We start from the raw sequence: 55,408 nt of genomic DNA, 5'->3' as shown, positions 1-55,408 counted from the left end.
TGCTCTGGGTCGGCGGGTCGATAATAATTCACGGGCTGGATGTGATGGGGGCACCGTGGCTTTATGACGAAATCCACCACATTGCCGTCGCGGTCGCCAGCGGCATGAGCGAGGGCGCCGGTTTTGTGGAATGGGGAATTACTGCATTGCTGGATGGGATCTTTGGCCTCGTACTGGGCATGCTGCTGATCCCGGTGGTGACCCGTGTCATCGGTCCGCTGATACAGAAAATGACCGGCGCAGAGAGCGCCGGTCACTGAAATGCAGGGCTGGCGGGAGCGGGGACCGATTGCCCCCGTGCCCGAAGATCAGGTGCGCGGATCAGGCTGCCACTTGCCGTCCAGCAGGTCACGGACCTTCTGCGCTGCGGCCTCTGCCGTGATCCCGAACTCTTTGTAGAGCGTGCCGGCAGGTGCGGAAGCGCCAAAATCATGCATCCCGATAAAGCCTGATTTTTCCCGTTTGCCGCGCTCGCCAAAGAGCCAGCGGTCCCAGCCGAACCGCATACCTGCCTCGATACCGACCCGTACAGGCCCGCCTGGCAGAACGCGCTTGCGATATGCCTCGTCCTGCTCCTCGAACAGTTCCCAGCAGGGCATAGAGACAACCCGTGTACCGATGCCTTCGGCGTGCAGGATATCCCGGGCCGCCATGGCGATCTCCACCTCAGAACCGGTCGCCATCAGGATCGCCCGGCGTTTGCCTTCGGCGTCTGCCAGAACATAGGCGCCCTGTGCTGTCAGGTTCCTGTTCTTGTGTTCTGTGCGCACGGTCGGCAGACCCTGACGTGTCAGCGACAGCACCGAAGGCGTCTGCTTCTGCGTCAGTGCCAGTTCCCAGCTTTCTGCCGTTTCGATAGTGTCAGCAGGGCGGAAAACATAGGTGTTCGGCGTGGCTCGACTGATCGCCAGATGTTCAACAGGCTGGTGGGTCGGGCCATCTTCGCCAAGACCGATGCTGTCGTGCGTCATGACAAACACTGTCGGAATTTTCATGAGTGCGGCCAGACGCATCGCCGGGCGTGCATAGTCCGTGAAACACATAAATGTTCCGCCATAGGGGCGTATGCCGCCATGCAGCGCCATACCGTTCATCGCGGCGGCCATGCCGTGCTCGCGGATACCCCAGTAGACATAGCGGCCGGCCCGGCTGTCTACGTCAAAGACGCCCAGATCGCCGGTTTTGGTGTTATTCGAGCCGGTCAGGTCAGCCGATCCGCCAACTGTTTCCGGCATCACCGGGTTGATGACTTCCAGCGCTTTTTCCGAGCTCGCCCGCGTGGCCAGTTTTGGTGCGGTTTCCGACATCTGCTTTTTGAATGCCTTGATTGTTGCACTCAGCTTTTTCGGCGCATCAAGCGCGTAGGCACGGTTGAAGGTTTCACGTTTGCCGCGGGGCAGGGTGTCAAAGCGCTCTTCCCAGGCGCGGCGTTCTTCCGCGCCACGTGCGCCGATTGCTTCCCAGGCAGATTTCACATCCGCCGGCACTTCAAACGGGCCGGTTTTCCAGCCCCAGGCCGCTTTCGCTTCGGCGTTCTGGTCTGCATTGGTCAGGGCGCCGTGGCCTTTGGACGTATCCTGTGCGGCGTGGCCCAGAGCAATATGCGTTTTGCACGCGATCATGGTGGGTTGCGCGCTTTTCTTGGCAGCTGTCAGGGCCGCGTCGATTTCAACCGGGTTGTGACCATCGATTTCAATGACTTCCCAGCCCGCGGACCTGAAACGGCCAACCTGGTCTGTGCGGTCGGACAGGGTAACGGGGCCGTCGATGGTGATGTTGTTGTTGTCCCACAGCACGATCAGCTTGCTCAGCTGGTGGCGGCCGGCAAGCGTGATGGCCTCCTGGCTGACACCTTCCATCAGACATCCGTCACCGGCGATGACGTATGTGTGGTGGTCCACCACTTTCCTGCCGTAAGTGGCGCGCTGGATCTCCTCGGCCATGGCGAAACCGACCGAATTGGCGATGCCCTGTCCAAGGGGTCCGGTCGTCGTTTCGATACCGCCTGCATGGCCATATTCCGGGTGACCTGCGGTAATCGCGCCCCACTGGCGGAAGTTTTTGACCTGCTCAAGCGTCATGTCTTTGTAGCCAGTCAGGTGCAGCAGGGAATAGAGCAGCATCGACCCATGACCTGCGGACAGGATAAACCGGTCGCGATCGGGCCATTCGGGGTTGGCAGCATCAAACTTCAGGTGCTTTTCAAACAGAACAGTCGCCACGTCGGCCATACCGATGGGCATGCCCGAGTGACCGGAGTTCGCGGCGGCCACAGCGTCGAGAGCAAGGGCACGGATTGCAGTGGCTTTGGACCAGTGGTCCGGATGCGCGGCGGCGAGAGCTTTGAGATCCACGGGATCGGTGTTCCTTTTTCGGCTGGGCTGCCCGGTTGCGGGCGGCTGTCGGTGTCTGCGTCAGAGCGCTGCATAACAGTCAGCCCGCAAAGATCAAGTAGGCCGCGGGCGCGGGCAGGTGGCGTGACTTGAAGAAGCACGCGCAAGTTGCTGATACTGTTCAAAGGCGTATTTGTTGTGCAGGGCGGTTGCAGGTACGGTTAACCATGGTTTTGGCGATTCGGCCCCGTTTTTCATGGGATCAGGGCGGTTTCGGAAGGGGTACAGACAGGCATGAGTGAGATTGACGAACTGCAGCGGCGCATAATGTCGGCGATGGACAGGGTGGCGCAGGGGCTGGACGGGCTGAATGCCGCCGATCCGGCAGAGGCAGACGCGTTGCGCCAGGAGCTGGCCGACGAGAAGTCTGTCAATGCTGACCTGAAAGAGCGGATTGACGCCCTGAGCGCGCAGCATGAGAAAATCCTGCACGATGCAGAAGCAAAAATCGAAGCCAAGATGGCCGATCTTGACAGTCAGCTCCAGAAGCTCCGCAGCATCAATGCACAGCTGGTGGAAGCCTGCGATGCACTGCGCAGCGCAAATGCCGAAGGGGTGGGTGACCCGCACCTTATAAACAAGTCGATGATGACCGAACTGGAAGCAGTCCGGGCCATGCGCAGCGCCGAGATGGCCGAGGCCGGCGAGATCATTGCCGCGCTCACACCCATGCTGGAAGACGCAGCGTCTGCCGGCAGTACCGGAGGGGTTCAGTAATGCCAGAGGTCACGATCAACATCGGTGGGCGCAGTTTCGAGGTCGCCTGTCAGGCCGGTGAAGAACACTATCTGCAGACGGCGGCAAAGATGCTCGATGACGAGGCGCAGATTCTGGCCGATCAGGTCGGTCGTATGCCCGAAGCACGGATGCTTCTGATGGCGGGCCTGATGCTGGCCGACAAGACCGCGAGCGTTGAGGAACGCGTGGCCGAGGTTCAGGCAAAACTGAACGAACGCGAAGCCGAGATCACAGCTCTGCGCGAGGCAGCCGCCGAACCCGAGCGCATTGAGGTGCCGGTTGTGCCGGACGCGGTCACCGATACCCTGGCCGAACTGGCGGCGCGGGCCGAGGCGATGGCCGAAGCGGTGGAAGAGAAAAAACGCGCCTGATGCGCGGTCTTGCGGCATCGCTTGTCTTGCTGGCTGCACCGGTGGCCGCAGAACATCCCGTCATCTACACCTGCGCCGGGCCGGACCCTGTTGTTGTCATCTACAGTGACACCGGAACAGCCAGCGTCATTCTGGGCGCTTCAAGCTTTGACCTTGCACAATCGGTCACGGCGTCGGGCGCACAGTACCGCGCAGATCTGGGGGCGTTGCAGGTCGTCTGGTGGTCGAAAGGGCAGGACGGATTTCTGATCCTCAAAGACAGAGCCGGGCGAGAAGTATCACGCCTGGCCTCTGACTGCGTGGCACAGTAGCGTCCGGCGCCTCAGCCGTTGGCTTCGCGGATCTTATCGGCGGCGTCTTTGTCGAATCCCACGCCGTTTTCTTCCAGCAGCGTGTCGAGCTCGCCCGACAGCGTCATCTCAGTGATGATATCGCAGCCGCCGACAAATTCGCCTTTGACATACAGTTGCGGGATTGTCGGCCAGTCAGAGAAATCCTTGATGCCCTGACGAATGCCCTCATCAGCCAGCACATTCACGTCCGAATACTGAACACCCATATAATTCAGCACCCCGGCGACACGGCTGGAAAACCCGCACTGTGGCATTTCCTTGGTGCCTTTCATGAAAAGCACAACGTCGTTGGCAGTGATGGTTTCCTGGATCTGTGTGTTTGCGTCGGTCATGTCAGTTTTCCTTCGAATGTCGGTGCCCTTGGGGCAGATGTTTGAGGCGCGCGGATCAGTCCGGCGCCTTTGTGGTCAGGGCCAGTGCATGGAGGTCACCGTTTGAGCCATCCATTCGGCCTTTGAGCGCTGCGTAGACCGCGCGTTGCTGCTGGACCCGGTTTTTCCCGCGAAAGCTTTCGTCTACGACCATGGCGGACATGTGCACACCGTCATCGCCCTCGACGCGGATCTGCGCATCCGGAAAAGTCTGGCGCAGCAGGTCTTCAATTTCACTGGCTTGCATCGGCATGATGTTGCTCCCGTCCGGCTTTGCTCCAGATGTAGTCGGACGCAGCCCCGGGGACAAGTGTCCGCGTGGTGCAAAAGTCAGTCCGGGGATGGTGATCGCACCGGTTTTCAGGCAGACATCTGCCAGGGGCTGATCCATAGTTTGTGCGGGAGGTTCAGAATGGACATTTCAGACAACGCACCCGAGCTGGCGCTGGCCTGGCACGAGGCCGGTCGCGGCGCCGTACTGGCAACGGTTGTTGAAACCTGGGGGTCGGCGCCAAGGCGCACAGGCGCGCAGCTTGTCATCGACGGCCAGGGTCACATGGAGGGGTCGGTTTCCGGTGGCTGTGTGGAGGGCGCTGTGGTGCTCGAAGCCATTGAGGCGCTGGAAAAAGGCGAAGAGCGTCTGCTGGAATATGGTGTCAGCGACGGGGATGCCTTTGCGGTGGGCCTGGCCTGTGGCGGTACGATCCGCATACTGGTGGAACCTGTGGGGGCTGTCCTGCCGCCGGACCTGCTGCGTGACCTTGTTGCTGCGCGTGCGGAACAGCGCCCGGTCGCTTATGAGGTCGCACCCGGCACCGGCCAGCGCAGGCTGGTGCACGATGGGTATCCGCAGCGGTTCGCAATGGACCGGTCGGGGTTTGAGCCCGACGGTGGCCCGTTTGTGGCCATCCACAACCCGCCTCTGCGGCTGATCGTTGTGGGCGCGGTGCATATCGCACAGGCGCTTGTGCCGATGGCACGGCTTGCCGGGTATGACCCGGTGGTGGTGGACCCGCGTGGAGCCTTCGGGTCCGCGGCCCGGTTCCCGGACACACGTCTGGTCGCGGAATGGCCCGACGAAGCGCTGGAACAGATCGGGCTGCATGCCCGCACAGCAGTCGTGTTGCTGACCCATGATCCCAAACTGGATGACCCGGCACTGCACCTGGCTCTGGAAGGCGAGTGCTTTTATATCGGCGCGCTGGGGTCAAAACGCACCCATGCATCCCGCGTGGCGCGGCTGCAGGATGCGGGATTCTCCGCTGACCAGATCGCGCGGATCCACGGGCCGGTCGGGCTTGACATCGGTGCATCCGGCCCGCCGGAAATCGCGGTGTCGATCATGGCGCAGATGACGCAAGTACTGAGACGCGGGTCGTGATTTTCGGTCCCGTCCCGACAGATGAAGCGCTGGGTGCTATCCTTGCGCATTCCGTCGGTCTGGGCGGTCGGGCGCGTTTGCGAAAGGGCCGGGTGCTGGAGGCGGCGGATATCACGCGGCTGAACGCTGCCGGCATTACATCTGTGGTGGTGGCACGCCCGGAATCCGGCGATGTGACAGAGAACGAGGCCGCAGGGCAACTGGCCCGTGCGCTGGTACCGGATGCAGGGGCGGCCTGTCTGAGGCTGACCGAACCATTTACCGGGCGGGTCAATCTGCTGGCGCAGGGACCCGGAGTTGCTGTTCTCCGGACCGGTGACATCGAGGCTGCAAACCGCGTGCACCCGATGATAACGGTCGCCACAGTGCCACAGCACCAGCAGATACAGGACGGCGGTATGGTGGCAACCATCAAGATCATCTCCTATGCAGTACCGCGCACCGCGCTGGATGCGGCCTGTGATCTGGCGACGGGCGCAATCCGGCTTGCAGCACCGGTTGTGCAGAATGCTCTGCTGATCGTAACGGAAACGGATGGCGGTGCGGGACTGAAAGGTGTGGACGCTATCGCAGGCCGCGTCGCGGCGTTCGGGCTGCGGATGCGGGACCCGGTTGTCGTGCCGCATGATACGGACAGGCTGGCGCAGGCGCTGCGTGCGGCCCGGGCCGATCTGATCATGATACTGACCGCTTCGGCGACTTCTGATCCGATGGATACAGCCCCCGAAGCCCTGCGTGCTGCAGGTGGCGAGGTCGCGCGCTTTGGCATGCCTGTGGATCCGGGCAATCTGCTTTTCATCGGCGCGATTGGTGGTGCGCCGGTGATCGGGCTGCCCGGATGCGCCCGGGCGCCTGCTCTGAACGGCGCGGACTGGGTGCTTTCGCGGCTCATCTGCGGGATCGACGTTACCGCCGATGATATTGCCGGCATGGGGGTCGGCGGACTGCTCAAGGAGATCCCGTCGCGGCCCCAGCCGCGCGCCGGAAAACAGACCCGCTGAACCTGCGGTATACTGCCACTTTGTGCAGCGCGCTGAAAGGAATGAAATTTCCTGTTCTCAACGCAACCCTGCCGTGCTTAACTCCTGTCAGAAACCAACAAAAGTTTTCAGGGAGGAAACCATGGCACAGGTCTCAATGACCGTGAACGGGAAAGCCGCGTCCGGCGAAGTGGAAGGGCGCACGCTGCTGTCGTCTTTTCTGCGGGACACGCTGCAGCTCACGGGGACACACGTAGGATGTGATACCAGCCAGTGCGGCGCCTGTGTGGTGCACGTCAACGGTGAGGCTGTAAAGGCCTGCACCATGCTGGCCGCAGAGGCAGACGGTGCCGAAGTGGCAACGATCGAGGGTCAGGCGAATGCTGACGGATCGCTCAACGTGATCCAGCAGGCGTTTCAGGACCACCACGGCCTGCAGTGCGGGTTCTGCACGCCCGGCATGGTGATGTCGGCCGCTGCTCTGCTGAAAGAGAATCCGACCCCGTCCGAGGCAGAGGTGCGTGAATACCTCGAAGGCAATATCTGCCGCTGTACCGGGTACCACAATATCGTCAAGGCGATCATGGCTGCTTCGGGTCAGGACGTGAGTTCAATCGCCGCTGAATAAAAGCGTAACAGGGGACCGCCCGTGGCCGCGCCACGGTACGGAACACCCCCGGGGCGGAGTTTTCCGCCGCATCTCCAGGGAGGAATGATATGCCTAAAGACAGTGGCATTGGCGCCAGTTCAAAGCGCCGCGAGGACGTCCGGTTTCTGACAGGGGCCGGCAATTACACCGATGACATCAACATCCACGGCCAGGCGCATGTGTTTTTCCTGCGCTCTGATATTGCGCATGGTACGATCAACAGCGTTGATACCTCTGCCGCCGAAGCGATGCCCGGTGTCGTTAAAATCTTTACCGGTGCCGATTTCGAGGCCGTGGGCGGTATGCCCTGCGGCTGGCAGGTGACGGACAAGCATGGCGACCCCATGCAGGAACCCAAACACCCGGTTCTGGCCCACGGCAAGGTCCGGCATGTTGGCGAGCCGGTTGCAGCTGTTGTTGCAGACACGCTGGAGCAGGCGCGCGATGCAGCCGAGGCCATCGACGTCGATATCTCTGAGCTGCCGGCGGTGGTCGATATGAAGGCCGCCGTGTCCGACGGGGCGACCAAAGTACACGACGATCTGACGTCAAACCTCTGTTATGACTGGGGTTTTGTCGAGGAAAACAAAGCCGCAACCGATGAGGCATTTTCCAACGCCGCGCATGTGACCACGCTGGAGCTGGTGAACAACCGTCTGGTGGCCAACCCGATGGAGCCGCGTGTCGCAGTGGGTGACTATGCCCGCGGAACAGGGGATCACACGCTCTATACAACCTCGCAGAACCCCCATGTGATCCGCCTGCTGATGGGCGCGTTTGTGCTGGGCATCCCCGAGCACAAGCTGCGTGTTGTGGCACCCGATGTAGGCGGCGGTTTCGGCACCAAGATTTTCCACTATCAGGAAGAGGCCTTCTGCACATTTGCCGCCAAAGCCTGCGGGCGCCCGGTAAAATGGACGTCGAGCCGGTCTGAGGCGTTCATGTCTGACGCCCATGGCCGTGACCACGTGACAAAGATCGAGCTGGCGCTGGATGGTGATAACAACTTTACCGCGCTGCGCACCGAGACCTTTGCGAACATGGGGGCGTATCTCAGCACTTTTGCACCATCGGTGCCGACCTGGCTGCACGGCACGCTTATGGCTGGCAACTACAAGACCCCGCTGATCTATGTGAACGTCAAAGCGGTGTTCACAAACACGGTGCCGGTCGATGCCTATCGTGGTGCCGGGCGCCCCGAGGCGACGTTCCAGCTGGAGCGGGTCATCGACAAGGCCGCACGCGAGCTTGGCGTGGATCCGATAGCGCTGCGCCGTCAGAACTTTGTGACGGAATTCCCCTACGCCACGCCGGTGGCCGTTGAATACGACACCGGGGATTATGTCGCCACGATGGACAAGCTCGAAGAGATGGCCGACCTTTCTGGTTTCGAGGCACGTCGCAAGGCGTCTGAGGCCAGGGGCAAACTGCGCGGTCTCGGTGTGAACTGCTATATCGAGGCCTGCGGCATTGCGCCGTCGAACCTTGTGGGGCAGCTCGGTGCGCGCGCGGGGCTCTATGAATCCGCGACTGTGCGGGTGAATGCCACCGGTGGTCTGGTCGTGATGACCGGCAGCCACAGCCACGGGCAGGGGCATGAAACGGCCTTTCCGCAGGTCATCGCCGATATGATCGGGATCGACGAGAGCATGATCGAGATCGTGCATGGCGATACGGCCAACGCACCGATGGGCATGGGCACTTATGGCTCACGCTCACTGGCTGTGGGGGGCTCTGCGATGGTGCGGGCGACGGAAAAGATCATCGCCAAAGCCAAAAAGATCGCGAGCCACATCCTGGAGGCCTCTGAAGCCGACATCGAGCTGAAGGACGGTACATTCTCGGTGGCCGGTACAGACAAGTCTCTGGCCTGGGGGGATGTGACACTGGCGGCTTATGTGCCGCATAACTATCCGCTCGAGGATCTGGAGCCAGGGCTGGAGGAGACGGCGTTCTATGATCCGTCGAACTTCACCTATCCTGCCGGCGCCTATGCCTGTGAGGTAGAGGTCGATCCCGACACCGGTAAGGTCACGATCGAGGCCTTCACAGCAGTGGATGACTTTGGCAATGTGGTGAACCCGATGATCGTCACGGGGCAGGTCCACGGCGGTCTGGCCCAAGGTATCGGCCAGGCTCTGCTGGAGAACTGTGCCTATGACGAGAACGGTCAGCTGCTGAGCGCATCCTATATGGATTATGCGATGCCACGTGCTGATGATCTGCCGTTCTATCAGGTGGACCATTCCTGTCAGACCCCGTGCACGCACAACCCGCTGGGTGTGAAAGGGTGCGGTGAGGCCGGCGCAATCGGCTCGCCTCCGTCGGTGGTCAATGCGGTTGTCGATGCGCTGCAGTCCGCTGGTAAGGATGTCACGCACATCGATATGCCGCTGACGCCTGCGCGTGTCTGGGCAGCGATGCAGGGCTGAGGCGAATGGGAGGATGTGATCCGGTAAAGGCGCAAAGGGACACTGTACCGTCGCGCCCTCAGACAGTCTGCCGCTCACGCGGACCGGACCGCTCCTCCGGCGATATTTCTGGCCAGACGAAACACAGGTTTCGCTGGTCTGAGGAAAGGAAAGAAGATGTATAACTTTGATATAGAACGCCCCGGCTCTGTTGCCGATGCGGCCACGGCCATGGGTCGGGAAGAAGCGCAGGCGCTGGGGGGCGGGCAGACCCTGATCCCGACGCTGAAACAGCGTCTGGCCAGCCCGTCTGTGCTGGTATCGCTGAGCGGTATTGCAGAGATGCAGGGCGTATGCACCACCGATGACGGACGTGTCGCCATTGGCGGCGCGACAACCCATGCAACGGTCGCGCGGGATGCCGCGGCACTTTATCCCGGGCTGGCAGACCTGGCCAGCCATATCGGCGATCCTGCGGTCCGAAACCGCGGGACAATCGGTGGGTCACTGGCCAACAATGACCCCTCTGCCTGCTATCCGGCCGCTGCTCTGGCATCGGGGGCGACGATCATTACCAACAACCGCGAGATTGCAGCGGATGATTACTTTCAGGGTATGTTTACAACTGCGCTGGAAGAAGGCGAGATTATCACCGAAGTGCGTTTCCCGGTGCCGGAAGCATCAAACTATCAGAAGTTTGTGCAGCCTGCATCGCGGTTCGCGCTGGTCGGCGTCTTTGTGGCAAAGTTCGCGGAAAGCGTGCGCGTTGCTGTGACCGGCGCCTCAAACGACGGCGTATTCCGCTGGAGTGAGGCCGAGGCTGCACTTTCGGGCAACTTTTCACAAAGTGCTGTCGACGGGCTGTCTTTGCCTGGCGATAACATGATCAGCGACCTGCACGGAACCGGCGCCTACCGCGCTCATCTGGTTGGTGTCATGACAAAGCGGGCCGTGACCGCCGCAGGCTGAGATCGCCAGCAGAGCATTAAAAAATCCCGCCCCCGGTGGCGGGGTTTTTCGTTTGTGCCGATGATCTGCCGCAACGGAAGACCGCAGCCGTGCAGGGCACGAAGCGCGCTCGAAAAGATCCGGCAACAACGCGCCCGGAATATTGTTCGGTGTATTCGGCCTGTTTCGGAACAGACTTCAGATTAAAATTGATTTGCTGTTTTTTTCTCCCAACAGTTGAGATTTGCGAGCGGATGCGTCTAATGTCAGACAATTGACAGGTGCATCTGCGTGTGCACCGTAAAAACACAACAGCGGGGACATTGCCGCAACCATCAGAAAGGGGACAGCGAAACGATTTCAGAGGCCCGGAAGGGCCCGCGCAACCGCCCGAACAGAGGGCGCAGAATTCATGGGAGGAATATTATGAACCTGAGACCTGATCCGACATTTTACCCGTCGCCCAAGCTGGCGATGCAGGCGCCGGTCGAAAACTATGCCTTTACGGTGATGCTCAGCCCCGACGGCTCGCAATCCGACGGAATTGCCGTGGTTGACCTGAAACCGGACTCTGACACCTACGGGCAGATCGTGCACCAGGTGATTGTGCCCAACAAGGGTGACGAATTTCACCACTTTGGCTGGAACGCCTGCTCTTCAGCACTCTCGCCGCTTTCCGGTCATGCCTTCCTCGAGCGCCGCTATCTGATCGTGCCGGGGATCCGGTCGTCGCGTATCTATGTCATCGACGTCAAAGACCCGCTGAAAGCGCATATCCACAAGACAATTGAACCCGAAGAGCTCTTTGCAAAAACAGGCTATTCGCGCCCGCACACCATTCACTGCGGACCCGAAGGCATCTATGTGTCCTGCCTCGGTGGGGGCGGTGCGGATGGCACTGACGGACCTCCGGGTATTTTCATCATGGACTGCGAAACCTTCGAGATCATCGGTCAGTACGAAATGGACCGTGGCCCGCAGGACAAACACTATGACTTCTGGTGGAACCTGCCGCAGGACTACATGGTAAGCTCTGAATGGGGGTTGCCACCGCAGTTCGAGAATGGCGTTGTGGCCGAGGATCTGCTCTCGAACAAATACGGCCACTCCATCCACTTCTGGGATCTGCGCGCGCGCAAAAACATCCAGACCATTGACCTTGGCGACAACCACCAGATGGCGCTGGAAATCCGGCCCGCGCATGATCCGAAGAAATCCTATGGGTTCTGCGGTGTGGTCGTCGACACCACCAACCTCCAGGGATCGATTTTCACCTGGTGGCGGGATGACGATGGTAAATGGCAGGCAAAAAAGACCATCACAATCGATCCGCGCCCCGAAAAACCCGAAAATCTGCCGCCGCTGTTGCAGGGCTTTGAAGCGGTGCCGCCGCTGGTCACGGACATCGACCTCAGCCTTGATGACAAATACCTCTATGTCGCCTGCTGGGGCCTGGGCGAGATGCACCAGTATGATGTATCTGACCCGATGAACCCGGTTCTCGCCGGCAAGGTCGAGGTTGGTGGTATCGCGCGGGGCACTGCACACCCGAACGGCAAACCCTTTGCCTATGGTCCGCAGATGGTGGAAATCAGCCGGGACGGCAAACGCGTCTACTGGACCAATTCGCTGTATTCCACATGGGATGACCAGTTCTACCCGGATGACGAGGGTGGCCAGATGGTCATGGCCGATGTGGGTGAAAACGGTGGTCTGACGCTGAACAAGGATTTCTATGTCGACTTTCCTGCGGGTCTGCGGTCTCACCAGATCCGGCTCGAGGGGGGGGATTGCTCCACGGACAGCTTCTGCTACCCGTCGGTCTGAGTGTTCTCTGACATGACATCTTTGACGGCCCTCTGGGGGGCCGTCATTTTTTCGGGAGTCTATCACGGGCTCAACCCGGGGATGGGCTGGCCGCTTGCTGTCTCCGCGGCGCTGATGGAGCAGAACCCCCGTGCACTGCCGCGCGCGCTTGCAATGCTGGCGGTCGGGCATTTTGTGGCGATGATTGCCATCCTGCTGCCCTTTTCGCTGATGTTTTTCCTGGTCGAGTGGGAAACCGAAATCCGCGTCGGGGCAGGCATTATCGTTGTGGCCATGGGGGTTTATCTGCTCCTGAACCGGCGGCACCCGAAATTTCTGGCCCGGGTACATCCGGCACGGCTTGCGCTCTGGTCCTTTCTGGCGGCCATGGCGCATGGTGCCGGTCTGATGCTGGTGCCGATCTACCTGGGGATATGCGCGATCGGGCCCGACGAAACCGGTCATCTGGCAGCGCAGGCGCTGATGAGCGGCAATGTCGTCACTGCGTTTACCGTGGCCGCCGCGCATACACTGGCCATGACGGTGGCCGGCGGCGTCGTTGCCGCGGTGATCTATGTGTGGCTGGGCCTGAAGTTTCTGTCCCGGACCTGGCTGAACCTCGACGTGGTCTGGGCGCTCAGTCTGATACTGGTCGGCGCATTCGGCATCTGGTCCGCGCTTTACGGGCACTGAAAACAGCCCGCAACAAAACAAAACGCCCTGTCCATGGACAGGGCGCTGCATTCTGATTGATCAGTGGCGGTTACTTGGGCAGCGGCCCGATCAGCATGACCATCTGGCGGCCTTCCATTTTCGGGAAGTTCTCGACGCGGCCCGCGTCCTTGGTGTCTTCAGCGACACGCTCCAGCAGTTCGCGACCAAGGTTCTGGTGCGCCATCTCACGGCCCCGGAAGCGGAGCGTGACTTTTACCTTGTCGCCGTTTTCAAGGAACTTGAACACATTGCGCATCTTGACGTCATAGTCATTGGTATCCGTGTTCGGACGGAACTTGACCTCTTTGATCTCGATGATCTTCTGCTTTTTGCGCGCTTCGCTCTCACGTTTCTGCTGTTCGTATTTGAACTTGCCGAAATCCATAATTTTACAGACGGGCGGGTTGGCGTTTGGCGAGATCTCCACCAGATCCAGTCCGGCTTCATCGGCCATATCCATAGCGCGGGCGGGTGTCACCACCCCGACGTTTTCGCCCTCGGCGCCGATCAGGCGGATCTCGGGGGAACGGATCTTATCGTTTACGCGCGGGCCTGTGTCTCGTTGTGGCGGCGCGTTGTGTGGTCTGCGAGCGATGATGATAGTCCTTTGATTGTTCAAGAATATGCGAAAGCAAATTAAACCCCTGGCCGGTGCACTTCAAGCGGCAAATTGGGCCGATATGCGCCGAAACGCGCGGTTTTCCCCCTTGTGACTGGCTGGCTGATCTTTCACCTGTCAGGTCAGGAACAATCAGAGCCGGTCCGCGTTGGTCCGGCAAAGTGACGAGGGAGCAACGATATGAGAAATGTGATCTGGATTATTGTCGCAGCAGCAATCGCTGTTGGTGGCTGGTATCTTTACAGCGGACAGACACCCCAGGAGGTGGCGGACAGCGCCGCGGAGGCGGCTGGTGACGTCGCCGGGGAGGCCGCTCCGGTGGCCGAAGAGGCGGCCGAAGCCGTCAGTGACGCGGCAGAGAGCACTGCAGAGGCGGTGCAGGATGCCGCTGAGGGCGTCGCAGATGCTGCTGCCGATGCCGTCGATGCTGCAACGGATGCAGCAGGCGATGCCGTTGACGCCGCAACGGATGCGGCAGGAAATGCGGTGGATGCCGTAACCGATGCTGCAGGCGATGCAGTCGCAGCGGTTTCCGGCGCGGTCAGTGATGCAACCGACGCTGCAACTGAAACAGCATCCGACATTGCCGGGGCTGCCGGTGACGCCGCTGATGCCACCGCAGAGGCCGCAGGCGATGCGGCGGAGGGAACAGCCGCGCTGGTTGAACAGGCAGAGGACGCGGCATCGGACGCTGCCAGCGCTGCGTCAGATGCGGTAACTGATGCAACGACGACCACAACAGAAGAAGCAGTCGCAGACACACAGGAAGCTGTAGAGGAACTCGCCGACACAGCGACCGAAGGCACCGAAACACCGGCTGCCGATACTGCCAGCGACAGCAGCCTTCTGACACCTGAGGGATTCAACCTGGAGCGCGTGCAGGAGATGATCGAAAGCTCCGATCTTGCGGCTACCCAGAAAATGTTGCTGAGCAATGCTGTGAAACAGGCGCACGACAACCCGGAGCTGCTGAAAAGCACTCTGGAGCAGCTGCGCTCTGCACTGGGCATGTAAGCAGCCTGTCCATGGGGGCCGGTCCCACGGTTCCCGAAAGCGCGCCGCCTTGTCCCGCGGCGCGCTTTTTTTGTCAGGTGTGATCAGCCAACGAAGGCTTTTTCAACGACATAATGTTTGGGGTCCGAGTTGGCGCCTTCCTCAAGGCCAAAGCCTTCCAGGATTTCCTTGATGTCGTTGTTCAGACCCAGAGAGCCGCAGACCATTGCGCGGTCCGTGTCCGCCGAAATTCCATCAATACCAAGGTCAGCGAAAACAGTTCCGTCTTTAAGCAGATCCGTGATCCGCCCCATTTTCGGGCTCTCTTCGCGTGTGGTGGTCGGATAATAGGTGAGCTTGGCGAGGTTCTCTTCGCCGAGCAGCTCCAGCATCATCTCGTCCTGGCGCAGGTTTTCGATCAGCTGACGGCCATATTCCAGCTCGGCAACATCGCGGCAGGTGTGGGTCACGATAACCTGGTCGTAATCTTCATAGGTCTGCGGGTCGCGCAGCAGCGAGGCAAATGGTGCAAAGCCGGTGCCGGTCGCGAAGAACCACAGGCGTTTGCCCGGCAGCAGCGCGTCGTGCACCAGGGTGCCCACGGGTTTGGGGCGCAGGATAATTTCATCACCCGGCTGGATGTGCTGCAGTTTTGAGGTCAGCGGGCCGTCCTGCACCTTGATGGAATAGAATTCCAGTTCCTCATCCCAGGACGGGGAAGCGATGGAATACGCGCGCAGCAGCGGTTTCTGCTTTCCCGTTTCGGGATGCGGGTCGCCCATCAGGCCGATCATCACAAACTCGCCCGAGCGGAACCGCAGGGAGGCGGGCCGCGTCACGCGGAAGGAAAACAGGCGGTCGGTCCAGTGTTTTACCGATGTTACGATCTGCGCATCGGGAAGGGTCGGGACTTTTACAGCGGCGGCTTGGGTCACAGGTGTCTGCTCGGTCATGAATGTGTCAACGCAGGCTTACACCCGCGCGCTCCTTTTAGAAAGTTTTTTAAGGTCAGGGAAAGGCGGCAATCAGCCGCGCGGGGCAGGGGCGGACCCTGTGCCGCGCAAGCGCGCCTGATAATTGTGCTCCTGCCAGTTGGCACGGAAGAGCCACTGGTCCTCCGGCTGACGGGCGGCCAGCTCGTCGGAAATCTCCACTTCGTCAAAGCCTGACCGGCGGGCCATCGCGTACTGATCCGCCAGCACATGGCCCTTTGCACGCAGGCGGCCCTGATAGCCGCGCAACCGCAGCGCGCGGGCAATGGTAAAGCCACGACCATCCGCCGAGGACGGGAAATCCACGCGGATCATCTGCAGGCCGCTGCACAGCGGGATGTCCGCCGGGTCGGTGTCCGAGGGCACATCAAGCGCATCCGTGTCATTGGCAGCACCCAGTGCCACAAATCCCTCGTTCCAGTCATCCGCGGTAAACCCGCTGTCCTGAACCAGTACTGTCATGTTTTCTCTCCTTGGCGCACCGCTTTGCCGTTCACAAAATGGATGCCGCATTCGTCTTTATCTGAGTTACGCCAGCGACCGGCGCGCGGGTCCTCGCCCTGTGCCACCGGCGTCGTGCAGGGCGCACAGCCAATGGACGGATAGTTCTGCGCGACCAGCGGGTGCTGTGGCAGACGGTTTTCGGTAATATAGCGCGTGACGTCCTCGCGCGACCAGCGGGCCAGCGGGTTGACCTTGATACGGTCCGTGCCCGGCTCGACCTCAAAGAAATCCAGCTCGGCGCGCTGCCCGTTCTGAAACCGTTTGCGGCCCGTGATCCAGCCGTTGCTGCCGGCAAGGGCGTTCTGCAGCGGTTCTGTTTTGCGCAGCGAGCAGCAGGCATCCGGGTCGCGCCGGTGCAGCATGCCATCAGGATCACGGTCAGCTGCATCCGCGCTGCGCAGAACGCGCAGATTGCGCAGGCCGAGGGTTGTCGCGATTTCCTGCTGGTAGGCCAGCGTTTCGTCAAACAGCATCTCGGTGTCGATAAAGATAACCGGAATGTCCCGGTCCGCCTCTGCCGCCAGATGCAGCAGCGCCACGGATTCCGCGCCAAAGCTGGACACCAGTCTCAGGGGCGTGATCTCGGTCAGTGCCGTTCTGATCACCTCCCGTGCGTCGCGGCCTTCCAGCCGCGCGTTCAGGTCGCGCACCAGACAGGCCAGACCTTCAGAGATCTGTTCGGATGCCTGCGCGTCGCCCGAAGGTGCGTGAAGATCAAGCGGCATTGGCCTGTGTCTCCGGGTAAAGTGCTGCCTTGAACGGTGCCAGCCCCAGACGGCGGTAGGTCTCGAGGAATGTTTCCGCGGGCTCTGATCTCAGATCGAGATAGGCCAGCACCAGGCGCTCAATGGCCGGGATGATCTCTTCTGCGGAAAAACCAGGCCCGGCACGTTCGCCAATGCTTGCATCTTCCGAGCCGTCGCCGCCCAGGGTGATCTGGTAATTCTCGACACCTGCGCGGTCGAGGCCAAGAATGCCGATGTGACCTACATGGTGGTGACCGCAGGCGTTGATGCAGCCCGAGATCTTGATTTTGAGCGGACCAACATCGTGCTCCAGCTTCAGCTCGTCAAAGCGTGTCGCGATTTCCTGTGCAATCGGGATGGACCGGGCTGTGGCCAGCGCACAGTAATCCATTCCCGGGCAGGCAATGATGTCCGAGATCAGTCCGATGTTCGCAGTTCCCAGGCCAGCCGCTTTCAGGCGTGCATGGATCGCTGGCAGATCGGATTTGTGCACATGTGGCAGGATAACGTTCTGCTCGTGACTGATGCGCAGCTCGTCGTGGCCGTATTCGCGGGCCAGTTCGGCCATTTCGCGCATCTGGTCAGAGGTCGCGTCACCGGGTGTGGCGCCATGGGCTTTGAGGCTGATCGACACGATGGCATAGCCCGGCGCACGGTGATCGCTGAGATTGGTGTCCGCCCAGGAGCGGAACACCGGATCGTTGGTATAGGCGCCTTCGAAGGCGGCGAGCGACTTTTCGCGGAATTCAGGGGCAGCGAAATCGCTCTCAATTGCGGCCAGCATCTGCTGATCAACGCCTGTGAACAGCGGTCGGACCAGTGCAAAGCGCTCTTCGACCCGCGCGCGGATATCCTCCAGGCCGTTTTCGTGCACGGTGATCTTGATACGCGCCTTGTACTTGTTGTCGCGACGGCCCAGCACGTTGTAAACGCTGACAATGGATTCCAGATAGGGCAGCAGGTCTTCGCGGGGCAGGAATTCCCGCAGCACCTTGCCGATCATGGGTGTACGGCCCAGACCGCCGCCGACAATAACCTCAAATCCGGCCTCGCCGTCACGTTCGACCATGCGCAGGCCGATGTCATGCGCTTTGGTCACCGCGCGGTCCGTGGAGGACCCTGTCACAGCCACTTTGAACTTGCGCGGCAGGAACTGGAATTCCGGGTGGTCGGTGGACCACTGACGAATAAGCTCTGCCACGGGACGCGGATCTGCGATCTCGTCAGCGGATGCACCGGCAAAATGGTCTGCTGTTACGTTACGGATCGTGTTGCCCGACGTCTGGATGGCGTGCATCTGCACCTCTGCCAGCGCGTCCAGCATGTCAGGCACGTCGCGCAGTTCGGGCCAGTTGTACTGGATGTTCTGGCGCGTGGTGAAATGGCCGTACCCCTTGTCCCAGCGGTCCGCGATATCCGCCAGTTTATGCATCTGGCGGCTGTTCAGCGTGCCATAGGGGATCGCGACGCGCAGCATATAGGCGTGCAGCTGCAGATAGAGGCCGTTCATCAGACGCAGCGGCTTGAATTCATCCTCGGTCAGCGAGCCATCGATGCGGCGCTCAACCTGAGAGCGGAACTGTGCATTGCGTTCCTTGATAAAGGCCGCGTCAAAATCGGTGTAATTATACATGGGCCTGAGCCTCCTGTTTGCCGTGCGCATAGTTCGACGGGCCCGTTGCCCGGAAGTCTTCGCGGAAATGGGTGGGTCTGGGCGTGCCGCCAGAGGCATCAACGTCCGCCAGGTAAACGCCGACAACGCGGTCGGTCTGCTGGCTGGCATCAATCATGCGCAGATCAGCATCTGCTTCGTCTGTCAGCACTTCGGCCAGGGCCAGGTCCCGGGTCCAGCCGTCGGCGGTCTGATAGATCACATCGCCTTTGAGAAGATCATTGGCGGTGACAACTTTTGGGGTGAATGCGCGGGCCATGTTACAGCGCCTCCTGCGTTCTGACGGGGTGTTGAAAGGGGGTATCGACGAGACGGCGGCGTGCCGCAGCGGCCTCGCGCGGGGCGAGACCATAGAAGGTGAGGGCCGGGCCGCTCATGTCTGCAGCTTCAAGAGCGGCGGGCAGGGCGTCCAGCGTTGTCTCAAGCACGCGCTGTTCAGGACGCGAGGCGTTTTCGATGATCGTCACCGGTGTATGCCGGTCAGCACCATGCATGATCAGCCGGCCCTGAATGAACCGCGCGGATTTCTTGCCCATGTAGATCGCGGCAACCTCGCCGGGGCGTGCCAGCGTATTCCAGTCGTGATCGGCAAATCCCCTCGTGTCGTGGCCGGTCAGGAAGCGCACAGAGGAATTGCGCCCGCGTCTGGTCAGGCTCTGGCCGATCTCGGCCACGGCGGCGGAGGCAGAGGTGATCCCGGGCACGATGTCCCAGCCGATCTGATGCGCATCAACGGCATCGATCTCTTCGTCCAGACGGCCGAAAACAGTGGCATCACCGGATTTCAGGCGCACGACCTGTGCGCCGGTTTTTGCATGCTCGACAATCAGGTCGTTGATGTCGTCCTGCTTCATGGACGGACCAAAGCCTTCTTTGCCGGCGTCAATCATCACGGCCTCGCGGCGGGCAAGCTCCAGCACCGGCTGGCTGATCAGACGGTCATAGATCACCACGTCAGCCTCATCGAGCACGCGGCGGGCCTTCATGGTCAGCAGGTCCGGATCACCGGGGCCTGCGCCGACGAAATGCACATGGCCGGAACGCGCTTTGCGATCGAGGTGGTCGTTCAGCAGGCTGTTCAGCCGCGCGCGGACCCGGTCCTCGCCACCACTGATGGCGGCGGGGCCCGCGTTGAAATAATAATCGCGCCAGAAATCGCGGCGGGCGCGGCCAAAGGGCAGCGCATCGGCCATCTTGCGGAAACCCTTGCCGATACGCGCGAGCGGGCCAAGGGCGGCAGGCAGGCGTTCTTCGAGATCCGCCTTGATCGCACGCGCCAGCACGGGGGCCGCGCCCTCGGTGCCGATAGCAATCGTGACAGGGTCGCGGTCGACGATGGCGGGGGTGATGAATTCGCTGTCCTGCAGATTGTCCACAACATTGATCAGCGCGCCATCTGCGCGGGCAATCCCGACGGTGCGTGCATCTTCGACCGCATCCTCGTCAGCGGCATAAAACAGCGCAGCACAGAGCGTGTCTCCCGGCGCCATTGCGCGCGTGACAAGCCGCAGCTTGCCCTCACCGGCCCATTTCACGATCTCCGGTGCAGGATCGGGGCTGAATACAGTAATGTGACCTGTGGACTTCATCAGCAGGCGCAGTTTGGCCAGGGCCGCATCGCCGCCACCGGACAGCACAATGCGCCGGCCTTCGACGCGCAGAAAGATGGGAAAATGATCCATGTGGTCGTCTTTCTCTGATTTCTTGTGCTCAATATAGGAAATATTCCCGGTATTTTGCCATATGCTCTGGTTGAAAAGGATGTTTGTTCTGATTTATACGTAAAGGAGAACAAACGCCCGTATTCAGTGGAGATGATGGAATGGCAGTTCGGATGGATGATACAGACCGGAAAATCCTCGCAGAGCTGCAGCGCGACGCGGGCCAGTCTCTGGACGAAATCGCGGCAAAAACAGGGTCTTCCAAGACGCCGGTGTGGAACCGGATTCGGAAAATGCGCGACGCAGGCATCATCGGGCAGCAGACCTTTGTGCTGGATGCCGAGGCGCTCGGTTTTGAAGCGTGCTTCTTTGTTCTGATCCGCACATCAGAGCACGAAGCTGACTGGCAGGCGCGTTTCCTGAAGGCCCTGCGGGACAGGCCCGAAGTACAGGAAGCGCACCGTCTGGCAGGCGATATCGACTATATTCTGAAAGTAAGGGTAAAGAATGCGCGCGCCTATGATGCCTTTTATCAGGCGCTGATCTCAGAAGTTCGGGTGCACAATGTCACGGCGCTGCTGTCGATGGAGGAGATCAAATCGACAACGATGCTGCCGCTGGAAACCTGATCCGAAGGCGCGGCTGCGCCGCATTCCATTCTGGGAGGACGCGCTGATGCGCGTCAGGCCACCGGTTCAGACCGTCACCATCAGATGGTTCAGGCCGTGAAAGTGATACATGTCGGCGTAGGTCGGGGTCTCTTTCAGCTGCAGACCCGGAAACCGGCGGAACAGGTGTTGCAGGCCAATCTGCAGTTCCAGCCGCGCCAGCGGCGCGCCAACGCAGAAATGCAGCCCGCCGCCAAAAGCTGAGTGGGTCCGGGTCTGCCGGAACGGGTCGAACCGGTCCGGGTGGTCCCATCGCGCGGGGTCGCGACCGGCACTGCCCAGCATCAGTGCGACCTCGTCACCTTTCCGCAGGATGTGCCCGCCGATTTTGATGTCCTCGTAGGCGAAACGTGTGAACATGTGCAGCGGCGGATCAAAGCGCAGGACCTCCTCAACCGTAGCCGCGATCTGCTGATCTGCCAGTGCAGACGGGTCCGTTCCGGATTGCACAAGGCATTTCACCGCATTCCCAAGGGTATGCACAGTCGCCTCGTGACCGGCGTTGAGCAGCAGAATGCAGGTGCCGATCATCTCATCACGTGTCAGTCTGTCTCCATCCTCTTCGGCTGCGATCAGTTCAGTGATAAGGTCATCCCGCGGGTCATCGCGCCGCTTTTCAATATAGTCTGACAGAAAGGCGGCGAACTCTGCAGCCGCCATGTTCGCCGCGTTTTCTGTCGCGCGGCTGCGTCCGGCCTGGTACATCGCCACCATAGCATTGGACCAGCGCAGCAGATCGGCTGACTTCTCTTCGGGCACGCCCAGAAGCCGTGCGATAATCCGCACAGGCAGGGCCGTGCAATAGGCCGGGATCAGATCAAAAGCGCTGTCGCGGGGAAACCGGTCCAGCAGATCGGTGCAGATTTCATCAATGTCCGGCGCCAGTGATCTGATCCGGCGCGACGTGAACGCCCGCAGCACCAGACCGCGCAGCCGCGTATGACGCGGCGGTTCGAGGTCGAGCATCGAGTGTTGTTCAACGGCGTCAAAGGCGGCCAGATGGTCCGGCACCGGTGCGATCTGATCTGCAGGTTTTGCCCGTCCCAGTCGCCTGTCCCGCAGCAGCGCCGCCACGTTATGTGCGTCAAATACAGCCATCATGCCATAATCCTGCCAGTACCGGACCGGATCTCCGGCAAGCACCCCGGCATAGAGCGCATAAGGATCCTGGACAAAAGCGGGTTCGAGCGGTGACTGGTGCAGTGTTTCCATGGTGCTGATAAAGCCTCTGCGCACTGGTCAAGGCAAGAGACGCTTTGTAGTCTGCAGCAATGAAACGTCTCGTTCTGCACCGGATTGCCCTGATCAGCGTCTTTCTGATTGCTGTGGCTGCGCTGTCGGCGGGTGTCTGGCGCTATGGGTACCTCCAGGCGCTGGACCAGCTGGCCCGGCAGGGGCGTGCGGATCTGGCGCTGGCCAGCGACAGACTAGTTGGTCAGCTGCAGCGGTATCGTGAACTGGCCGTGCTTCTGGCGGACCACCCGGTGATGGATGCGCTGGCCCGCGGAGAAAGTCTTGACGAGGCGTCAGACCTGTTTCTGAGCGTGGCGGATAAAACGGCCGCACTTGATGTCATGTATGCGGATGTTCAGGGACGTATTCTGGCAGCAGCCCATATTACCCCTGGCGCAGACCTTAGTGCTGCACCCTATATCAGACGCGCACAACAGGGAGCGCTCGGCTGGGGCCACGGGACCGGCACGCCCCTGCCGGCGCGGTCGTATTACTACGCTGCCCCCGCTTTTGGCGCAGACGGCCGTGTCACCGGAAGCGTCGTTGTTGCCGTAAGCATTTCCTCGATCGAGGATGCCTGGCGCGGCGGTTTCCGGTCTGTGTTCTTCACCGATGCGGCCGGGGCGGTATTTGTCACCAACCGGACTGATCTGGTGGGATGGACCCGCTCAGCGGACGGGCCGGGAATGCAGCCGGACGACGGACGCGCGCTGCCCTTCAGCAGCTATCAGACCGGCGGTCATGAGGTCTGGCAGGTGGGCTGGGGCCCTTATCTGCCGGAGAATGCCCTGCACCTGACCAAAGAACTGCCCGTTATCGGACTGACCGGCGAGGTGCTGCTGGATGTCTCGCCTGCACGGCGTCTGGCGGCCCTGCAGGCCGCTGCGCTGGCGGCGCTGTGTCTTGCCTTCGGCGCGCTGCTGTTTCTGGCAACCGAACGCCGGCGCACGCTGGCGCTGGCAAATACTGCTCTGGAAGAACGTGTCGCGCGCAGAACAGCGGCTCTTTCGGATATCAACGCCGCACTCCGGGCGGAGGCATCAGAGCGCGAGGAGGCGCAGGCAGCCCTTGCCCGGGCGCAGGATGATCTTGCAAGGGCCAGCCGCCTCAGCGCGCTGGGTCAGATGAGCGCCGGCATCAGTCACGAGCTGAATCAGCCGCTGATGGCGATCCGGTCATTTGCGGAGAACGCAGTGCAGTTCATGGAGCGGGGGCAGCCGGAACGCGTTGCCGACAATCTGACCCGTATCTCAGACATGGCGCGGCGTATGGGGCGGATCATCAAAAACCTGCGGTCTTTTTCCAAACAACAGGCTGAACCCGTCACACGTGTCGACGTTGTCGCGGCCCTTGATACAGCGCTGGAGATGACCGGCCCGCGGATGCGCGACATGCAGGTCGATGTGCGTTTTGCCCGGCCTGCGGCAGCGGTCTGGGCGCAGGGCGGTGAAGTGCGTCTGGTGCAGGTGTTTGTGAACCTGCTGACGAACGCGATGGATGCCATGAAGGACATCGACACGCCCGTGCTGGAAATCGATATTGTCCAGGGCGCTCTGCTGCAGATCATCGTACGGGATTTCGGGCCCGGCATCGCAGAACCCGAAAAGGTTTTCGATCCGTTCTATTCGACCAAAGAGGTCGGCGCCTCCGAAGGTATGGGGCTTGGGCTGTCTATCTCCTATGGCATAGCGCAGAGCTTTGGCGGAGACATCCGGGTGAGCAACAGTAATCCCGGCGCGTGTTTTGTCGTCGAAATCAGGCCGTGGGAGGCACAGGAAGCTGCATGAAGCAGGTGCTGCTGGTGGACGATGATGCGGCCGTGCGCGACGCACTGGCGCAGACGCTGGAACTGGCTGATCTTGTGCCGGTCACGGCCGGATCATTCGTTGCCGCACGGGATCATATCACGCGTGAATTCGAAGGTGTGGTGCTCTCGGACCTGCGGATGCCGGGGCGTGACGGGTTTCACCTGCTGGCCTATGCGCGTGAGCAGGACCCCGAGCTGCCGGTCATTCTGCTGACCGGAGAGGGCGACATTCCGACTGCAATGAAAGCTGTGGGGCAGGGCGCTTTCGATTTCCTTGAAAAACCCTGCGCGCCGGCGGACCTGCTGGCGGTTCTTGAACGCGCCCTCAGGACACGGCAGCTTGTACTCGACAACCGCCACCTGCGTGCGCTGGTGGCCACAGGTGATCCGGCGGCGCGAATGCTGTTCGGTACATCGCAACTGGCCGAGGGACTGCGTGCGCGCGTGCGCCGTGTGGCTCTGGCCGAAACCGAAGTGCTGGTCACAGGTGCGCCGGGTGCCGGCATCTCAAAAGTGGCCGAGGTAATCCATCTGTGCTCGGCCCGTTCAAAAGCACCTTTTGTCAAACGCGCCGGTGCGGCTCTGAACGCGCAGGATCTGCCCACTGCACTGGAAGCCGCGCGCACCGGCAGTCTGTTTATTGATGAAATTACGCTGATGCCCGCTCAGGCGCAGCTGGCCCTTGTCGAGGTTCTGGATGCCGGTGTTCAGACGCGGGTAATCGCGGGTTCGAACCGCGATCTGCCCGCAAGTGTTGCCGAGGGTCAGCTGAATTCAGAGCTGTATTACCGTTTTGAGGTTTCGTCGGTCCGGATTCCGTCGCTGTCAGAACGCCCCGAGGATATCCCCGTGTTATTCCAGCATTATGTGGCCCAGGCCTGCGAGCAGGCAGGCCTGGAGGAGCCGGAAATCACGCCGCAGGTTGTGGCGGGCCTGATGGCGCGTGACTGGCCGGGGAACGCCCGGGCTCTCATGTCCGAGGCGATGCGTTTCGCGCTGGGTCTGGCAGACGAGGAAAAAGCCGATGCCTCTCTCGGGCTGGCCGAACAGATGGCGCAGGTGGAACAGAGCCTGCTGGAACAGGCCCTGCGCCGTACGGGCGGGCAGGCAAGCCGTGCCGCGCAGGCGCTGAAACTGCCGCGCAAGACTTTTTACGACAAACTGACCCGATATGGGATTCGCCCTGAGGATTACCGGATCGAATAATGTGCGAAAAACCGCACACTATGCGGATGTCGTGTGCGAATCTTCGCACGACCACATCGGCGCATTGAAACGCAGAGCCGGAGTTACGGCGGGTAGTATATTGAAATATATGCAAGAAGTTCCCGCCAGGCGCGGCGTCAACACAATGCTTGCGGCGCGGCAGGCAACATTGTTTGATAACGCCAGCGCACCGCAAATCGGTGCCGGATCAACGTCTGAAACAGACAGATTTCCTGGGAGGAAACCAATGAGAATTTTCACAGCAGCGCTCACCGCGCTGACACTTTCAGTAAGCGCTTCGGCCGTTGCGGCCGCCTGTGACGATGGTGAAGTGGTGATCAAATTCAGCCACGTGACCAACACAGACCGCCACCCCAAAGGCATCGCCGCGACGCTCCTGCAGGACCGCGTGAACGAAGAAATGAACGGCAAAGCCTGTATGGAGGTTTTCCCGAACTCCACGCTTTATAATGATGACCAGGTCCTCGAGGCCCTGCTGCAGGGCGACGTGCAGATGGCTGCGCCGTCGCTGTCGAAATTCGAGCAGTTCACCAAGGTCTTCCGCATTTTCGACCTGCCGTTCATGTTCAAGAACATCGACGCTGTCGACGCGTTCCAGAACTCGGAAACCGGCCAGGCGATGAAAGAATCCATGACGCGCCGCGGCCTCATCGGTCTGGCGTTCTGGCACAACGGCATGAAGCAGATGTCTGCCAATGTGCCGCTCAACAGCCCGTCCGACGCGGATGGCTTGAAATTCCGCGTGCAGAACTCTGACGTGCTCAAGGCACAGATGGCGGCTCTGGGTGGCTCACCCCAGCCAATGGCATTCTCCGAAGTCTATGGCGCGCTGCAGACCGGCGTTGTCGACGGCCAGGAGAACACATGGTCCAACATCTACGGCCAGAAGTTCTTTGAGGTCCAGGACGGCATCACCGAAACCAACCATGGCATCATCGACTATATGCTGGTCACCTCCACTGACTGGTTTGACAGCCTGGATGCAGATGTACGTGATCAGCTTTCGACCATCGTGGCCGAAGTCACCGCGACGCGGAACGCTGAATCCACTGCCGTAAACAACGAAGCCAAGGCCGCGATCATCGAAGCGGGCGGCGTTGTGCGCCAGCTGGACGATGCCCAGCGTGCAGAATGGGTTTCGGTCATGAAACCGGTCTGGGACCAGTTCAAGGATGACGTCGGTCAGGAAAACATCGACGCGGCTCAGGCGATCAACGCCGGTTTCTGAGACCACTGAAAAACGACCGCCCGGTCCCGCTTGTGCGGGGCCGGGTTTTTTAAAAAAGGAGGGGGCCGATGGCGCATTCATATGAGGCGGAAACGCTTCTGGGGCGGATCGTCAACGAGATAGAGGAAACGGCGATTGCGCTGATCCTCGGGCTGATGACCATTCTGACATTCATCAACGTCGTGCTGCGCTACGGCTTCAATACCGGGATCATCTGGGGGCTTGAAGCGGTGACATTCCTCTTCGCCTGGCTGGTGCTCTTCGGGGTGAGCTATTGCGTCAAGGTCACCGCGCACCTTGGTGTCGATGCGGTAATCAACCTCTTTGAACCGCCGGTCCGGCGTGTTCTGGCGCTGGTTGCCGCGGCTGTCTGCCTTGTATATGCCGGGCTGGTCTTCAAAGGCGCCTGGGACTACTGGGCGCCCTTTGCCGGATTTGACGCCACATCAGGCCGCTGGTTCCCGACCGGGTTCGAGAACAGCCGCGATCAGGCCTGGTACGAGGTCGTCGACATGCCCATGCCCGAATGGCTGCGCTGGATCGAGCCGATCTTCAACATGGGAGAGGAATACGAAAAAATCCCGCGCTTCATTCCGTATGCCATGCTGCCCTTTGGCATGGCGCTTTTGCTGTTTCGGTTCATTCAGGCGACAGTTCGTGTCTGGAACGGCACACAGACCAGCCTGATCGTCAGTCACGAGGCCGAAGACGAGGTCGAGGCCGTCAAACACATGAACGCAGGGAAATAAGCCATGGAAGTTGCAATTCTTTTCGCCATGGTCGTTGGCCTGATGCTGGTCGGTGTGCCAATCGCTGTAAGCCTCGGTATGTCGTCCATCGTTTTCCTGCTGGTGCTTTCTGACACGTCGCTTGCCTCAATTGCCCAGACGCTGTTTCAGGCGATGGCGGGTCACTACACCCTGCTGGCCATTCCGTTCTTTATCCTTGCCTCCAGCTTTATGTCCACGGGCGGCGTGGCGCGCCGGATCATCCGGTTTTCCATCGCGCTGGTCGGCCATCTGCCGGGGGGGCTCGCGATTGCAGGTGTCTTTGCCTGTATGCTTTTTGCCGCACTTTCCGGCTCGTCGCCGGCGACGGTTGTGGCCATCGGCTCCATTGTGATCGCGGGCATGCGCCAGGTGGGCTATACCAAGGACTTTGCCGCGGGCGTTATAGCAAACGCGGGTACGCTGGGCATCCTCATTCCGCCGTCCATCGTCATGGTCGTCTACGCTTCGGCCACGGATGTTTCTGTCGGACGCATGTTCCTGGCGGGTGTCATCCCGGGCCTGATGGCGGGCACGATGCTGATGGTCACCATCTACATCATCGCAAAGATGCGCGATCTGCCCCGTGGCGAATGGCGCGGCTGGGGCGAAGTCTTTGAAAGTGGCCGGGAAGCGGGCTGGGGGCTGTTCCTGATCGTGATCATTCTGGGCGGCATCTACGGGGGTATCTTCACCCCGACAGAGGCGGCAGCTGTTGCGGCTGTCTATGCATTCTTCATTGCCAGTTTCGTGTACCGCGACATGGGACCGCTGCACACCGAGGGAGATGAAAACCGCAATCTGTCGCTGATGCAGAAGCCTGTCGCCCTGGTGACCGCCTTCTTTCACCGCGACACAAAGAACACGCTCTTTGAAGCCGGTAAACTGACCGTTACGCTGATGTTCATCATCGCCAATGCGCTGATCCTCAAGCACGTGCTGACGGACGAGCAGATACCGCAGCAGATTGCGGCGGCCATGCTGGATGCGGGTTTCGGACCGGTTGTGTTTCTGATCATCGTGAACGTCATCCTTCTGATCGGCGGTCAGTTCATGGAGCCCTCAGGCCTGCTGGTGATCGTCGCACCTCTGGTGTTTCCGATTGCGATTGAACTCGGGATCGACCCCATTCACCTCGGCATCATCATGGTGGTGAACATGGAAATCGGGATGATCACGCCACCTGTTGGTCTCAACCTCTTCGTGACATCCGGCGTTGCGAACATGCCGATGTGGGCTGTGGTCAAGGCGGCGCTGCCGTTTACCGCGGTGCTCTTCGTCTTCCTGATCATGGTGACCTATATCCCGATCATCAGTACCTGGCTGCCAACAACAGTGATGGGGCCGGAGATCATCATAAAATAGGCTGGCGTATGCGGGGGCTCTGCCCCCGCGCGCGCCGCGCGTCGTTGCCGGCAATCAGACCGTCAGCTTGCGGCGAGGGCCGCGATGATGGGGGAAAAGTCGTCGGCAGACAGGCTGGCGCCACCGACCAGAGCGCCGTCAACGTCGGCTGTGCCGAAAATTTCTGCCGCATTACCGGGTTTTACTGAACCGCCATAGAGCAGACGGATTTTCTCTCCTTCCGCTCCAAAGCGTGCGACAAGGTCTGCACGAAGGGCAGCATGCACCTCGCCGATCTGTTCCAGGGTCGGGATTTTACCCGTTCCGATAGCCCAGATCGGTTCATAGGCGACAACAAGCGTGTCGCCGGTGCTGCCATCTGGAACAGAGGCCGCCAGCTGCGCACGGATCACCGGCAGGGCCTCACCGGCTTCGCGCTGAGCAAGGCTTTCCCCGATGCAGACGACCGGCACCAGCCCGGAGGCCTGTGCGGCAGCAGATCTGTCGCAGACAGAGGCATCTGTTTCGCCATAGGTCTCACGGCGTTCCGAATGGCCTGTAATGACGTAACGCGCGCCTGTTTCCGCAATCATCGCGGCCGCGATATCGCCTGTATGCGCGCCTTTTTCAGCGGCATGGCAGTTCTGTGCGCCGATGGCGACCGGGCCGTTGCCAGCGCGGTCACATGCAGCCGTCAGCAGATGGGCGGGCGGGCAGATCACGATATCACAGGCGTTATCGCTGTGCGCACTGCTCAGCGCATCGATCATATCGAGCGCTGCGGCAGAGCCGTTCATCTTCCAGTTTCCGGCGGCCATTTTGCGGCGCATATCATTCTCCTGTCTGTGAGGTTGCGGCCTTGGTACCAAGAAGCGCAGGTCTGGGCAATTGGCGGTCCGGGTTGCATGGCGCGTGGGGCTGTGGCAGGGCATGGCGCAGAGTAGGTGGGGGGTGACATGGTTCCTGCAATTGATCTGAAGAAGCTGAGTGCCGGTGATGCAGAGGCTCTGGATGCGATGCGCGAGGCCGCAACCGGGGTTGGCTTTGCCATTGTGCGGAATACGCCGCTGAGTGCTGAAACCGTCGCCTCGGTGATTGAAACCTACCGCGCGTTCTTTCATCTGCCCGCGGCCGAAAAATCACGTATCGACATGGCGCAGACAGGAGCCAACAGGGGCTGGGGCGCGCCTGGGTCCGAGCAGGTCGATCCGGACGCCAACCCAGACTACAAGCAGTTTTTTGACAGTGGGTTTGCGTTGCCCGAGGGCGACGCGCGGCGCGGACTGGCTGTCTATGCGCCGAACCGCTGGCCGGAAAATCCACCTGAATTCCAGAGTATCGTGAGCCATTACTATGCCCACGCCTGCAGTGTCGCCATGCAGGTTTTGCGCGGAGTCTCCACGTCGATCGGCGCTCGTGCGGATTATTTCGATGGCGCATTTGAGACGCCTATGGCGCTGTTACGCGGGAACTTCTATCCGACGCGGCCCGCATGGGCGACCGCGCGGGACTTCGGCATTGCAACCCACACAGACTATGGCTGTCTGACGCTTCTGGCGACTGATGGGTCCCCCGGTCTTGAGGTCCGTAGGCGTGGTGGGGGCTGGATACCTGTGAGCGCGCCGCCGGGCGAATTCATCATTAATTTTGGTGAGATGATGGAGGTCTGGACCGACGGGCGCGTTGTGGCTACGCCGCATCGCGTTGTGGGTGGCGAAAACGAGCGGATTTCTGTGCCGCTGTTCTTTAACCCGTCTTTTGAAACAAATGTCGCGCCCCCGGGGGCTTCGGAAGCCGTTCTGGCCGGTGATCACCTGATGGCGCGTTTCAACGAGACATATGTTCACCTCAAGGGGTGAAAAACTGTGATCGCTCAGCCGAACTTGATGGATTCGCCGCAGCCGCAGGCTTCGGTGACGTTGGGGTTCCGGAATTTGAAACCGGATTCCAGCAGTGAGGTCTCATAGTCGATTTCGGTTCCGAACAGGAACATCTGCGCCATCGGGGCGATCATGACCCGCGCACCATCCTGCTCCACCACCTCGTCGTTCGGGTCGGTGGCCTCGACGTATTCCATGGTATATTCCATACCGGCGCAGCCGCCTTTTTTCACGCCGATACGCAGGCCGGCATGTCCGGCAGACTCCATCAGCTTCGCGACCTGTGCGGCAGCTTTCGGCGTCAGTGTGACCGCCTGTTTGCCCGGTATTCCAAACATGACCAAACTCCTTTGGCGTCAATTTAATGGCTCAGCCGCATGCGGACAAGCAGTGCACGGTGGAAATTGCGCGCAATGCCCGCACTGCATCAGGGCAGGCCCATGCAGTTGGCGTAGTAGGTGACTGTTGCGGGCCAGTCTGAGAAAACCCCGACAACCCCCACATCCTGGGCCAGAACATCCAGCACCTGAAAATAGGCACCGTCGTTTTCAATCGCATCTGACACGGTCTGAAAATACCAGCCACCGCCGGCGTCGAGCGGGCCAGAGCGTTCGAGCGTCCATGTGATGATCTTCAGCCCGGCTGCCTGTGCGTCCTTTGCATAGGCGGACGGCACGATACGTCCGTCCTCCAGCGCCAGCAGCATCCAGAGCGGGGGAGCGATGTAGCCGACCCCGAGATCCCTGAGCGTCTGCATGGACGGTTCAAAAGTCCCCGGATCTGCAGGATCGAGCGGGCTGGCGCCTGAGAACCTTCCGTCCAGATACACAGCTTGCTTTCCGAAATCCGGTTCGTTTTCAATCCAGTATAGGACATCGTTAAGGTTAAAAGACTGGGCAAAAACGTCATCTGGGGGAATGCCCGCGTCTTTGTATTCGTCGATCAGTTTCTGTGCATAATCCTGCTGGCTGAAACCGTTGTGTGGCATATCAACTGATGGTGATTTGAGCTCTGGCGTGAACTTTGCGCCCAGTTCCCGGAAAAGCTCAATCGACTGGCGATGGGTCATCATCGTCGCATTGCCCGTATAGAGCGTCGTCCGGAATCCCGGCAGACCGCCCCGGTATGCATCCACTGTGGTCGCCGCCGGATCAGCGCTGTCCATTTCGGGGGTCAGTGTCAGGAATTCGTCCAGCGTGACCTCTGATGTGCGGCACTCGGCAGTTGCTTTCTGTGATCCGCTTGCCGGGGCAAAGGGCAGGATGCAGGTGTCCGCAAGGTCGCTGACAAGGATGTCTGTGGTCCGGTGCAGATCGTTCTGTGCGTGGCGGCACACCAGTTCATGGTCCTGGGTGAAGGTAACATCACATTCAAGGATACCTGCGCCCATGCGTGCCGCTGCTCTCGCCGATTCCACGGTGTGTTCGGGGAACATCAGCGCTGCGCCGCGGTGCCCGATGGAAAACAGGCTGCGGGCGGGGGTCTGGCCCTCGCAGGCACGCAGGCGCGATTTGAGATCTCCGTCAGGCAGCAGATCAATCAGATGTGCAGGCCGGGGGCCGTATGTTACCGCAATGTCATCGGGGAAAGCCGGTGTGCCCGAACCAACGAGCACGGTTGCGGCAATGCAGGACAGGGCACGGGAACCCCGGTTGGCAGAAAGTGCTGATCCGCGCGTTATGCGCATGACGTGCCCGGATGATCCCCGGAACCAGTCACATAAAGCCCAGTTCGAGCCGCGCCTCATCTGACATCATATCCATGCCCCATGGCGGCTCCCACACCAGTTCCACATCCACCTGTCTGACGCCGGGGATCGGTTCCACCGCATCGGCGATCCAGCCCGGCATTTCACCGGCGACGGGACAGCCGGGAGCCGTGAGAGACATCTTGATCTGAACGGCGTTCTCGCTGCTGATATCAATCGTGTAGATCAGCCCGAGCTCGTAAATATTCACCGGAATCTCCGGATCATAAACGGTGCGGCAGGCATCCACGATCTGTTCATATAGCGGATGATCCGTACTGGAGGGCGCAATCAGCGGCGCGCCTTCGAGCGGTTCAGATGCGTTCGTCATAGGTGCCTCTCAATGATCCTTAGCATTTATATAAGGATTGCGGTCCAGGCGGTAAAGAGGTGCAGGCAAAAGGATTAACGCGCCAGACGGCAGAGCAGGGCGGCCGGCGCTGCTTCTGGCTCAGAGGACTGACGTCCGGGGCCCGTTTTCGGGCACGGTGTGACGACGTTACTTAACGTAAATTACAGTTACGCGGTTTTGTTAGGATTCTGTTAACCAAGTTTTCCGAAAAGGATGTCAGAGGAAATACAATCACAACGAGAACTACGTGACTGCCGAAACGACACCGGAAAACTTCCAGTGGATCATCGAAGTAATCGACGAACTGCGGGAATTCGCTCAGGACAACAACCTCCCGGCCTTTGACGCTCAGCTTGAACTGCTCGCCGAAACAGTTCGCTCAGAAGTCCCTCACAGCCAGAAGATTCAGACCGACCTGCAGGTTCTGCAGGAAAAACTGGCTGGCTGACAGCCCCGGTCACCGGAAACCGGCTGTGCATTCGGATTTGACCAGGATCAAGGAATGCCGCCGGTGCCGGTGTTTAAATGGGGCTGGCAGAATGGGAGTATCAGATGGCTGAAGCTTTAAAGGGCAATACCCGAAAACCCGCTGCGCGTGCTGCAACAGCGCCCGATGCACCAGAAAGTGCAGACACAGCGCCGGCAAAGGCGCCGGGGCGGCGCCGTCTGAGCCGCAGGGAATACGAATCCGCCAAGGCCGGCCTGCAGGTCGAGCTGCTGAAAGTGCAGCACTGGGTGCAGGAAACCGGTCAGAAACACGTCATGCTGTTCGAAGGGCGGGACGCGGCCGGCAAGGGTGGCACGATCAAACGGTTTACAGAACACCTCAACCCCCGGGCGGCGCGTGTGGTTGCGCTGAACAAACCTACCGACGAAGAGCGTGGCCAGTGGTTTTTCCAAAGGTACATCAAGCATCTGCCAACGGCTGGAGAAATGGTGCTCTATGACCGGTCCTGGTATAACCGGGCGGGTGTCGAGCGGGTGATGGAGTTCTGCAGGCCCGAAGAATACCTGGAATTCATGCGCCAGACCCCGGAGTTCGAGCGGATGCTCGTGCGGTCCGGTGTGCGCCTGTTCAAATACTGGTTTTCGGTCACGCGGGATGAGCAGCGCGCACGGTTCCGGTCGCGGGAAACCGATCCGCTGAAGATGTGGAAGCTGTCCCCCATTGACCGCGCCAGCCTGGACCGCTGGGATGACTATACCGAGGCCAAGGAGGCGATGTTCTTTTACACGCACACGGCGGATGCCCCCTGGACAGTGATCCGTTCGGACGACAAAAAACGGGCCCGGATCAACTGTATGCGGCATTTTCTCTCGCAGCTGGACTACCCGGACAAGAACCCCGAAGTGGCATGCGCGCCGGATCCGGACATTGTCGGTGGAGCGGACACGGTTGTGCATGCCGCCGATCATATTCTGGCAAGTTCGCTGCACCCGGGAAACCGACGGATAAAAGGAGGAGCCGTTGAGCGCTGAAGATCTTTATGACGCAGAGGATACGCGACTTGGACGTGTTGCCTCTCTCCAGAGAGAAAACGGAGAATACCAGAAACTCTGCAGCGCGTTCAGGCATGTCTGCGAAGAGCTTGCGAAGGCGGAATCAGGTGCGGTTGCGCGGAACGATCTGGAGATCAGCCAGCTGCGTGTCCGGCGCGCGCAACTGCGCGCCCGGATTGCCGTGCTGCTCACCGCGACCCTGCATGAAGAGCTGGCTGCTGCGTTTTAGCGGTTCTGCGCTGGCATGTCTGGCGGTTCAGCTTTTACGTTTACGGGCAGGGCGCGGTTTGACCTGCAGCTCGATCTCGTCATAGAGCTTGCCCACGATGTCCTTGCCGGTGGCCTTTTCGATGCCCTCAAAGCCGGGTGACGAATTCACTTCCAGCACTTTTGGTCCGCTCGAGGAGCGCAGCAGATCAACACCCGCCTTGCCCAGACCAAAGGCCCGCGCTGCGCGGACCGCGGTGTCGCGTTCCTCGCGGGTGATGCGCACCACTTTCGCCGATCCGCCGCGGTGCAGATTTGACCGGAAATCGCCTTCTGCACCCGTGCGTTTCATTGCCGCCACGACCTTGCCGGCCACCACCAGACAGCGGATGTCCTCGCCGGCGGCCTCTTTGACAAAGTCCTGAACCAGAAAGTTCGCCTTGAGGCCGCGGAACGCATCAATCACCGATTCAGCCGCCTTCTTGGTTTCCGCCAGCACGACGCCTTTACCCTGGGTAGATTCCAGCAGTTTCACGATCAGCGGCGCGGTGCCCACAAGCCCCATCAGGTTCGAGGTGTCCTTGGGCGAGGCCGCAAAGGCCGTCGAGGGCATGCCGATCTTTTTCGTGGCCAGCACCTGATGCGCATGCAGTTTGTCCCGGCTGGCGGTGATGCCGGCGCTGCCGTTCACGCAATAGGTGCCGATGGCTTCGAACTGGCGGATGACGGCGGTGCCGTAGGGAGTAATAGAGGCCCCGATCCGCGGGATAACCGCGTCATATCTTGGCAGGCGCTTGCCGTCATAATGCACCTCTGGGGCCATGGTGTTGATCGCCATATAACAGCGGGTTGTATCGATCACCTCGACCGTATGGCCGCGGGCTTCACCGACTTCGACCAGACGGCGCGTGGAATAATTGTCCTCACGGCTGAGCACGGCAATGCGCAGTGCGCGTTTGGGTGCGCCGCGTTTCACGGCTGCGGTGTGGTAATCGTCGTAACTGAGTTCGGGTTGCAGGTGTTTTTCGGTGGGCGTGATCGAGATGTGATCTCCCAGCGCCTGGCGCCCCAGAAGCATACGCGACGACATCTGCTGCCGGTTTGTCAGAGTGATCTCGATCGGCCAGGTCTGGCCTGCGACACTGATTGTCGAAGCAATGACAAAGCGCTGTTCGGTCTCGCCATTGGACGAGGTCACTTCACGGCGGTCGACCAGCGGGGCCGAGCAGGTAATTGACACGTCATTGCGGCCTGCAACCGGGTGTACGTTAAACCGGACCTTCGGGGTTTTTGCGGGCCCGAACACTTCGATGTCATGTGCATGCAGTGCCGATGTGCGCGCGCCGGTGTCGATCTTTGCCTTGATCGCAGGCAGGCCAAGGTCGGGCAGAGAAATCCACTCTTCCCATCCGAATGTCAGCTTATCCATGCTGTTTTCCTCCTGTTTCCCGGGTTGGTCTCTGGCCTAACAGGCGCGGCCCGAGACCTCAACCGGATGGGGTCTGTGTCAGTCTGAACCGGTTGGCGCGTGGTATTCGCCCAGTCGCGCAAAGACTGCGTCGGCGCCCCGGCGCGCTTCGTTTTCAGACAGATCCACGGCATTCAGGCGGTCGAAAAACTGCTTTACCCCACCCGTTGTTGCAAAATCGCGCATGACAGTAAGGTATTCCAGCGGCCAGCTGTTTTCGCGGCTGATGGTGCGGTGAATGACGGACGCGCCAAGGGCGGAGCCGTTCAGAGCATAAAGAACACCCCAGCTCCAGCTCTCTGAGGCCGGCTGGTCCGGCGCCGGAGGCGGGGAGGTTCCCAGATCACGGGCCAGTGCGGCACAGCGTGCCTCTTCGGGTGCAAGGTACGCCCCGGACATCACGGTTCCTGCAGCACGCAACCCCATATCACTGTGCACGGCCAGCATCTGACCCAGCCATAAACGGTATCTGTCGGGGGAGCTGAATGCGCCTGCGTCAAACCAGACGGCTTCGGCCGAGGCGTGCGCATCTGATGTTGCGGCTTTGAGTGAAAGCCGGTTGTCCGGCGGGGCGTTCATCGGGGCGGGTGTCCTGTAGTGCGGGATGGTGTACGAAAGAATAGCCCGCATTCCCGCTGAGACCATCCGTGTCCGTCCGCATTCTGCTGGCGGGACCCGGTCCCGGCCAGAGTGGCGGATCAGTCTTCGTTGATATCGCGCGTAATGACCTTTGCACCGCTGGACTGGCTGCGAAAAGCAAGGCGCAACCCGATCCAGGCCAGCAGCGAGACACCCGCGAAGACCGCCATCAGCATTGCCGCCGAAGGGATAAACCCGAAGCCGACAAAACCTGCGGTGATGAGCGCGCCGATAGCAAAGCCCAGAAAGATAAATCCCGGCGCAAAGACCTCGATGATGGCCAGAACGATCGCAACGGCGATCCACAGCCACCAGATGCCCAGAAACGCGCTGATCATGCGCCTTTGCCTTTGAGCAGGCGGAAGGCGTCGCCAAAGGCTTCGAGCGCCTGGGCGGGCAGAACAATCGTCTGTTTGCCGTCGCCGGCACCAAGCGCATTCAGAGCTTCGACCTGTTTCAGCGCAATCTGGTACTGCGCCGCTTCGATGCCGTTTTCATTGATCGCCGTGGCGACCACCTGGGTTGCATAGGCTTCTGCGTCAGCGAGAATGCGGCGGGCCTTGGCCGTCTGTTCCGAGGCATAAAGCTCCGCGTCAGCGGAAAGTTCTACCGCGCGTTTCGAGCCCTCGGCCTCGGTGACCTGGGCGCGGCGCGCACGTTCCGCATTCAGCTGCTGGAGCATTGCATCGCGGGTGGCCTGATCAAGATTTACGTCCAGGATTTCTGCCCGGGTCACTTCGATTCCCCAGTCGTCCACGGCGTCTTCGACCAGTGATTTTATGGTGGTGATGAGATGGGCACGGTTCGCCTGCACATCATCCAGATCCATCTTGCCGATCTCGGCACGCACAATGCCGGCCACTGTCGTGGCAATCGCGGCATCGACATCGCGGATCCGGTATACCGTGCGTTCCGGTTCAGTGATGCGGTAAAATACAGACGTTTCCACCTGAACCAGCACGTTGTCTTTGGTAATTGCGTCCTGGCTTGCATTGGGCAGCTGACGCTCAAGGATCGAAATCTCGTGCGCGACACGGTCAATAAACGGCACTATCAGGTTGATACCGGGTCCAAGAACAGCCCGGAGGCGGCCGAACCGTTCGATGACATATTTTTCGGACTGCGGGACGATCTTTACACCTTTGACGACCAGCGCAATCAGCAATGCCGCCAGCAGCAGGAACACAATATTTCCTGACAGAAGTTCGATAATGACCGTTTCGATATCCATGGATACGTCCTTTTTACTGTCCCGCTAGGGATGTGGCCGTTTGTGTTGCAGAATGCAAGTAATCCGGACCGGGGAAAAACCGCACCCGGCGCACAGCGATTGCACTTTGGTGCCTGTTTGGATACCGGGCGGGGACAGTGACAGGAGAGGCGATCATGAGCGGTTTCAGTTTCACGCGGCATGCCGTGGACGGAAAGGCCCGTACCGGGGTGATCAGCACGCCGCGCGGTGACATCAGGACCCCTGCGTTCATGCCGGTGGGGACTGCTGCGACCGTCAAGGCGATGCTGCCGGGTTCTGTGCGTGCAACCGGCGCGGATGTCCTGCTGGGCAATACCTATCACCTGATGCTGCGCCCGACGGCAGAGCGGATCGACCGTCTGGGCGGGTTGCACAGGTTTATGAACTGGGACCGGCCCATTCTGACGGATTCGGGTGGGTTTCAGGTGATGAGCCTCGCTTCATTGCGCAAACTGACCGAGCGGGGCGTTACCTTCAAAAGCCATATCGACGGCTCAAAGCACGAGATCACGCCGGAACGTTCGATGGAAATCCAGCGCCTGCTTGGCTCTGACATCGTGATGTGTTTCGACGAATGCCCGGCACTGCCCGCGGACAAGGCGAGGATCGCAGAGAGCATGCAGCTGTCGATGCGGTGGGCAGCACGATCGAAAGAGGCGTTTGGCGACCGTCCGGGGCATGCGTTGTTCGGTATTCAGCAGGGGGGGCTCGAAGAGGACCTGCGCGCCGAAAGTGCTGAGGCACTGCGTGACATCGGTTTTGACGGCTATGCAGTTGGCGGGCTTGCCGTGGGAGAGGGGCAGGAGGCCATGTTTGGTTGCCTCGATTTCGCCCCGGACCAGTTGCCGGCCGACAAACCTCGCTACCTAATGGGTGTCGGAAAACCCGATGACATCGTCGGCGCGGTTGCGCGCGGCATCGACATGATGGACTGCGTGCTGCCCAGCCGTTCCGGGCGCACGGGTCAGGTGTTCACGCGCCGCGGAGTGCTGAACATCAAGAATGCGCGGCACCAGGACGATCCGCGCCCGCTGGACGAGGATTGCACCTGTCCGGCCTGCAGGCAGTACAGCCGAGCCTATCTGCATCACGTGTTTCGCAGCCAGGAAATTATTTCCTCGATGCTGCTGACCTGGCACAATCTGCATTATTATCAGAATCTGATGGCCGGAATGCGTGACGCCATCAGTGCCGGGACTTTTGAAGCATGGCAGGCGGCGTTTCATGCAGGACGCGCGCAGGGCGACATAGAACCGGTCTGAGCCGGCCGGTGTCAGGAGTTAACCGGCGGTTAACCTCAGAGGGCTTAGCGTTCTGTGCAGGCGCGGCGACTGGATCAGGTCCTGCTTCGGGAAGTGGCAGGTTACCGTCCTGAGACGGGCGTTCCAGCAGAATGCGCGATGTCGCAACAATTTGATGACCCTCGAGGCACACTGACATGCAGGACAGCGGATGAACCACTGACAGCCAATTGGCGGCTTGTACTCCGCCCGTTTGCTGTTCATTCTTGTCCGGCCAGAAAGAGTGAAGGTTGATTTCATGCGGGGACTGCCCCACCTGTAATCAGTTAAACCGGAGATGACCGGGCGTTGCTGCATCCGCGGGACCAGTGTCATCTTGCCAAAAACAAGGAAAGAGCATGCAAGAGCCTCTTAACGCTTCCTACCCTGTACTGCCGCTGCGCGACATCGTGGTTTTCCCCCACATGATTGTGCCGCTGTTTGTTGGTCGGGAGAAATCTGTCCGTGCCCTTGAGGAGGTCATGGCAGACGACAAACAGATACTTCTGTCCAGCCAGATCGACCCTGGCGTGGATGATCCGGACAGTGACGGCATCTACAAGGCAGGTGTCCTGGCCAATGTGCTGCAGCTGCTGAAACTTCCCGATGGCACCGTCAAGGTGCTGGTTGAGGGGCAGGCGCGCGTGCGCATCACAGAATACATTGAAAACGATAACTTTTTCGAGGCGCGGGCAGAATATCTGACCGAAATGCCGGGCGACGTCGCGACGACCGAGGCGCTGCTGCGCACGGTTGCTGACGAGTTCGAGCGCTATGCCAAGGTGAAAAAGAACGTCCCCGAAGAGGCGCTGGCGGCTGTCGGCGAATCCGGCGAACCCGCGCGTCTGGCTGACCTTGTGGCCGGTCATCTGGGCATTGAGGTGGACCAGAAGCAGGATCTGCTGGAGACGCTCAGCATCTCCGAGCGCCTTGAAAAGGTTTACGGCCTCATGCAGGGCGAAATGTCCGTGCTGCAGGTCGAAAAAAAGATTAAGACGCGCGTCAAAACACAGATGGAGCGCACACAGCGCGAATACTATCTGAACGAACAGATGAAGGCGATCCAGCAGGAGCTGGGTGATGGCGAGGACGGCAAGAACGAGGTTGCCGAGCTTGAAGCGCGTATCGCCGAGACGAAGCTCAGCAAAGAGGCCCGTGAAAAGGCCGATGCCGAAGTGAAAAAACTGCGCAACATGAGCCCGATGTCTGCCGAGGCAACAGTCGTGCGCAATTACCTCGACTGGATGCTGTCGATCCCGTGGGGCAAGAAATCCCGCGTGAAAAAGGACCTTGGCCGCGCCCAGCAGGTGCTGGACGACGATCACTATGGTCTTGAAAAGGTCAAGGAGCGGATCGTTGAGTATCTCGCGGTACAGCAGCGCTCGACCAGACTTAAGGGCCCGATCATGTGCCTCGTGGGACCTCCCGGTGTTGGTAAAACGTCGCTGGGCAAATCCGTTGCGCGTGCGACCGGGCGCGAGTTCATCCGCATCAGCCTTGGCGGCGTGCGGGACGAATCCGAGATCCGTGGCCACCGCCGGACGTATATCGGCTCTATGCCAGGCAAGATCATCCAGGCGCTGAAAAAGGCCAAGACGACCAATCCGCTTATCCTGCTCGACGAGATCGACAAGATGGGTCAGGATTTCCGCGGTGATCCCGCTTCGGCAATGCTGGAAGTGCTTGATCCTGAACAGAACTCCACTTTTGTGGATCACTACCTTGAGGTCGAGTATGACCTCAGCAACGTGATGTTCCTTACCACGTCCAACAGCTACAATATGCCCGGACCATTGCTCGACCGGATGGAGATCATTCCGCTGGCCGGCTACACCGAGGACGAAAAACGCGAGATCGCTCTGCAGCACCTGGTGCCCAAACAGATCAAAAATCACGGTCTGAAGGGCAAGGAGTTCAGCATTGACGAGAGTGCACTGACTGAGATGATCCGGACCTACACGCGTGAAGCGGGTGTGCGGAACCTTGAACGTGAAATCGCCAAGGTGGCGCGTAAGTCGCTGACCAAGATCATCCGGAAGGAAGCAGACAGCGTTGCGGTGACAGCAGAGAACATCGACGATTTTCTCGGCGTCAAAAAGTACCGTTACGGCCTGGCAGAGAAAGAGGATCAGATCGGTGTCGTTACCGGGCTGGCCTATACATCCGTGGGCGGTGAGCTTCTGAGCATCGAAGCACTGCGTTTGCCGGGCAAAGGCCGGATGAAGACCACCGGCAAGCTGGGCGATGTGATGAAGGAATCGATTGATGCGGCGTCCTCTTATGTGCGGTCAATCAGCCCGCAGATCGGGGTTAAGCCACCGCAGTTCGACAAGATCGACATTCACGTTCACGTACCGGACGGGGCAACACCCAAGGACGGGCCGAGCGCGGGCCTTGCCATGGTGACCTCTATTGTTTCTGTGCTGACCAAAATTCCGGTACGCAAAGACATTGCCATGACCGGCGAAGTCAGCCTGCGCGGGAACGCAATGCCCATTGGTGGTCTCAAGGAAAAACTCCTTGCGGCTCTCAGGGGCGGGATCACCACGGTTCTTATTCCCCAGGAGAATGCGAAGGACCTGCCAGACATTCCGGACAATGTAAAAGAGGGGCTCGAAATTATCCCTGTCAGCCACGTGTCCGAGGTTCTGGAACATGCGCTTGTCAGCAAACCGGAGGCCATCGAATGGGATCAGGATGCTGAAGAGGCGGCAGCTGCGGCTATTGCCAGCAAAACGGATGGCGGTGACGCAGCAACGGCGCACTGACCCTGTGAAACCGACCTGAAAATTCAGGGGCGCGGCACTTTACTGTGCCGCGCCTTTTTTCGTTCTGGCGCCGCTCTGCCGGGCTCAGACAAAGGGCGGACAGCCCGGTCACGACATCCTTAAACCGCTTGCGATTGCCGTCCCGGTTCGATATTTCGCGCCCCAAGGGTGATTAGCTCAGTGGTAGAGCGCTTCGTTCACATCGAAGATGTCAGGAGTTCAAATCTCTTATCACCCACCACTTTCCAGGCCTGAAACGCGTTTTTGCTGACGGCAATCCCATGGGCGTCAATCCGGCGCTTGAAGCCGGACGCGTACGGGCGTAACCGGGAACCACACAACGCCTGCCGGAACCTCTATGCTTGTATATCCGCCTCTCTACATTCTGCGCCACGGTCAGACCTGCTGGAATGCAGAACACCGTGTGCAGGGGCGCCTGGATTCGCCTCTGACGGAACTTGGCCGGTCTCAGGCCGCCGATCAGGGCAGAATTCTCCGGGACCGTGACCTGTCGGGATTTCATTTTCTGTCGAGCCCTCAGGGCCGCGCGTTCCAGACAGCCGCTATCGCACTTGAGGGGCTTGCCATGCGGATTGATACTGATCCGCGCCTCGCGGAAATTACTGTAGGGGAATACGAAGGGCGCAGGCGGTCTGAACTGCCAAACGGTGAAGCGGCGGCAGAGAGCGAGGAAAGCGCACTGCACCTGTACGACAGCGCCCCGGGTGGCGAAGGGTTCGCAGGGCTGCGGGAGCGTTGCGTGTCTTTTCTGGAGACACTTTCCGCGCCTTCGGTTCTGGTAACACACGGCATGACGTCCCGGATGCTGCGGCTTATCGTGCTTGGCATGGACGTGTCGGAAATCGGTGCGCTGCCCGGTGGGCAGGGGGTCGTTTACTACCTCGTGAACGGCGTGCAGCATCGCCTCACATTAGGGGCTTGAAGACCCTGCGCAGTTTGGCTAAACCGCGGTTGTCGGGTCGTTAGCTCAGTTGGTAGAGCGCTTCGTTTACACCGAAGATGTCGGGAGTTCGAGCCTCTCACGACCCACCATTATCTCTCTGTTGCGACTCAGTATTTCTGGGTATCCTGTTTGAAGGCCGGTCGGGGTGGTGACCGGATGTCGGATCAGTTCAGGTCTGACAGATCGTTTCTGCATCAATGCAGTCTGGTGGTGAAAGGGGCGCGCTTTGTTTTGCGACAATTCAGGGATGGAAAATCCTGACAGACAGAAGGCTTTGGACAATGAAGCGGATCTGCAAAATTTCCTGAACAAACTCAACGGCCTGCCGGCACACGAGCGGGGCGAGCGCGCGCTGCTGATGGCTGCGAGGCTGGTGGAGTATGGTGCGTTTGAACTGGCCGGACACGTCAACAGCGACACCGTCGGTGAAATGGTCAACCTGTCAGCGCGTCTCAGCGGACGTGGCCAGTCAGCACCCGGGAGTCCCCCCGAATCTGAAGTGGTACAGCTGTTTCCATTGAACAGATGAGTCGCATTTATGCTACTTTTACGATAGTTTTATAACCCCGCAATCTCTCTCAGGTTGACAATTGTTACAATGTGCGCGAATTTTGGCTCGAAGATGTTCGGTTTCGCAACCGTTGAGTGAACTCTGAAAGCGTTGGAGAAAAACCCCCTCAGATCTGTTTGTGATAACTGAATATCTCGTGGTGCCAGGGCAGCAGACCTCTTCGCAGGACAACGCAGCGTCCTCAGCGCATGGGTGTATACAGTGAAGGCTGACGCGATATGACGGAGCCGACGGCGACAATTCCATCAAAGGTTGTGGACCTTCAGGCGTCGCTGGGCGCGCTTGACGAATTGCCGAAACCCGAACGTGTCCAGGTCGCCATGCTTCTCGCCTCCTGCTACCTCGAATACGCGGCGTTTGAAATGGCGCTTGACCAGAGTGCGGATGAAGTTTCCGAAATTATCCACATGGCTGCGCGATTGGATCTGGCTTCCAGGCGCATCTCGGACAAGGCCGCGTTTGACAAGGCCGCACAGACCCTGCGCAAAATGTAACCAAAGCAGTAATTGAAGTGTGCCGGAAGCGCGTTATTCTCAGCAGTGACCCTGTTGAGGAGGTGGCTATGAGCTGGAACCCGGTACTTGATCCCGACTGCCCGATCGGTGATGCGGTGGACGCAATCGACACGATCATCGTCCCGCGCGCACGTGATCTCGGCGGATTTGAGGTCCGGCGCGCCCTGCCTGCGCCGAAAAGGCAGATGGTCGGCCCGTTCATTTTCTTTGATCAGATGGGTCCTGCCGAGTTTCTGACGGGCAAGGGCATTGATGTGCGGCCACACCCGCACATCGGGCTCGCAACGGTCACCTATCTTTACAGGGGCACCATCCATCACCGCGACAGTCTCGGCACTGATCAGTGGATCGAACCGGGCGCGGTAAACTGGATGGTGGCCGGCCACGGGATCACCCACTCAGAGCGCACGGATGGTGATGTTCGGAAAAAACCGCACAGTCTGTTTGGTATTCAGACCTGGGTCGCGCTGCCGGAAGAGGCAGAGGACAATCCGGCCGCGTTCGAACACGCGCCAAAAGATACGCTGCCGTTCATGACAGGCGAGGGCAAGGAAGTACGCCTGATCCTGGGAAATGCCTGGGGCGAGAAGGCACCTGTCAAAACCTTCTCTGAGATTTTTTATGCGGATGCCGTGCTGCAGCCGGACGCGCAGATACCGCTGCCGGATGAGCACGAGGACCGGGGTGTCTATGTGGTGACCGGTTCTGTAACGGTTGCCGGTGAAACCTTCGACGCCGGGCAGATGATGGTTTTCCGCCCGGGCGACAGAATTTCGCTGAAGGCCGGGGCAGGCGGCGCGCGGCTGATGTTGCTGGGTGGAGCGACGCTGAACGGTTCCCGTCATATCTGGTGGAACTTTGTTGCCTCCTCGCGCGAGCGCATCGATGCGGCCAAAGAGGCGTGGCGTGCAGGAGACTGGGCGCATGGACGGTTCCGGTTGCCGCCGGGTGATGATGCGGAATTTATTCCGCTGCCGGACTGAGGATTCCGAAAAATTCCGCTGCAGGCATGAAAAATAAAAATTCTTGCCAATGCCTGCTTGACGCGACCGGGAGGGCGCAATAGTAGAACGGAACGCTTCGCAGGAAGCGTGCAGTGGGCGGTTGTAGCTCAGTTGGTTAGAGTACCGGCCTGTCACGCCGGGGGTCGCGGGTTCGAGCCCCGTCAACCGCGCCACCGCTGCCAAAAAGGCCCCCGGAAACGGAGGCCTTTTGCTTTTTCAGGTTCGGGTTTTCCTGCCATTCAGTCCGCCCAGTCGGCGATCACCTCAAAACCCTCAGCCGAGGGGGCGCTTTCCAGATGATCGGCAAATGCACTCCAGAGTTTGGCCACGTTTTCGGCATTCGCGTCAGATGCCTCTCTGCTTTCAACGATTGAAATCACGCAGCCGCTGCCGTCAGAATTCATCGTATTTATAAACCGGATGAGGCCCGGCAATGCCATGATCTGCGGCTTCATCTGTTCCAGCAGAGCTGTGGCCGGCGCCACGGAGGCCGCCTTCATTTTGTAGTGCGTTACGCGTGCAAACATCGTCTGTCCCTTCGTTTTTTATGATTTACGTAAGGGAAGTCTAGCATGAAGCAGTCCTGTGAGGTGAAAAACCCGCTCTTGCCCGGTTCAGCGGTGTTTTGTCAGGAAATCCAGAAGCGCCTGTGCCGTTTCCCGGGGATGCTGGTCGACAAAAAAGTGTCCGCCCGGAATGGCACTATAGACCATATTGGTCAACCGGTCCGACCACGTCCCGGGAATGTCATACACGCCGGCCATGGCACCGTCTGCGCCGTAGAGCACGAGGGCAGGGCAGTCGACCTGCCGGTGCAGATCAGCCGCATCAAGGTCAAAATCCGTGTTCAGTGCGGCGCGGTAGTCTGCGCACATGCCCCGGATGGCATCCGGGTTCCGCCATGCCTTCCGGTAAGCATCCAGCGCACCGGGGTCGAAATCAGAGATTTCGGCCGCACCCCATCCCAACAGGCAGCTTTCGAAATATGCATCCGGATCATGACCGATCATGGTTTCGGGGAAAGGTGCGGGCTGCGCCAGAAAGAACCAGTGGTAATAGGCGGTGGCCACCTGGCGGGTCAGCTCATCCAGCAACAGATGTGTGGGGACGATGTCCATGACAGTCAGCGTGCTGACAACGTCCGGCGCATCAAGGGCGAGGCGGTGTGCGACCCGTCCGCCACGGTCGTGGCCGATCACATGGCAGTGTTCAATGCCAAAATGCCTCAGCAGTGCTTTCTGATCGGCGGCCATGTGGCGGAAGGAATAGGGCGCCGTACCCTCGGGCTTGCCGGTGGCACCATACCCGCGCAGGTCAGGTGCAAAGACGGTGAAATGTTCGGCAAGGGCCGGCCCCACGCTGTGCCACATGGCGTGGGTCTGTGGAAACCCGTGCAGCAAAAGCACCGCCGGACCGGACCCGCCTGTCGCGACATGCACCGGCAGACCGGCACAGTCGACCGTGTGTGTGGCAAAGCCCGGGATCACCGGTTCAGCTCAGCGCGGCGAGGATACGGGCCCAGCTCCGGGTCCCCTTGTGGAAACTTTCAAGATCATACTTTTCATTCGGAGAGTGCAGGGCATCGTCGTCCTTGCCAAAGCCGATCAGCATCGGTGTCGTGCCGAGGATGTCCTGGAAATATCCGGCAATCGGGATTGATCCGCCGCAGCCCACATAGGCTGCGGGGACCTGCCACTCGTCTGTCAGAGCCTGCCGCGCGGCCTCAAAAGCCGGATCGCTGGTTTCGGTGTGGGACGCGCCGCTCGCGCCGTGGCCGCCAAAGCTGACCTTGCAGTCCGGCGGAAGCATGTCGCGCACCATCTGACGGAAACTGTCGCGGATTGCCAGGGGATCCTGGTTTCCGACGAGGCGGAAACTGATTTTGGCATGGGCTTCTGAGGGCAGTACCGTTTTGAACCCGTCCCCGGTGTATCCCCCCCAGATACCGTTGACCTCGCAGGTGGGGCGCGACCAGATCATCTCAAGCGGGGTGCGGTCCTGTTCGCCGGCAGGTTCCGACAGGCCGACATCGCCCAGAAAGGCGGCGTGATCAAAGGCCAGTCCCTGCCATTGCGCCTCCATCTCGTCAGACAGTTCGGGCACGCCGTCGTAAAAACCGGGCACGGTGATCCGGCCGGTATCGTCATGCAGGGACGCGATGATCTTTGAGAGCACACGCACCGGGTTCATCGCCACGCCGCCGTACATCCCGGAGTGGAGATCCAGATCCGGTCCCGTAATTGTGATCTCCTCGCCCAGCAGGCCGCGCAGCATGGTGACAATTGCCGGCGTCCGGCTTTCAAAAAGGCCGGTGTCGCAGATCAGCGCCAGATCGGATTTCAGTTCATCAGCGTTTTCTTCCATGAATGGCACCAGTGACGGAGAGCCGCTTTCTTCCTCGCCCTCAAAGAAAAAGGTGATTTTGCAGGGCAGGGTCCCTTCTTCGGCGATCCAGGCCCGGCAGGCCTCGATGAAGGTCATCAGCTGCCCCTTGTCATCGGACGATCCGCGCCCCCTGATGACCTTGCCCTTCGGTGTGTCCTCCACTTTGGGATCAAAGGGGTCATTGTCCCAAAGTTCAAGCGGATCAACAGGTTGTACGTCGTAATGCCCGTAAAACAGCAGATGCGGTCCGGGGCCGTCCGCGTGACCAACGACCATCGGGTGGCCCGGTGTGGGGCGTTTTTCCGCACGGATACCCAGTCCTTCAAGTTCGGCGACCAGCCAGTCCGCCGCGGTGTCGCAATCCGCGGCAAAAGCCGGATCTGTCGAGATTGACGGTATCCGCAGCAGCGTACGCAACCGCTCCAGCGCCTCAGGCATGTCAGTATCGATGCGGGAAAGAACGGCGTCCAGTGACATCGGGGCACTCCTTGATCTGTTCGCCCGGACCGTATCAGCCTGTGCGGGCGTGTCCAGCGCGTGTGAGCCGGATTTTGCTGTCCGTGCGCTTGATCCAGATCAAGGCTGCGACATGCTGTGCGCCCTAGAGATATTGATCATCTGACGCGCGATCTATAATTGTTCTAAAGATACCAAAAGGGGCGGCGCGCTCACCCCGATCTGAGGAGGCCCGCCGGGTGGATTACAACGACCAACTGGATCAGGCGATTGACCGCCTGCATGAAGAAGGCCGCTACCGGACTTTCATCGACATCGAGCGTGCAAACGGCCAGTTTCCGCATGCGGTCCGGACCCGCCCCGACGGCACTCAGCAGAACATCACTGTGTGGTGTGGAAACGACTATCTGGGTATGGGCCAGCACCCGGTGGTGCTCGAAGCAATGCACGAAGCACTGGATGCGACGGGCGCCGGGTCGGGTGGCACGCGCAACATTTCGGGGACAACCGTTTATCACAAGCGTCTTGAGGCTGAGCTGGCGGATCTGCACGGCAAAGAATCAGCGCTGCTGTTTACCTCTGCCTATATCGCGAATGATGCGACCCTCTCGACGCTGCCCCGGCTTTTTCCGGGACTCATCATTTATTCGGATGCGCTGAATCACGCCTCGATGATCGAAGGAGTGCGGCGAAATGGTGGCGCGAAACGAATCTTCCGCCACAACGATGTCGCGCATCTGCGCGAGCTTCTGGCCGCCGATGATCCTGCGGCGCCCAAGATTATTGCGTTTGAGTCCATCTATTCAATGGATGGCGATTTTGGCCCGATCGAAGAGATTTGTGATCTGGCGGATGAATTCGGGGCGCTGACCTATATCGACGAAGTGCATGCCGTCGGTATGTATGGCCCGCGCGGCGCCGGTGTGGCCGAGCGCGACCGCCTGATGCACCGCCTCGATATCATCAACGGCACCCTCGCCAAGGCATATGGCGTTATGGGCGGGTATATCGCCGCGTCCGCGAAAATGTGTGATGCGATAAGATCTTACGCGCCAGGCTTCATCTTTACCACCTCCCTCCCGCCGGCCGTTGCCGCCGGAGCTGCAGCATCCGTTGCCTACCTGAAAAGAGCGCCGGAACTGCGCGAGGCGCACCAGTTGCAGGCGCGGATTCTTAAGATGCGACTCAAGGGGCTGGGCCTGCCGATTATCGACCACGGAAGCCATATCGTGCCGGTGATGGTCGGCGATCCTGTGCATACAAAGATGCTCAGTGACATGCTGCTGGATGATCACGGTATCTATGTGCAGCCAATCAACTTCCCGACAGTGCCGCGGGGCACAGAACGGTTGCGTTTTACGCCGTCTCCTGTACATGGGGCCCCGGAAATGGACGCGCTCGTGCGTGCAATGGACGGACTTTGGTCACATTGTGCGCTAAATCGTGCCGAACGTGCCGGGTAAGCAAGCACCTGATGTAATTGGATTTGGCTTGTGTTAACCTGACCTAAACAACAAGCCGGGTACGAATCGTGGGGACGATTCTTAATCCGGCGCAGGCGTCAGGCAGATATGGGGAAGACGGGGCAGTCGTATGATCGGGCGTAAGCACTCAAAGAGTGTTGAGGAAGTGGTCGAACGCAAAGCGTTTGATGACTTTGAGCTGCGCCTTGGCGACACCATGCGCGGCGAACGCGCAACGATGGGCAAATCCCTCCTCGACGTACAACGGGAACTCCGTATCAAGGCGGCCTATATTGCCGCAATCGAAGACTGCGATCCGGACGCCTTCGACACGCCGGGATTTATCGCCGGCTACGTCCGCAGCTATGCACGCTATCTGGGTATGAACCCGGACGAAGCGTTTGATACTTTCTGCGAAGAAAGCGGCTTCTCTGTTGCGCACGGCATGTCCGCTGCCGCTTCGGTTGTCCGCAAGACACCGCGCGCCGAAAAGGCGTCTCGTGTTTACGACGGCGACATTTTCAGCAAGCCGGGCACACCTTTTGTGCCGGCAGGTGACAGCTTCATTTCCCGCATCGAACCGGGCGCCGTCGGATCGTCGCTTGTGTTGCTTGCGCTGATTGCCGGCATCGGATTTGGCGGCTGGTCGGTGTTGCAGGAAGTGCAGCGCGTCCAGGTGGCACCGGTCGATCAGACTCCCGTTGTTCTGTCTGATCTCGATCCACTGGATGGTGTGCTGACCGCAACACCCGAAGAGGGCGGCGAAACGGCCCTTCCTGCCGGTATGGACCAACCACGTGCCGATGCGCTGGAACGTCTTTATCGCCCGCAGACACTGGATGTGCCGGTCCTGGTGGCGCGTGACGCACCGATCTCTACGATTGATCCGCGCTCCATCGGCAATTTTGCAGAGCCTCCACGTCCGGAGACGCCCCCGGACCGCGTCTTCGCTTCAATTGATACTACGATTGCAGAAAGCGTTGCGGAATTCCCTGTGCCTCAGGTGTCTCAGGAGCCCGGACCCGCGCTGCGGATGGTCGCGGTTCGCCCGTCCTGGGTGCGTGTTCAGGCAGCGGACGGAAGTGTGATCTTTGAGACGATCATGGAGCCCGGTGATACCTGGGACGCCCCCAAAAGCGAAAATCCACCTGTCCTGAGAACTGGCGAGAGCGGCGCGATATATTTTGCGCTCAACGGTGAGTACTACGGCCCCGTCGGTGACACTGGCGTCGTGACATCCAATCTGGCGCTGGACGTTGATACACTCAAGGCCGCCTACAGCGTTGCGGACCTGTCTGCAGATGAAGCGCTTGCGACAACAGTCGTGGAACTTCAGTCACCCGTCCTGCCCGTGGCAGAATAAACCAGCGGCATCGACAGACGACCATTGCGGGCCGCGCCTGCGGTGTCTATTTTGGCTGACATATACAGTTTCCCGGGGGCTCTGAATGTCACTGAACCACGTCCGCCCATGGCGTAATATCTACCGCCGTACATCCCGCCAGATCATGGTCGGCAACGTCCCGGTCGGCGGCGATGCGCCGATCAGTGTGCAGACCATGACCAATACGCTGACCACTGATGTCGCAGCAACGATTGCACAGATCAATGCCGCGACAGAGGCGGGCGCAGACATTGTGCGGGTTTCTGTTCCGGACGAGGCTTCGTCAAAGGCGCTGCACGAAATCGTGCCGGAAGTATCCGTGCCAATCGTCGCCGACATCCATTTTCACTACAAACGCGGCATTGAGGCGGCTGAAGCCGGTGCCGCCTGCCTGCGCATCAACCCGGGCAACATCGGTGACGAGAAACGCGTCAAAGAGGTGATCAAAGCAGCCCGTGACCACAATTGTTCGATCCGTATTGGCGTAAATGCCGGGAGCCTGGAAAAGCATCTGCTGGAGAAATACGGCGAACCCTGTCCGGACGCGATGGTTGAAAGCGGTCTGGATCACATCAAAATCCTGCAGGACAATGATTTTCACGAGTTCAAGATCAGCTGCAAGGCGTCTGACGTCTTTATGGCGGCAGCGGCCTATCAGCAACTGGCCGAGGCAACCGATGCACCCATTCACCTGGGGATTACTGAGGCCGGCGGGCTGGTTTCCGGCACCATCAAATCAGCGATTGGTCTCGGTAACCTGCTCTGGATGGGCATCGGTGACACGATCCGCGTGAGCCTGTCGGCTGATCCGGTGGAAGAAGTAAAGGTCGGCTATGAAATCCTGAAATCCCTGGGCCTGCGTCATCGCGGCGTCAACATCATCAGCTGCCCGAGCTGCGCGCGTCAGGGCTTTGACGTGATTAAAACGGTGGAAACGCTCGAAAAGCGACTGGAGCACATCAAAACTCCGATGAGCCTTTCAATCATCGGCTGCGTTGTGAACGGTCCGGGCGAGGCGCTGATGACCGATGTCGGCTTTACGGGCGGCGGCGCCGGATCAGGAATGGTTTATCTCGCAGGCAAACAAAGCCACAAGATGGACAATGCCTCGATGGTCGATCACATCGTAGAAGAAGTCGAGAAAAAGGCGGCCGAACTGGATGCGGCCGCCCATGCGGATGCTGCGGAATAACCGCGCTCAGCTGCGCTTGTCTTCGACGATATCCTGAAGCTGATCATAGGGCAGGTAACCGCGCAGCAGTTCGTCCTGCAGCACAAACGTGGGCGTGCCCGTGATCTGCAGTTGCTGTGCCAGTGCGCGTGTCGCGCGGATACGTTCGGTGACTTCCTCGTCGTCCATCTTTGCCTCGACCGCGGCGCTGTCGATCCCATAGGTCTCCGAGATCCGGCGAAGTGTCGCAAGGGTGATGTCGCCGTTAAAGGACATCAGCGCGTCGTGCAGTGATTTGTAAGCTTCGTCACCACTGATCATATGGGTCGCAATTGCATACCGCGAGGCAAGGACTGACTGTTCGCCGAGGATGGGGAACTCTTTGACGACAAAACGGATATTGCCGTCAGAGGCCAGCAGCTTTTCCACCTCTCCGAAGGCGCGTTTGCAGAAGCCACAGCGGTAATCCATGAACTCCACCAGAGTGATATCTCCGTCCGGGTTGCCACCGACAAAAGAAAAACCGTCGTCAAACAGCGCATCAGCGTTATCGGCAACCAGTGCCACATCCGCTTCGGCCTGTGCCTCTGCCTGACGCGCTTCCAGCGCACGCACGGCTTCCATGATAACCTCAGGGTTCTCCATCAGGTAAGCGCGCACCTGTTCGCCGAACGCTTCCCGTTCGGCGGCCGTCATTTCGCTCAGATCCAGCGCGTGGACAGGCACGGCAAGTGTGGTTGCAGCCAGCACGGCTGGCAAAAGAAGTTTCCTCAGCATCATTATCTCCGTTTCGCGGCACGTTCTGCCGCATTCAGTACATCTTCGGCGCGCTGACGCGGGCCTGAGCCGACAGGCAAAAGCCCGACGGCGCGTTTTGCGTGGATACCGGCATCTTTCATCCGCCCGGACAGGGCGTACCGCTCGGCAGTGATCAGGGCGGCCATACCCTGTTCGCCGTTGCGCGCATAGGCCACCGAAAGATCACGCAGCATGGACCCGTCCCTGAAATCAATTGATCTCGCCTTTTCAAGGGCCCGTTTCGCTCCGCGAATGTCATCCTGCACCAGCAGGGCGCGACCGTATCCGGAAAGGATCAGCGCATCATTGGGGGCAAGGTTCACCGCACGGCCATAGGCTGCGGTTGCCGCCTTGAAGTTCCGCGTTTCAAACAGGATCTGCCCGCGCTGTTCATGCAGAAACGGATCGTTCGGTCGTTGCGCGATGGCTTTATCGATGGCCGCCAGCGCCTGTCTGGTGCGGGACTGGCGATGTTCTGCTACCGCCTCCCGCAGCAGGCGCACGTCGGCATAAGGCGTGTCTTTCAGCCGGCCCAGTGTCCATTTCGGCGCCCGCGTGTATGCGCTCAGTTTCCCTTTGACCCGCTCAAACCAGTAGGCTGCTGTCGGATCATCTTCTTCCGCGTCGCCATAGGCTGCCACGAACCCCTGAACGGCACGCAGGCGGTCGCGTGACAGCGGATGGCTGCGCAGATAGGGGTCCTGACGGGTCTCTGACAGAATTTCCTGGCCACGGAAAATTTCCAGCACTTCTGACATGCCGGACGGGCGGATACCTGCAGATTTCATAAACCGGATGCCGGACTGGTCGGCGGATGCCTCTTCAGCACGGGTGTGTTTGAAGAACCTGGCCTGGGCCGAGGCCTGGGTGCCGATTGCCAGACCACTTGCGGCGGCGCCGTTGCCTGTTGCTGCGGCAACCGCCGCAAGCGCCAGTCCCAGCCCTGAAGCGGTGCGCGCGCTTGCCAGGTTGCCCATACGCCGCACGATATGTCCGTTGGCGATGTGGGCGGCCTCGTGCGCCAGAACACCCTGCAGCATAGGTGCGTTGTTCATGCGGTTGATCAGCCCGTAATGCACAAAGATTGCATCATTGCCGACCACGAAAGCATTGAGCGAGCTGGAATTGATCACCAGGATTTTGACCCGGTTCGGGTTAAGACCCGCCGCCGAAAGCACAGGGGCGGCCAGTTGTTTCAGACCATATTCAATATCGGAATCGCGCAGCAGCCCCTGAGCCTGAAGCGGTGCTGCCGCTGCCCACAACACAATCAGCGGGATTGACGCCAGACGGAATACGCGATGAAAGATCATGCACCCAATAAGGAGTGAATAGATGCGGGTTTCAAGGCGTTCTTCGGTCGATCCGTTTATTGTGATGGATGTCATGGAGGCCGCGCGTCAGGCAGAAGAGACGGGTCGCCGCATTATTCATATGGAAGTGGGCCAGCCGGGTACCGGCGCGCCGCGCGCTGCGGCAGAAGCGCTCACCGCCGCGATGAGCGAAGCTCCGCTGGGATACACGGTCGCGCTTGGGCTGCCGGCGTTGCGCGCCCGGATCGCGCGGCTTTATGGCGAGTGGTACAACGTCGACCTTGATCCCTCGCGGGTGGTGATCACACCGGGCTCATCGGGCGGCTTTCTGCTCGCCTTCACGGCGCTCTTTGACACGGGCGACAGGGTGGGGATTGGCGCGCCGGGCTATCCCAGCTACCGGCAGATTCTGCGCGCACTTGATCTTGTGCCTGTCGACATCGAAACCGCGCCGGAAAACCGGCTGCAGCCGGTGCCGGCTGATCTGACCGGGAAGGACCTGGCCGGTCTGATGGTGGCATCCCCTGCGAACCCGACGGGTACCATGCTCGACCGCCCGGCGATGGAGGCGCTTGTCGGGGCGACGGCAGAGCAGGGTGCGTCCTTTATTTCGGACGAGATTTACCATGGCATAGAATACGAGGCCAAAGCGGTCTCTGCCCTTGAGATCACAGATGAAGCCTATGTGATCAACTCGTTTTCCAAGTATTTTTCAATGACAGGCTGGCGCGTTGGCTGGATGGTTGTACCCGATGATCATGTGCGTGTGATCGAGCGCATTGCGCAGAACATGTTCATCTGTGCGCCGCATGCGAGCCAGATTGCCGCCCTTGCCGCGATGGATGCCACGTCAGAGCTGGATGCGAACCTTGACGTTTACCGTGCCAACCGCGCGCTCATGCTCGATGGTCTTCCCGCGGCTGGTTTTACAGACATCGCGCCCCCTGATGGCGCGTTCTACGTTTATGCGGATGTATCGGAGCTGACGGGCGACAGCCGTGCGTTTGCAGCTGAAATCCTTGAACACGCGGGCGTCGCTGTAACGCCCGGGCTGGACTTTGATCAGACCCGTGGCCACCAGACCCTGCGATTTTCCTATGCGCGGTCCACGGCGGATATCGCCGAAGGGCTGGAGAGACTGAAAACCTTTATGCAGCAACGGTGAGGGGGATTCACACCGGCGCTTCCATTGGCTAGATTGCCCCCAAAAAAGGCAGTGCAGAGCATGATCCGAAGAATGACACTTGCCGTGATGGCAGCAGCGATGCTGTGCTTTCCCGCCGGTGCGGAAAGCCCGGCTTCAGTCGACACACAGGCCAGCAGCCTGTCCGACACGCGGGGCGGCAGCGCGACCATGACGCTGGCACTCAGCCGTGGCGTGCCGTTTCGTATTTTTACACTGGATGACCCGGCCCGCCTGGTGATCGATTTCAGAGGCCTGGACGCAACCGGCCTGCAAGAGGCGGACCTGGCGGAGGGAACCGAGGCGGTATCGGATCTGCGGGCCGGCGTGTTCCAGCCGGGCTGGTCGCGTGTGGTTGCTGATCTGACAGCGCCGATGTTGCCGGCAGAGACCGGTATGGCGATCAGCGCGAATGGTACGGCCACGCTGAAACTCGTTCTGGAACCGGCAGCCCCTGCAGATTTTGCTGCAGCCTCCGGGGTGCCGGAAACGGCACTCTGGGCACGGGCGCCGGACACACCCGGAACGCTGC

At 60.1% G+C, this 55,408-nt stretch carries 57 protein-coding genes and 3 tRNA genes (2 of these 60 running past the window's edge); 36 read left to right on the top strand and 24 right to left on the bottom strand.

Annotation, left to right across the window (positions count from 1 at the left end; all coding sequences use genetic code 11):
- A protein-coding gene (locus Q0792_RS03085) for a DUF808 domain-containing protein (RefSeq protein WP_298836280.1) crosses the window boundary here: on the top strand, positions 1-260 show its final stretch. Its footprint begins 712 nt before the window's first position; the window shows 260 of its 972 coding nt (coding positions 713-972); the start codon falls outside the window, past its left edge; its stop codon occupies positions 258-260.
- A 48-nt stretch (positions 261-308) separates the two neighbouring features.
- Here Q0792_RS03085 and tkt read toward each other — a convergent pair whose 3' ends face one another.
- The gene (gene tkt, locus Q0792_RS03080; RefSeq protein WP_298836278.1) at positions 309-2,354 is read right to left on the bottom strand and encodes a transketolase; all 2,046 of its coding nucleotides are present in this window, start codon (positions 2,352-2,354) and stop codon (positions 309-311) included.
- A 273-nt stretch (positions 2,355-2,627) separates the two neighbouring features.
- On the opposite strand from tkt, the gene Q0792_RS03075 reads away from it, so the two are divergent.
- The 3 genes from Q0792_RS03075 to Q0792_RS03065 are packed head-to-tail and all read left to right on the top strand — an operon-like array spanning position 2,628 to position 3,813.
- On the top strand, positions 2,628-3,110 hold the full coding sequence (locus Q0792_RS03075) for a hypothetical protein (RefSeq protein ID WP_298836276.1): 483 nt from the start codon (positions 2,628-2,630) through the stop codon (positions 3,108-3,110).
- Positions 3,110-3,502: a cell division protein ZapA gene (locus Q0792_RS03070; protein WP_298836274.1), complete on the top strand. Its 393-nt coding sequence runs from the start codon at positions 3,110-3,112 to the stop codon at positions 3,500-3,502. The genes Q0792_RS03075 and Q0792_RS03070 overlap by 1 nt, the downstream gene beginning before the upstream one ends.
- A complete protein-coding gene (locus Q0792_RS03065; RefSeq protein WP_298836272.1) occupies positions 3,502-3,813 on the top strand; it encodes an MliC family protein in 312 nt (103 codons plus the stop codon). Before Q0792_RS03070 ends, Q0792_RS03065 begins: the two co-directional genes overlap by 1 nt.
- An 11-nt stretch (positions 3,814-3,824) precedes the next feature.
- Here the strand turns inward: Q0792_RS03065 and grxD are convergent, their stop codons facing one another.
- Positions 3,825-4,187, bottom strand: a complete 363-nt coding sequence (gene grxD, locus Q0792_RS03060) for a Grx4 family monothiol glutaredoxin (protein WP_298836270.1) — start codon at positions 4,185-4,187, stop codon at positions 3,825-3,827.
- Between the two features lie 55 nt (positions 4,188-4,242).
- The gene (locus tag Q0792_RS03055) at positions 4,243-4,479 is read right to left on the bottom strand and encodes a BolA/IbaG family iron-sulfur metabolism protein (RefSeq protein ID WP_298836268.1); all 237 of its coding nucleotides are present in this window, start codon (positions 4,477-4,479) and stop codon (positions 4,243-4,245) included.
- A gap of 159 nt (positions 4,480-4,638) precedes the next feature.
- Between Q0792_RS03055 and Q0792_RS03050 the strand changes: the two genes are divergently transcribed.
- The 7 genes from Q0792_RS03050 to Q0792_RS03020 all read left to right on the top strand — a co-directional run bounded on the left by Q0792_RS03050 (position 4,639) and on the right by Q0792_RS03020 (position 13,094).
- Positions 4,639-5,607 carry an XdhC family protein gene (locus tag Q0792_RS03050; RefSeq protein ID WP_298836266.1) on the top strand — a complete coding sequence of 323 codons (969 nt, stop codon included), beginning with the start codon at positions 4,639-4,641 and terminating at the stop codon, positions 5,605-5,607.
- Positions 5,604-6,608, top strand: a complete 1,005-nt coding sequence (locus Q0792_RS03045) for a molybdopterin-binding protein (protein WP_298836265.1) — start codon at positions 5,604-5,606, stop codon at positions 6,606-6,608. Before Q0792_RS03050 ends, Q0792_RS03045 begins: the two co-directional genes overlap by 4 nt.
- Before the next feature lie 121 nt (positions 6,609-6,729).
- Entirely contained in the window at positions 6,730-7,215 is a 486-nt protein-coding gene (locus tag Q0792_RS03040) for a (2Fe-2S)-binding protein (RefSeq protein ID WP_298836264.1), read from the top strand.
- A gap of 89 nt (positions 7,216-7,304) precedes the next feature.
- Positions 7,305-9,668 carry a xanthine dehydrogenase family protein molybdopterin-binding subunit gene (locus Q0792_RS03035; RefSeq protein ID WP_298836263.1) on the top strand — a complete coding sequence of 788 codons (2,364 nt, stop codon included), beginning with the start codon at positions 7,305-7,307 and terminating at the stop codon, positions 9,666-9,668.
- A 156-nt stretch (positions 9,669-9,824) separates the two neighbouring features.
- The gene (locus Q0792_RS03030; protein ID WP_298836262.1) at positions 9,825-10,616 is read left to right on the top strand and encodes a xanthine dehydrogenase family protein subunit M; all 792 of its coding nucleotides are present in this window, start codon (positions 9,825-9,827) and stop codon (positions 10,614-10,616) included.
- 405 nt (positions 10,617-11,021) lie between these two features.
- Complete coding sequence (locus Q0792_RS03025) at positions 11,022-12,422, top strand: selenium-binding protein SBP56-related protein (RefSeq protein ID WP_298836261.1); 1,401 nt, start codon at positions 11,022-11,024, stop codon at positions 12,420-12,422.
- 12 nt (positions 12,423-12,434) lie between these two features.
- Complete coding sequence (locus tag Q0792_RS03020; RefSeq protein ID WP_298836260.1) at positions 12,435-13,094, top strand: hypothetical protein; 660 nt, start codon at positions 12,435-12,437, stop codon at positions 13,092-13,094.
- 70 nt (positions 13,095-13,164) lie between these two features.
- Here the strand turns inward: Q0792_RS03020 and infC are convergent, their stop codons facing one another.
- On the bottom strand, positions 13,165-13,710 hold the full coding sequence (gene infC / locus Q0792_RS03015) for a translation initiation factor IF-3 (RefSeq protein WP_367276764.1): 546 nt from the start codon (positions 13,708-13,710) through the stop codon (positions 13,165-13,167).
- A 204-nt stretch (positions 13,711-13,914) separates the two neighbouring features.
- Here infC and Q0792_RS03010 point away from each other — a divergent pair, with 204 nt between their 5' ends.
- Positions 13,915-14,748: a translation initiation factor 3 gene (locus tag Q0792_RS03010; RefSeq protein WP_298836259.1), complete on the top strand. Its 834-nt coding sequence runs from the start codon at positions 13,915-13,917 to the stop codon at positions 14,746-14,748.
- An 83-nt stretch (positions 14,749-14,831) separates the two neighbouring features.
- On the opposite strand, the gene Q0792_RS03005 is transcribed toward Q0792_RS03010, so the two are convergent.
- The 6 genes from Q0792_RS03005 to cysG all read right to left on the bottom strand — a co-directional run bounded on the left by Q0792_RS03005 (position 14,832) and on the right by cysG (position 20,323).
- Positions 14,832-15,680 (bottom strand): ferredoxin--NADP reductase, encoded by an 849-nt coding sequence (locus Q0792_RS03005; protein ID WP_298836258.1) that lies wholly within the window; start codon positions 15,678-15,680, stop codon positions 14,832-14,834.
- Between the two features lie 72 nt (positions 15,681-15,752).
- On the bottom strand, positions 15,753-16,181 hold the full coding sequence (locus Q0792_RS03000; protein ID WP_298836257.1) for a DUF934 domain-containing protein: 429 nt from the start codon (positions 16,179-16,181) through the stop codon (positions 15,753-15,755).
- Entirely contained in the window at positions 16,178-16,948 is a 771-nt protein-coding gene (locus tag Q0792_RS02995) for a phosphoadenylyl-sulfate reductase (protein ID WP_298836256.1), read from the bottom strand. The genes Q0792_RS03000 and Q0792_RS02995 overlap by 4 nt, the downstream gene beginning before the upstream one ends.
- The gene (locus Q0792_RS02990) at positions 16,938-18,602 is read right to left on the bottom strand and encodes a nitrite/sulfite reductase (RefSeq protein WP_298836255.1); all 1,665 of its coding nucleotides are present in this window, start codon (positions 18,600-18,602) and stop codon (positions 16,938-16,940) included. The genes Q0792_RS02995 and Q0792_RS02990 overlap by 11 nt, the downstream gene beginning before the upstream one ends.
- Complete coding sequence (locus Q0792_RS02985) at positions 18,595-18,900, bottom strand: DUF2849 domain-containing protein (RefSeq protein ID WP_298836254.1); 306 nt, start codon at positions 18,898-18,900, stop codon at positions 18,595-18,597. Before Q0792_RS02985 ends, Q0792_RS02990 begins: the two co-directional genes overlap by 8 nt.
- Before the next feature lies 1 nt (position 18,901).
- A complete protein-coding gene (gene cysG / locus Q0792_RS02980) occupies positions 18,902-20,323 on the bottom strand; it encodes a siroheme synthase CysG (protein WP_298836253.1) in 1,422 nt (473 codons plus the stop codon).
- A 140-nt stretch (positions 20,324-20,463) separates the two neighbouring features.
- On the opposite strand from cysG, the gene Q0792_RS02975 reads away from it, so the two are divergent.
- Positions 20,464-20,931 carry an Lrp/AsnC family transcriptional regulator gene (locus tag Q0792_RS02975; RefSeq protein WP_298836252.1) on the top strand — a complete coding sequence of 156 codons (468 nt, stop codon included), beginning with the start codon at positions 20,464-20,466 and terminating at the stop codon, positions 20,929-20,931.
- Positions 20,932-20,997: 66 nt separating this feature from the next.
- On the opposite strand, the gene Q0792_RS02970 is transcribed toward Q0792_RS02975, so the two are convergent.
- On the bottom strand, positions 20,998-22,182 hold the full coding sequence (locus tag Q0792_RS02970) for a cytochrome P450 (RefSeq protein ID WP_298836251.1): 1,185 nt from the start codon (positions 22,180-22,182) through the stop codon (positions 20,998-21,000).
- 59 nt (positions 22,183-22,241) lie between these two features.
- Between Q0792_RS02970 and Q0792_RS02965 the strand changes: the two genes are divergently transcribed.
- The 5 genes from Q0792_RS02965 to Q0792_RS02945 all read left to right on the top strand — a co-directional run bounded on the left by Q0792_RS02965 (position 22,242) and on the right by Q0792_RS02945 (position 28,597).
- Positions 22,242-23,990 (top strand): ATP-binding protein, encoded by a 1,749-nt coding sequence (locus Q0792_RS02965; RefSeq protein ID WP_298836249.1) that lies wholly within the window; start codon positions 22,242-22,244, stop codon positions 23,988-23,990.
- A complete protein-coding gene (locus Q0792_RS02960; protein WP_298836248.1) occupies positions 23,987-25,216 on the top strand; it encodes a sigma-54 dependent transcriptional regulator in 1,230 nt (409 codons plus the stop codon). Before Q0792_RS02965 ends, Q0792_RS02960 begins: the two co-directional genes overlap by 4 nt.
- A 247-nt stretch (positions 25,217-25,463) precedes the next feature.
- Entirely contained in the window at positions 25,464-26,465 is a 1,002-nt protein-coding gene (locus Q0792_RS02955) for a DctP family TRAP transporter solute-binding subunit (protein ID WP_298836247.1), read from the top strand.
- 68 nt (positions 26,466-26,533) lie between these two features.
- Complete coding sequence (locus Q0792_RS02950; protein ID WP_298836246.1) at positions 26,534-27,214, top strand: TRAP transporter small permease; 681 nt, start codon at positions 26,534-26,536, stop codon at positions 27,212-27,214.
- Between the two features lie 3 nt (positions 27,215-27,217).
- Complete coding sequence (locus Q0792_RS02945; RefSeq protein ID WP_298836244.1) at positions 27,218-28,597, top strand: TRAP transporter large permease; 1,380 nt, start codon at positions 27,218-27,220, stop codon at positions 28,595-28,597.
- Positions 28,598-28,659: 62 nt separating this feature from the next.
- Here the strand turns inward: Q0792_RS02945 and tpiA are convergent, their stop codons facing one another.
- A complete protein-coding gene (gene tpiA / locus Q0792_RS02940) occupies positions 28,660-29,406 on the bottom strand; it encodes a triose-phosphate isomerase (protein ID WP_298836242.1) in 747 nt (248 codons plus the stop codon).
- Between the two features lie 126 nt (positions 29,407-29,532).
- On the opposite strand from tpiA, the gene Q0792_RS02935 reads away from it, so the two are divergent.
- Positions 29,533-30,435, top strand: coding sequence for a 2-oxoglutarate and iron-dependent oxygenase domain-containing protein (locus Q0792_RS02935; protein WP_298836240.1), 903 nt, complete (start codon positions 29,533-29,535; stop codon positions 30,433-30,435).
- Between the two features lie 14 nt (positions 30,436-30,449).
- Here the strand turns inward: Q0792_RS02935 and Q0792_RS02930 are convergent, their stop codons facing one another.
- The 3 genes from Q0792_RS02930 to Q0792_RS02920 form a co-directional block, all read right to left on the bottom strand.
- The gene (locus Q0792_RS02930) at positions 30,450-30,794 is read right to left on the bottom strand and encodes an iron-sulfur cluster assembly accessory protein (RefSeq protein ID WP_298836238.1); all 345 of its coding nucleotides are present in this window, start codon (positions 30,792-30,794) and stop codon (positions 30,450-30,452) included.
- Between the two features lie 89 nt (positions 30,795-30,883).
- On the bottom strand, positions 30,884-32,143 hold the full coding sequence (locus Q0792_RS02925) for a glycerophosphodiester phosphodiesterase family protein (protein WP_298836235.1): 1,260 nt from the start codon (positions 32,141-32,143) through the stop codon (positions 30,884-30,886).
- Positions 32,144-32,171: 28 nt separating this feature from the next.
- The gene (locus Q0792_RS02920) at positions 32,172-32,534 is read right to left on the bottom strand and encodes an SUF system Fe-S cluster assembly protein (RefSeq protein WP_298836233.1); all 363 of its coding nucleotides are present in this window, start codon (positions 32,532-32,534) and stop codon (positions 32,172-32,174) included.
- Positions 32,535-32,802: 268 nt separating this feature from the next.
- Between Q0792_RS02920 and Q0792_RS02915 the strand changes: the two genes are divergently transcribed.
- From Q0792_RS02915 to Q0792_RS02905, 3 genes are all read left to right on the top strand, one after another.
- Complete coding sequence (locus Q0792_RS02915; RefSeq protein ID WP_298836231.1) at positions 32,803-33,003, top strand: hypothetical protein; 201 nt, start codon at positions 32,803-32,805, stop codon at positions 33,001-33,003.
- A gap of 104 nt (positions 33,004-33,107) precedes the next feature.
- On the top strand, positions 33,108-34,034 hold the full coding sequence (ppk2, locus tag Q0792_RS02910) for a polyphosphate kinase 2 (protein ID WP_298836229.1): 927 nt from the start codon (positions 33,108-33,110) through the stop codon (positions 34,032-34,034).
- The gene (locus Q0792_RS02905; protein ID WP_298836227.1) at positions 34,024-34,284 is read left to right on the top strand and encodes a hypothetical protein; all 261 of its coding nucleotides are present in this window, start codon (positions 34,024-34,026) and stop codon (positions 34,282-34,284) included. Before ppk2 ends, Q0792_RS02905 begins: the two co-directional genes overlap by 11 nt.
- 27 nt (positions 34,285-34,311) lie before the next feature.
- Here the strand turns inward: Q0792_RS02905 and rimK are convergent, their stop codons facing one another.
- The 4 genes from rimK to Q0792_RS02885 all read right to left on the bottom strand — a co-directional run bounded on the left by rimK (position 34,312) and on the right by Q0792_RS02885 (position 37,600).
- Positions 34,312-35,691, bottom strand: a complete 1,380-nt coding sequence (gene rimK, locus Q0792_RS02900; protein WP_298836225.1) for a 30S ribosomal protein S6--L-glutamate ligase — start codon at positions 35,689-35,691, stop codon at positions 34,312-34,314.
- A 78-nt stretch (positions 35,692-35,769) separates the two neighbouring features.
- Positions 35,770-36,309 (bottom strand): biliverdin-producing heme oxygenase, encoded by a 540-nt coding sequence (locus tag Q0792_RS02895; protein ID WP_298836223.1) that lies wholly within the window; start codon positions 36,307-36,309, stop codon positions 35,770-35,772.
- A 119-nt stretch (positions 36,310-36,428) separates the two neighbouring features.
- Entirely contained in the window at positions 36,429-36,707 is a 279-nt protein-coding gene (locus Q0792_RS02890; protein WP_298836221.1) for a hypothetical protein, read from the bottom strand.
- Positions 36,704-37,600, bottom strand: a complete 897-nt coding sequence (locus Q0792_RS02885) for an SPFH domain-containing protein (protein ID WP_298836219.1) — start codon at positions 37,598-37,600, stop codon at positions 36,704-36,706. Before Q0792_RS02885 ends, Q0792_RS02890 begins: the two co-directional genes overlap by 4 nt.
- A gap of 155 nt (positions 37,601-37,755) precedes the next feature.
- On the opposite strand from Q0792_RS02885, the gene tgt reads away from it, so the two are divergent.
- The 9 genes from tgt to Q0792_RS02840 all read left to right on the top strand — a co-directional run bounded on the left by tgt (position 37,756) and on the right by Q0792_RS02840 (position 44,896).
- Positions 37,756-38,883: a tRNA guanosine(34) transglycosylase Tgt gene (gene tgt, locus Q0792_RS02880; protein ID WP_298836217.1), complete on the top strand. Its 1,128-nt coding sequence runs from the start codon at positions 37,756-37,758 to the stop codon at positions 38,881-38,883.
- Between the two features lie 377 nt (positions 38,884-39,260).
- Positions 39,261-41,669, top strand: a complete 2,409-nt coding sequence (lon, locus tag Q0792_RS02875; protein ID WP_298836215.1) for an endopeptidase La — start codon at positions 39,261-39,263, stop codon at positions 41,667-41,669.
- A gap of 166 nt (positions 41,670-41,835) precedes the next feature.
- Positions 41,836-41,910: transfer RNA gene (locus Q0792_RS02870), tRNA-Val, on the top strand.
- 117 nt (positions 41,911-42,027) lie between these two features.
- A complete protein-coding gene (locus tag Q0792_RS02865; protein WP_298836213.1) occupies positions 42,028-42,612 on the top strand; it encodes a histidine phosphatase family protein in 585 nt (194 codons plus the stop codon).
- Between the two features lie 34 nt (positions 42,613-42,646).
- Positions 42,647-42,722, top strand: a tRNA-Val gene (locus Q0792_RS02860).
- 158 nt (positions 42,723-42,880) lie between these two features.
- Positions 42,881-43,162, top strand: a complete 282-nt coding sequence (locus Q0792_RS02855; RefSeq protein ID WP_298836211.1) for a hypothetical protein — start codon at positions 42,881-42,883, stop codon at positions 43,160-43,162.
- A 260-nt stretch (positions 43,163-43,422) separates the two neighbouring features.
- Positions 43,423-43,698 carry a hypothetical protein gene (locus tag Q0792_RS02850; protein ID WP_298836209.1) on the top strand — a complete coding sequence of 92 codons (276 nt, stop codon included), beginning with the start codon at positions 43,423-43,425 and terminating at the stop codon, positions 43,696-43,698.
- A gap of 68 nt (positions 43,699-43,766) precedes the next feature.
- Positions 43,767-44,702: a pirin family protein gene (locus Q0792_RS02845; RefSeq protein WP_298836207.1), complete on the top strand. Its 936-nt coding sequence runs from the start codon at positions 43,767-43,769 to the stop codon at positions 44,700-44,702.
- A gap of 117 nt (positions 44,703-44,819) precedes the next feature.
- Positions 44,820-44,896 (top strand) — tRNA-Asp (locus Q0792_RS02840).
- A 66-nt stretch (positions 44,897-44,962) separates the two neighbouring features.
- On the opposite strand, the gene Q0792_RS02835 is transcribed toward Q0792_RS02840, so the two are convergent.
- The 3 genes from Q0792_RS02835 to Q0792_RS02825 form a co-directional block, all read right to left on the bottom strand.
- The gene (locus tag Q0792_RS02835) at positions 44,963-45,250 is read right to left on the bottom strand and encodes a hypothetical protein (RefSeq protein WP_298836205.1); all 288 of its coding nucleotides are present in this window, start codon (positions 45,248-45,250) and stop codon (positions 44,963-44,965) included.
- Between the two features lie 87 nt (positions 45,251-45,337).
- A complete protein-coding gene (locus Q0792_RS02830; protein WP_298836203.1) occupies positions 45,338-46,210 on the bottom strand; it encodes an alpha/beta fold hydrolase in 873 nt (290 codons plus the stop codon).
- A 4-nt stretch (positions 46,211-46,214) separates the two neighbouring features.
- Positions 46,215-47,585: a M20/M25/M40 family metallo-hydrolase gene (locus Q0792_RS02825; protein WP_298836201.1), complete on the bottom strand. Its 1,371-nt coding sequence runs from the start codon at positions 47,583-47,585 to the stop codon at positions 46,215-46,217.
- A gap of 218 nt (positions 47,586-47,803) precedes the next feature.
- Here Q0792_RS02825 and hemA point away from each other — a divergent pair, with 218 nt between their 5' ends.
- The 3 genes from hemA (at position 47,804) to ispG (ending at position 51,603) form a co-directional block, all read left to right on the top strand.
- On the top strand, positions 47,804-49,027 hold the full coding sequence (gene hemA / locus Q0792_RS02820; RefSeq protein ID WP_298836199.1) for a 5-aminolevulinate synthase: 1,224 nt from the start codon (positions 47,804-47,806) through the stop codon (positions 49,025-49,027).
- A 130-nt stretch (positions 49,028-49,157) separates the two neighbouring features.
- Positions 49,158-50,390 (top strand): helix-turn-helix domain-containing protein, encoded by a 1,233-nt coding sequence (locus Q0792_RS02815; protein ID WP_298836197.1) that lies wholly within the window; start codon positions 49,158-49,160, stop codon positions 50,388-50,390.
- Between the two features lie 85 nt (positions 50,391-50,475).
- Entirely contained in the window at positions 50,476-51,603 is a 1,128-nt protein-coding gene (ispG, locus tag Q0792_RS02810) for a flavodoxin-dependent (E)-4-hydroxy-3-methylbut-2-enyl-diphosphate synthase (protein ID WP_298836195.1), read from the top strand.
- Positions 51,604-51,609: 6 nt separating this feature from the next.
- Here ispG and Q0792_RS02805 read toward each other — a convergent pair whose 3' ends face one another.
- Entirely contained in the window at positions 51,610-52,359 is a 750-nt protein-coding gene (locus Q0792_RS02805) for a DsbA family protein (RefSeq protein WP_298836193.1), read from the bottom strand.
- A gap of 2 nt (positions 52,360-52,361) precedes the next feature.
- Complete coding sequence (locus Q0792_RS02800; protein ID WP_298838579.1) at positions 52,362-53,693, bottom strand: M48 family metalloprotease; 1,332 nt, start codon at positions 53,691-53,693, stop codon at positions 52,362-52,364.
- A gap of 22 nt (positions 53,694-53,715) precedes the next feature.
- Between Q0792_RS02800 and Q0792_RS02795 the strand changes: the two genes are divergently transcribed.
- Positions 53,716-54,858 (top strand): aminotransferase class I/II-fold pyridoxal phosphate-dependent enzyme, encoded by a 1,143-nt coding sequence (locus Q0792_RS02795; RefSeq protein ID WP_298836191.1) that lies wholly within the window; start codon positions 53,716-53,718, stop codon positions 54,856-54,858.
- Positions 54,859-54,918: 60 nt separating this feature from the next.
- On the top strand, positions 54,919-55,408 hold the start of the coding sequence (locus tag Q0792_RS02790; RefSeq protein ID WP_298836189.1) for an N-acetylmuramoyl-L-alanine amidase. It continues 716 nt past the right edge of the window; the window shows 490 of its 1,206 coding nt (coding positions 1-490); its start codon is at positions 54,919-54,921; its stop codon lies off the right edge, out of view.

The sequence above is a fragment of the uncultured Roseobacter sp. genome, assembly GCF_947495025.1.
Lineage (GTDB): Bacteria > Pseudomonadota > Alphaproteobacteria > Rhodobacterales > Rhodobacteraceae > Roseobacter.
This window is presented reverse-complemented; position numbering and strand designations above follow the sequence as displayed.

Excerpts from the sequence above, each read along its gene's own strand:
- Q0792_RS02935 (WP_298836240.1), top strand. The coding sequence starts at position 29,533 with ATGGTTCCTGCAATTGATCTGAAGAAGCTGAGTGCCGGTGATGCAGAG.
- Q0792_RS03010 (WP_298836259.1), top strand. The coding sequence starts at position 13,915 with ATGAGAAATGTGATCTGGATTATTGTCGCAGCAGCAATCGCTGTTGGT.
- Q0792_RS03075 (WP_298836276.1), top strand. The coding sequence starts at position 2,628 with ATGAGTGAGATTGACGAACTGCAGCGGCGCATAATGTCGGCGATGGAC.
- Q0792_RS03050 (WP_298836266.1), top strand. The coding sequence starts at position 4,639 with ATGGACATTTCAGACAACGCACCCGAGCTGGCGCTGGCCTGGCACGAG.
- Q0792_RS02920 (WP_298836233.1), bottom strand. The coding sequence starts at position 32,534 with ATGACGAACGCATCTGAACCGCTCGAAGGCGCGCCGCTGATTGCGCCC.
- Q0792_RS02865 (WP_298836213.1), top strand. The coding sequence starts at position 42,028 with ATGCTTGTATATCCGCCTCTCTACATTCTGCGCCACGGTCAGACCTGC.
- Q0792_RS02885 (WP_298836219.1), bottom strand. The coding sequence starts at position 37,600 with ATGGATATCGAAACGGTCATTATCGAACTTCTGTCAGGAAATATTGTG.
- Q0792_RS03070 (WP_298836274.1), top strand. The coding sequence starts at position 3,110 with ATGCCAGAGGTCACGATCAACATCGGTGGGCGCAGTTTCGAGGTCGCC.
- cysG (WP_298836253.1), bottom strand. The coding sequence starts at position 20,323 with ATGGATCATTTTCCCATCTTTCTGCGCGTCGAAGGCCGGCGCATTGTG.
- Q0792_RS03035 (WP_298836263.1), top strand. The coding sequence starts at position 7,305 with ATGCCTAAAGACAGTGGCATTGGCGCCAGTTCAAAGCGCCGCGAGGAC.
- Q0792_RS03025 (WP_298836261.1), top strand. The coding sequence starts at position 11,022 with ATGAACCTGAGACCTGATCCGACATTTTACCCGTCGCCCAAGCTGGCG.
- Q0792_RS02955 (WP_298836247.1), top strand. The coding sequence starts at position 25,464 with ATGAGAATTTTCACAGCAGCGCTCACCGCGCTGACACTTTCAGTAAGC.
- Q0792_RS02975 (WP_298836252.1), top strand. The coding sequence starts at position 20,464 with ATGGCAGTTCGGATGGATGATACAGACCGGAAAATCCTCGCAGAGCTG.
- Q0792_RS02845 (WP_298836207.1), top strand. The coding sequence starts at position 43,767 with ATGAGCTGGAACCCGGTACTTGATCCCGACTGCCCGATCGGTGATGCG.
- grxD (WP_298836270.1), bottom strand. The coding sequence starts at position 4,187 with ATGACCGACGCAAACACACAGATCCAGGAAACCATCACTGCCAACGAC.
- Q0792_RS02835 (WP_298836205.1), bottom strand. The coding sequence starts at position 45,250 with ATGTTTGCACGCGTAACGCACTACAAAATGAAGGCGGCCTCCGTGGCG.
- Q0792_RS02890 (WP_298836221.1), bottom strand. The coding sequence starts at position 36,707 with ATGATCAGCGCGTTTCTGGGCATCTGGTGGCTGTGGATCGCCGTTGCG.
- Q0792_RS03005 (WP_298836258.1), bottom strand. The coding sequence starts at position 15,680 with ATGACCGAGCAGACACCTGTGACCCAAGCCGCCGCTGTAAAAGTCCCG.
- Q0792_RS02950 (WP_298836246.1), top strand. The coding sequence starts at position 26,534 with ATGGCGCATTCATATGAGGCGGAAACGCTTCTGGGGCGGATCGTCAAC.
- tgt (WP_298836217.1), top strand. The coding sequence starts at position 37,756 with ATGAGCGGTTTCAGTTTCACGCGGCATGCCGTGGACGGAAAGGCCCGT.
- Q0792_RS02960 (WP_298836248.1), top strand. The coding sequence starts at position 23,987 with ATGAAGCAGGTGCTGCTGGTGGACGATGATGCGGCCGTGCGCGACGCA.
- Q0792_RS02825 (WP_298836201.1), bottom strand. The coding sequence starts at position 47,585 with ATGTCACTGGACGCCGTTCTTTCCCGCATCGATACTGACATGCCTGAG.
- ppk2 (WP_298836229.1), top strand. The coding sequence starts at position 33,108 with ATGGCTGAAGCTTTAAAGGGCAATACCCGAAAACCCGCTGCGCGTGCT.
- Q0792_RS03055 (WP_298836268.1), bottom strand. The coding sequence starts at position 4,479 with ATGCCGATGCAAGCCAGTGAAATTGAAGACCTGCTGCGCCAGACTTTT.
- Q0792_RS02995 (WP_298836256.1), bottom strand. The coding sequence starts at position 16,948 with ATGCCGCTTGATCTTCACGCACCTTCGGGCGACGCGCAGGCATCCGAA.
- Q0792_RS03040 (WP_298836264.1), top strand. The coding sequence starts at position 6,730 with ATGGCACAGGTCTCAATGACCGTGAACGGGAAAGCCGCGTCCGGCGAA.
- ispG (WP_298836195.1), top strand. The coding sequence starts at position 50,476 with ATGTCACTGAACCACGTCCGCCCATGGCGTAATATCTACCGCCGTACA.
- Q0792_RS03065 (WP_298836272.1), top strand. The coding sequence starts at position 3,502 with ATGCGCGGTCTTGCGGCATCGCTTGTCTTGCTGGCTGCACCGGTGGCC.
- Q0792_RS02800 (WP_298838579.1), bottom strand. The coding sequence starts at position 53,693 with ATGATCTTTCATCGCGTATTCCGTCTGGCGTCAATCCCGCTGATTGTG.
- Q0792_RS02990 (WP_298836255.1), bottom strand. The coding sequence starts at position 18,602 with ATGTATAATTACACCGATTTTGACGCGGCCTTTATCAAGGAACGCAAT.
- Q0792_RS02945 (WP_298836244.1), top strand. The coding sequence starts at position 27,218 with ATGGAAGTTGCAATTCTTTTCGCCATGGTCGTTGGCCTGATGCTGGTC.
- Q0792_RS03000 (WP_298836257.1), bottom strand. The coding sequence starts at position 16,181 with ATGACAGTACTGGTTCAGGACAGCGGGTTTACCGCGGATGACTGGAAC.
- Q0792_RS02930 (WP_298836238.1), bottom strand. The coding sequence starts at position 30,794 with ATGTTTGGAATACCGGGCAAACAGGCGGTCACACTGACGCCGAAAGCT.
- lon (WP_298836215.1), top strand. The coding sequence starts at position 39,261 with ATGCAAGAGCCTCTTAACGCTTCCTACCCTGTACTGCCGCTGCGCGAC.
- Q0792_RS02965 (WP_298836249.1), top strand. The coding sequence starts at position 22,242 with ATGAAACGTCTCGTTCTGCACCGGATTGCCCTGATCAGCGTCTTTCTG.
- rimK (WP_298836225.1), bottom strand. The coding sequence starts at position 35,691 with ATGGATAAGCTGACATTCGGATGGGAAGAGTGGATTTCTCTGCCCGAC.
- Q0792_RS02795 (WP_298836191.1), top strand. The coding sequence starts at position 53,716 with ATGCGGGTTTCAAGGCGTTCTTCGGTCGATCCGTTTATTGTGATGGAT.
- Q0792_RS02855 (WP_298836211.1), top strand. The coding sequence starts at position 42,881 with ATGGAAAATCCTGACAGACAGAAGGCTTTGGACAATGAAGCGGATCTG.
- Q0792_RS02895 (WP_298836223.1), bottom strand. The coding sequence starts at position 36,309 with ATGAACGCCCCGCCGGACAACCGGCTTTCACTCAAAGCCGCAACATCA.
- Q0792_RS03030 (WP_298836262.1), top strand. The coding sequence starts at position 9,825 with ATGTATAACTTTGATATAGAACGCCCCGGCTCTGTTGCCGATGCGGCC.
- Q0792_RS03020 (WP_298836260.1), top strand. The coding sequence starts at position 12,435 with ATGACATCTTTGACGGCCCTCTGGGGGGCCGTCATTTTTTCGGGAGTC.
- Q0792_RS02850 (WP_298836209.1), top strand. The coding sequence starts at position 43,423 with ATGACGGAGCCGACGGCGACAATTCCATCAAAGGTTGTGGACCTTCAG.
- Q0792_RS02985 (WP_298836254.1), bottom strand. The coding sequence starts at position 18,900 with ATGGCCCGCGCATTCACCCCAAAAGTTGTCACCGCCAATGATCTTCTC.
- Q0792_RS02925 (WP_298836235.1), bottom strand. The coding sequence starts at position 32,143 with ATGCGCATAACGCGCGGATCAGCACTTTCTGCCAACCGGGGTTCCCGT.
- Q0792_RS02970 (WP_298836251.1), bottom strand. The coding sequence starts at position 22,182 with ATGGAAACACTGCACCAGTCACCGCTCGAACCCGCTTTTGTCCAGGAT.
- Q0792_RS02805 (WP_298836193.1), bottom strand. The coding sequence starts at position 52,359 with ATGCTGAGGAAACTTCTTTTGCCAGCCGTGCTGGCTGCAACCACACTT.
- Q0792_RS02815 (WP_298836197.1), top strand. The coding sequence starts at position 49,158 with ATGATCGGGCGTAAGCACTCAAAGAGTGTTGAGGAAGTGGTCGAACGC.
- tpiA (WP_298836242.1), bottom strand. The coding sequence starts at position 29,406 with ATGCGCCGCAAAATGGCCGCCGGAAACTGGAAGATGAACGGCTCTGCC.